Source organism: Streptococcus sp. HCA-5024 (assembly GCF_037890265.1).
Classification (GTDB): Bacteria; Bacillota; Bacilli; order Lactobacillales; family Streptococcaceae; genus Streptococcus; species Streptococcus lingualis.
This window is the reverse complement of sequence record NZ_JBBKBR010000004.1, coordinates 1-57,671: the sequence shown is the minus strand read 5'-3', so window position 1 is coordinate 57,671 and position 57,671 is coordinate 1. Positions and strand designations below refer to the sequence as shown.

The following is a 57,671-nucleotide window of genomic DNA, read 5'->3' as shown; positions in this document are numbered from 1 at the left end:
GTTTTTTTCATGTTTCTACTCCTTTAAGGGGGGATATTGCTTCTAATCTTCAGTAAGTATGGATACGACTTACGTGTTTTCTAGTTTAATGGGACTTTCTTAACTGGTCATTAAGCCAAACTTAAAGAAAACTAAAGTTAAGATTCCTTTCAGAAAAACTTTAGGAAACTTTCAGCTAGCAACTTTAGACTAGGAGCATATCAATTGAACGAGAGGAAAAGCTCATGAAATCAAACAAATGGAAATTTTTATTAACGGGGGCCGCAACCCTCACCCTACTAACAGCGTGTAGCCAAGCATCATCTCAATCAGCTACAACAAACGCAACAACAACTGCTTCTAGTGTCTCAAAGAAAACGACTAAAACCAAGCAATCTGACTATTTTACCGAAAAAGATTCAGACACCTCATATGATGAAAGTAAAGCATCTATTGTCAAACTATCTGGCTCGTCTGCAACTGTTTCAGGGGATGGCGTAGCCGTTTCTGGATCAACTGTGACCATCTCGAAGGCCGGAACTTATGTCATCTCTGGTGAATCTGATGGGGTTCAAATCAAAGTCGAAGCAGGTGACTCAGATGATGTTCATATCGTCTTAAAAGGTGTTACTATGTCCAACACCAACGCACCAATTTCTGCTACGAAAGCGGGGCATGTCTACCTGACTCTAGCAAATGGCACGACCAATACCTTGTCTGATTCAAGTTCAAACAGTGATGAAGATGCCGATGCGGTCATCTTCTCTAAAGGCGACCTCACCATCAATGGTTCGGGTACGCTCAACATCGATGCCAAGAAGAACAACGGGATAAAGGCCAATGACACTCTCCACATCACGGGTGGAACCTATAAAATCACAGCTGTAGGAGATGCCCTCAATGTCAATGACGAACTCAATATCACTGGCACGACCATGACCATTGACGCAGATGAAGATGCGGTCAAGGTGGATAATGATGAAGATACTTCGGTCGGAACCATGTACCTTTCAGATAACAAAATGACCATCACAGCAGGAGACGATGGCATCCATGCTTCTGGTGATCTGATCATCGATAGCGGAACCTATCAGGTAACCGAGTCTGTCGAAGGTCTCGAAGGAAAATCGATCACCATTAACGGTGGAGATATCACCATCTATGCAACCGATGACGGGGTCAATGCGGCTAATGCTAATGCCAACCAAGATGAAATTTTCTTCACCATGAATGGTGGAACTCTCAACGTTGAAGTTGGCCAAGGGGATACCGATCCAATCGACTCAAACGGTAATGTCACTGTGACTGGAGGAACCATCAATTTAACAGGGCAATCCGGCTTTGACTTTGATGGTACTGCTACCTACACCGGTGGAGATATCTATATCAATGGTGAAAAACAAACAGAAATTGTCAATTCCATGCCTGGAGGCGGTGGGGCTCCCGGCGGTGGCGGACCTCAAGGTGGTGGACCTGGAGGCGGACATCCATAACAACAAATAAAGGCAGGATTTCTTCCTGACCTTTTTTTGTTCCTCTTTTTATGATAGAATAGAAAATCAATCAACTTGTTGAAAGGAATATGATGAAAAAACAGACACTACCTCTTTTCTTCACACTCTTGCTGTCTCTTCTTTTTCTATCAGCCTGTGTGCCGGACCTTAAGATCAATTTTAAACAAGTGCCTACTACTACCAGCTCAAAAAAGAAAACCACTAAAAAAAGTAGCTCGAGTCGTTCAACTAGCTCAACTAGCACAGGTAATTCCTCTAGCTCTCCCTCAACTACTACGGAGACCACTTCTGACATCATCACAACCGAAGGGCTCCCTAGAAATGCCCAAGAAGCACCCAAGGATAAAATTTATGCAACAGGGAACTTAAAAGTAGCCTACTCTAGAAATGACGACAATATTTTTGTACAAACGCCGGATTATGAAGGGTATACCACTGCTCTTGTCCAAAAAATCCTTGGAAATCCAGAAAAACAAATAACAGACCCTGCTTATATTAGCGAATCTTTTCAAAATATTGAGCTAGAAAATATTAAAAATCTCTACCGTAAGGGGAAAATTACAGAAGAACAAGCTCATGCCTTTTTATTGGGAGCTGTTGATCTGAAACAAGCTTCTAAATTCGGAGTAGATTACACCATTTACACCTATAAAAACAACACCATCCAACTGGTCTTTGAAAACGACCAACTCCTCTATATTACACCAAATCCTGATGTTGTCTTCTTTAAATAATGAATATTCTCGCTTAAACAAGCGAGAATTTTTGTTTCACATGAAACAAAAAACTCTCAACTCCAAATGAGTTGAGAGTTCTTGACGATTAGTCCTCTTCATATTTTTTTGGATTGTAAAACCACATCCCTAGTCCCGCAAATAGAGCAATGGTCATCAAAAGAAAGACCACTTGATTTCCAATTTCTCCTGTCATCGAAATCGTTTGACGAAGACCAGAGACGGTATAGCTCATTGGCAAGAATGGATGAATGGCTTGGAAAAATCCATTTGTCAAAGCAAGAGGATAAGTTCCTGCACTAGAAGCCAATTGCAAGAGCAAGAGGATCAACGAGAGGAAAGCACCGACCTTTCTTTGCCATGTTGTTAAAGCGGTCACGATAGACATGAAGGCTAGACTACCGATCACACAAAGGAAGAGGGTAGACATCTCATGATTGGCAGATAAACCAATCAAGTGAACAGCACCATAGACCAAGATTCCTGCAACCACCGCAATGGTTCCATTGACCTCAAAGCGAGATTTAAACCATGCCCAACGACTTTCAGGATGACGACCGGATGGCAATTTTGCAAAGATCATATTGGTTGACAAGGCACAAACAAAGAGTGCTACAGAGATCATATAAGGAGCCATTCCGACCCCATTTACAGGGACATTATCTTGATCTGTTTTAGAAGTCGTAACAGGATTGGCTAAGGTTTTTGCGTTTTCTTTTTCAGTTGTAGCAGCATTCAATTGTCCCTTAGCATCGTTTAATCCTTGACTCAAGGTTTGGCTTCCTGTTGCTAATTCACCTAAACCGTTTGTCAATGTTTGGCCACCCGTTGCTAATTTGCTGGATCCTTCTGAGATTTGATTTGCTCCGTCAGCTAGTTTATCAGCCCCATTCACCAATTGACTTGATTTTTCTGTCAACTGATTGACACCAGTGACAAGTTTGTTGACACCACCTGCCAATTCTGGAGTTTTGCTGTTCAATTGTCCTACACCGTCAGCTAATTTTCCAGCACCGGCAACCAATTCACCCGACTTACCTGTTAATTGGGTCGCTCCTGAAGCCAGTTGATTCATGCCTGATGTCAAGGCAGGCATCTTCCCATTTAACTCACCTAGACCAGAAGCTAATTGATTGCTTCCTGCAAGTAATTCTGATGATTTACTATCTAGTTGGCCAACCCCTGCTGCTAACTGACTAGCACCATCCGTTAAAGTGCTACTATTGGTCTGAAGTTGGCTTGCCCCACTAGCGATTTTATCAACACCAGCTGTATAAGCGCCAATCCCTTGACTGATGGTTTGGCTAGCCGGCAACAATTGTCCACTAACTGCGGATTGGATCTTAGACAAGCCACTTGACAAGTCTGTCAAGGTAGAAGAAGCTGTTGGTAAAACTTGATTGGCTGCAGTTTGCAGCTGTGTCAAGCTATTTCCTGTATTCAAACTACTTTGGATCGTTTGGATCGTTGTCAAGATCCCTTGAGCTGCTGTTTCACTCGAGCTTGGGCTAGATGAGATCGCCGCACTGATTTCCGCTTGTTGATCAGCTGTCATTGCTTGATAAGCTGCTGTCCCTTGTACACTTGCAAGGGCATTTGCACGATCCGCTTGGGCTGAAGCAAGGATTGATTGAGCTGAATTCGCAATACTCGTCAATCCAGACGAAAGTTGACTGGTATCTACTGAAGCATTTTGAATCGCTGCATTTAATTGGTTTAAACCAGCTGCCAATTGATCAATCTGAGCAGATTGACTTGTAGAAGCTTGTAGCTGGCTTGATAATGTTTGAATACCTGATTCTAATTGTGAAACCCCATTTCGAAGGGTAGCAGATTGACTACTTAATTGACCCGCTCCTTCTGATAAAGTAGCGACTCCATTTGTATAGGTTGCTAAACCATTTGAAAAGTTAGATAGGCCTGAATTCAATTGACGCACGCCATTGGTATAATTCCCAAGACCATCATTGAGGGTCCCCATACCACTGGTTAATTGACCAACTCCTGAAGCTAACTGAGGGGTTTGACTCGCCATTTGATTGAGACCATTTCCTAATCGATCCACTCCGGTAGCGTAAGCCATCAAGCCTGTATTAAAAGTACCAAACCCATTATTTAATTGATTGACGCCAGATACCAAGTTTGGAAGTTGACCAGCCATTTGATTGAGACCATTTCCTAATTGACCAACACCATCTGTATAGGCTGCTAGACCCGTACGAAGAGTAGTCGCACCATCTGAAAATGCTAAGCTTGAACGAGCCAATGTATTCAAATTAGTAGACAGTGTTTGACCACCATCTTCCAATTTACTTGCACCATCTGCTAATTTAGCACTTCCATCTGCCGCTGTCCCCATACCAGATTTAAGCGATCCCATTTTGGAAAATAAAGCTGTTGTATACGTATTGGTCACTTTTTCGGCCACTGACTGCTTCATCTTTGTCATCGCAGTGTCGCTCATTTTCCCTGCGATAAAACTATGACCACTGGATGTTTGGTAATCAATGGTCATCTGTTCCGGATGATTGGTTAAGATGGAGCTAGCTTTCTTTGAAAGATCCTCAGGCAGGGTTACAATCATATAATAATCGCCATTTTTAAGACCATCTTTCGCAGCTTTCTCATCTACAAAATGAAAATCAAGTGAGTCATTGTCCTTCAAATTGGACACCATGTCTTTTCCTATTTCCATCTTTTGTCCATTATATGTAGCAGATTGATCCTTATTGACAACCGCTACAGGAAGATCCGAAACTTGGCCATATGGATCCCACATGGAAGATAGAAAAATAATATTATAAAGAGCTGGAATCAAAGCAACTCCAATCATGACAATGATAAATGTTGGCTTTTTAAGAATAGCCTTCCATTCTTTCATCATATTTTTTGTCTCCTTTTTATACACATTGTCTAAATTTCTGATATAATAGATTATACAGTTTCTAGAAATTTTCACAAGTAGCAAATCTTTATTTTTAGACACTGTGTATAATTTTGTGCAAAAAGGATTAACAGATGACTGAGAGCAATAAACGATTAAAAACAAAACGAAATATCGAGGAGGCGATGGTTCGACTACTAGAAAAGGAATCATTCGACCAAATCACAACGGTTGAGTTAGCACAAGAATCCGGCATTAGTCGCTCTAGCTTTTATACCCACTATCGAGACAAGTACGATATGATCGAGCGCTACCAACAAGCACTCTTTCACAAGCTTGAATATATCTTTGACAAACACCAAGACGACAAGCGCCAAGCGATTACAGAAGTGTTCGAATTCCTAACCAAGGAGCCCCTCTTTGCAGTTCTTCTGACAGAGAATGGAACCAAAGAGATCCAAACCTTCTTACGACATAAATTACAGATTCTTCTGGTTGATAGTTTGCAAGAGCGCTATAGTCATAAATCATTAACAGATATTGAAAGAGTCTACAGTTCTGTCTATCTGACCAATGCCTTCTTCGGAGTCTGTCAGATGTGGGTTTCGCGCGGAAAAAAAGAAAGTCCTCAACAAATGGCTGAATTTTTATTGAAAATGTTACGGTAACAGTCTCTCCTGATCGATCTAGATCAGGAGTTTTTTTATTAGCAGGTTTAGGTTTTAAGAAAACAAAAAGGGGAGCAAAGCCAGAAATCAACCCTTTAAGACAAAATAAAAAGCCCACTGTAGTAGGCTTTCTGCAGAGTATATCTTAAAATTAAAGCATTTTGTTGTAGAATTCAACGACAAGTGCTTCGTTGATTTCTGGGTTGATTTCATCGCGTTCTGGAAGGCGAGTCAATGAACCTTCAAGTTTGTCAGCATCGAATGATACGAATGCTGGACGTCCAACTGTAGCTTCAACAGCTTCAAGGATAGCTGGAACCTTAGCTGATTTTTCGCGAACTGAGATCACTTGACCTGGAGTTACGCGGTATGAAGGGATATCAACGCGTTTTCCGTCAACAAGGATGTGACCGTGGTTAACGAATTGACGAGCTTGACGACGAGTAGTCGCAAGTCCAAGACGGTAAACAACGTTATCCAAACGACGTTCTAAAAGAAGCATGAAGTTGAAACCGACAGTTCCTTCTTTAACTTTAGTAGCTTGTACGAACAAGTTACGGAATTGTTTTTCACCAAGTCCGTAAGAGAAACGAAGTTTTTGTTTTTCAGCTAATTGCAAACCGTATTCTGACAATTTTGAACGGTTGTTTGGTCCGTGTTGACCTGGTACGTAGTTACGACGTGCCAATTCTTTACCTGTACCTGTAAGTGACAAGCCAAGACGGCGAGATTGTTTCCAAGATGGTCCTGTATAACGTGACATTTAAAATGTCCTCCTATAAAAATAATTTTTGTAGGAAATAACGTTTTAGACAAACCTGATTCGTTCAGAAAGCCTTCGCCCAAACAGCAAAGGTTACTTTTCTAGCTGACTTCCTGTTGACGAGCTTCATTTTGTCCTGCTGTCATTTCGCACAAATTCTATTCTATCACGGAATAGAAACTTTGTAAAGTCCTTCAAAACAATTTCAATGAAATTCAGACAATAATTCTATGATTCGTTTTTTATATTGCAATTGTTGCCAGTCTCTATCCGTTGCTGGATCCCATTTTAAAGGAAGATCTGCAATAATTTCACCGGGATTATGATTTAAGATATAGATCCGGTCACTCAATGTCAAAGCTTCTTCGATACTATGAGTGATCACTAGAGTGGTGAGACCAAGACGTTCCTTACTGTCTAGATACCAGTGATAAAGATCCTGCCTTGTCAATTCATCTAAGGCACTAAAAGCTTCATCTAATAGGAAGACAGAATGACCCAGAAGATAGGTTCTCAATAGCGCCACCCGTTGCCGCATCCCCCCACTCAGGGCATTGGGATAAAGGTTGGCAATACTTCCCAATTTAAATTCATCTAACAATTTTAGAGCTGTAGATGTTGCCTCTTCCTTAGGAATCTTTTTTAATTGAAGGGGAAGAATAATATTTCCCAATACTGTCTTATGTTCCAACAAAAGATCCTTTTGTAGCATATAGCTGACTTTCCCAAAGGAGATCGGAGCATTATCTACTTCTATGGTACCCTTTTGTAAGGGAAGGATCCCAGCAATTAAATTAAACAAGGTTGATTTCCCTACCCCACTCGGACCTAGAATAGAGACGATTTCTCCTTTTTGCACTTCTAGTGATACATTATTTAAAACTGCTTTATCTCCAAAAGAGAAACTTACATCTTTTACGGTTAAAATATCAGTCACCTACCAATTCGTTTGTGAAACCTTTGTCTTCTAAGTCATTTGAAACCAATCCTTGCTCTTTTGCCCAAGCATAAAAAGCATTCCACCGCTTAGGATCAAACTGCCCCCACTTGTCCTTGTCTGAAGCATATTGATTAGAAAGATATTTTTGGGAAGCGAGTACAAAATCACGCTGGTTAGCTAAGGCAGGGGCCTGTTTGATCAAGATATCCGCAGCTTCTTCTGGATGCTCTATAGCATATTGGTAGCCTTTTTTCACCGCCTGAATGAATTTTTTTGCTTCCTCTTTATGAGACTTCAAATAGTCATTGTTAGCAATAATAACAGGCGAATAGTAGTCAAATGCAGGAACAAAATCTTTCATATAGAAGAAATTGGTCTTCATTCCCTTTTGCTCAGCCAAAATTCCATCCCAACCGTGATAAATCCAAGCAGCATCAAAGACCTTATTTTCAATCGGAGTAATGGAATTTGAATCACTATTTGGAACCAATTTTACTTGATTAAAATCAGCCCCTTCTTTTTTCATCATCGATTTGATCATTTCCAACTCAATCGGATCATTCCAGGTACCATACTTCTTACCCACCAAATCTTTTGGACTTGTGATTGCTGCATCTTTTCTTGAAATAATCCCTGACGTATTGTGTTCGACGATAGCTGCAACAGCGGTAATACCCGCACCTTTATCCAATTTCTTGGCCATAGAATCTTGGAAATAAATACCAAATGGAGCTTTCCCATTGATAATCAAATCAGAACTACTGTCTTCCGGCGGAAGTTTTATATCTACATCCAGTCCTGCATCTTTAAAGTACCCTTTTTCCTTAGCTACATAGAGACCCGTATGATTGGTATTCGGGGTCCAATCTAGAATAAAATCAATCTTTTTCAAATCGCTTGACGATTGCTTGACAGAATTTTGACAAGCACTCAAGAAAACAAATCCCAATATTATTGAGAAAAATAAACCTATTGACTTTTTCATTAGCTATACCTCTTTTACATTTTTGTCAATTTAATTTTTACACCATTTACAAGTTTGTCAATCCTTTTTCCATTTTAGAATGGTTCGTTCTAATTGGTCAACGAGAAACATACCGAGTAAACTAATAGCAGAAATCAATACAATGATCGCAAACATCGTATCATACTGAAATAACTTCTTCGATTGGATCATATAGACCCCCAATCCATCAAAACCTCCTAACCATTCTGAAACGACCGTACTGATAAAAGCATAGGAAACACTCACACGTAAACCTGCGAAAAAATAAGGAAGCGCTGCAGGAATTTTATAATGGACTAAAGTCTGAAAGCGATTGGCTTGCATAATCTGAAACAATCTCAGAATATCTTGATCGCAATGCCGAAAACCATCTAACAGACTGACTACGATGGGAAATACCACCGTAATAATGATCAAAACCAGTTTTGGAAGCATACCATAACCAAACCAAAGAACCAGGATGGGGGCCAAGGCAATCGTCGGAATGGTTTGAATAACAACCATAAAAGGATAGACCAGATCATTCACCCATTGAAAACTATCCATGAGAATCGCAAAGCCAGCAGCAAGAAGAACCCCTATAACAAGTCCAATCAAGGCCACTTGAAGAGTAGACAAACTGTGATGAATCAGGAGAACTCGATCTCGTACAAAGGCATTCCCAATTTCAAGTGGCGTTGGTAATACAAATTTGGGGAGGATATTTAAAAATCCTGCTAACTGCCATAAGACAAGAAGACTGCTAAAACCTGCAAATCCTATCAATTGTTTTGAATATCTTTTTACAAGAGACATCGTAACCTCCTTTCTCACAAATAAAAAACGCCTCCAAAATAGGAGACGGATTGCACAAGGTCACTCATAACGAAAAATACATTTCATTTGTTTCCTACGCTGGCATTACCCAGATCAGGTGCGGTCGAAGCTTACACTTCCTCTCAGACTGTACACAGACTCCCATATGTATTTATTATAATAACTGATTTAGACGATAAAAGCAAGGAATTAATCCAAATAACGAATTAAATTCTTCTCTGTCAAAATATCTGAATAGGTGTAAGACTCCACGTAGGTATTGGCCGGTTCACCTGGTAAGCTATTGTCGTTCGTATACTCGATAATAAATAAAGAAGGATAGACCTCAATCAAGCGTCCAAATTTATTTTTTTGACGTTTCCGTCCATTTTCAAGCGTCATTTCAACCACTTGTCCTTCATGGGCCTTGATTTCTTCTTTAATTTTTTTCATTTTTGCAACATCTGTAAATGCATCACTCATCTTATTGATCCTCTCTCTTTGAAATGCTTGAGAATTTATTGTATTCCTTTTGGAATATTAATTCGACTGTCCCACGCGCACCTGAACGGTTTTTCTCGATAATCACTTCAACCGTATTATTGGGCATTCCATCTTCTTCCTCTTCACCAGCTCGATCATAATAATCATCACGGTACAAGAAAGCAACAATATCCGCATCCTGCTCAATCGATCCAGATTCACGAATATCAGAAAGAACAGGACGTTTGTCTTGGCGCTGTTCCACACCACGTGATAGCTGACTCAAAGCAATAACGGGAACTTTTAGTTCCTTAGCCAAAATCTTTAACTGACGAGAAATTTCTGAAACTTCCTGTTGACGGTTTTCTCTTCCAGTCCCTGTAATCAGCTGCAGGTAGTCAATCAGAATAAGACCAAGATTCCCTGTTTCCTGCGCTAATTTTCTTGCTCTCGAACGAATCTCAGTGATCCGAATTCCTGGAGTATCATCGATGTAAATACTCGCATTGGCCAAATTCCCTTGAGCAATGGCATATTTTCGCCACTCTTCATCCGTCAATTGACCTGTACGAATCGAATGGGATTCAATCAAGCCTTCAGCTGCTAACATCCGGTCAACCAAACTTTCAGCACCCATTTCTAATGAGAAAATAGCCACTGTCTTATCCAACTTTGTACCGATATTTTGAGCAATATTGAGAGCAAAGGCTGTTTTCCCTACTGCAGGACGAGCCGCTAAAATAATCAACTCTTCCTCATGTAGCCCCGTCGTCATATGGTCCAAATCGCGATAGCCTGTCGCAATACCCGTAATATCAGAGGTTTGAAGCGAGCGGGCTTCTAAGCTACCAAAATTTATATTCAAGATGTCTCGAATATTTTTAAATCCACTACGATTTGCGTTTTCACTAACATCAATCAGAGCTTTTTCAGCACCCGCAATGATTTCATCTGAAGGACTTGCACCATCATAAGCTTGATTAATACTTTCCGTTAATCGAGAGATCAACCGACGTAAGACAGCTTTTTCGGCAACAATCTTCGCGTAATACTCTGCGTTAGCTGAAGTTGGTACCGAATTAATGACTTCTACCAAATAGGAGAGACCGCCAATATTTTGGAGATCCCCCTGACTATCTAAAATATTTCGAACAGTCGTCGCATCAATCGCATCCCCGCGGTCAGCTAGATCGATCATGGCTTTAAAAATCAAACGGTGCGAGTACTTAAAGAAATCGCCAGGCTCGATATATTCACGAACAAAGACCAATTTCCCCTCATCAATAAAGATGGCTCCCAACACTGATTGCTCTGCTTGGATATCTTGAGGTTGTGTTCGTAATTCCTCTATCTCAGCCATAAAAAAACCTTTCTATCGATCGTGTTTACCCTTCGTTTACACGAATATTAATCACACCTGTAACATCTTGATAAATTTTTACAGGGACGTCAATCAAACCTGTTGAACGAATTGGAGAGGAAACTTGGATATGACGTTTATCAATTTTAATGCCAAATTGTTTCTCAAGCTCTTCTGCAATCTTTTTATTGGTAATAGAGCCGAAAGTACGGCCATCTGGCCCAATTTTTTCCGTGAATTGAACAACAGTTGCTTCTTCTTCTAATTTTGCTTTAATCTTTTGCGCTTCCGCTAATAATTCAGCATGCGCTTTTTCTTCTGACTTTTGCTTTCCACGAAGTTCACCGATTGCTTGGGCATTGGCTTCTTTCGCAAGATTTTTCTTGATCAAAAAGTTTTGTGCATAACCAGTAGGCACTTCTTTAATTTCGCCTTTTTTACCTTTACCTTTTACATCCGCTAAGAAAATAACTTTCATTCTACATTCTCCTTTTCAATAGTTACTTCGTTTTCAATAGTCTCAATCAATTGTTGACGAATACTCATCAAATCTTGACCCTCAATTTGAGAAGCCGCCGAATTGAAATGACCTCCTCCGCCAAGCTGTTCCATGATACGCTGTACATTGACTTTGCTTCGACTTCGTGCAGAAATCGAGACAGTCCCACTTTGATTACAAGCGATGACAAAGGTTGCTTCCACCTCAGACATGGCCAGCATACTATCAGCTGCTTTACTAATAGTTACTGAATCATAGGCTTTAGTCGTATTGGCACAAGCTACGATGATATGTGGCAAAATCTTTTCACCAGTCAAGATCAGTTCGTTCACTTCGCGGTACTCGTCAAACTGAATAGCAGAGATCTCCTGGATGGCTACACTATCACTACCTCTTGAGCGAAGGTAACTCGCCACATCAAAGGTCCGACTTGTAACACGTGTGGAGAAGTTCTTAGTATCCAGCATGATTCCAGCCATCAAGACACTTGCTTGAATCTTCGTTAACCGATTTTTCTTCGATTTCTGGAACTGAATCAGTTCACTAACCAATTCACTCGCACTACTTGCACCACTCTCGATATAAGTGATCAGAACATTTTCAGGGAAATCATCATCCCGACGATGATGGTCAATGACAATAATCTGTTGAAACTCTTGATAAAACTCTTTAGAAAGGGTCAAGGCTGTCTTAGAATGGTCCACCATAATTAACAAAGAGCGATCTGTCACCATTTGCATGGCTTCCTCTAGGGGAAGGATTTTCGTTACTTGCTCTTCTTCTAGTTTCGCAATTGCTCTTGAAATATCACTAGCCATCGCATGCGGGTCATAGACCACATAAGAGGAAGCCAAAATATTGCTAGAGAAAAACTGCATTCCCACAGACGCTCCTAGAGCGTCCATATCCAAGTTTCTATGCCCAACAATGAAGACTTGATCAACTGATTTGATCTTATCCGAAATAGCTGTCATCATAGCGCGTGTGCGAGTCCGAGTCCGCTTCACAGCCGAAGCTGTTCCCCCACCAAAGAAAATAGGGTTTTTCTGTTCATCATTTTCCTTGACAACCGCTTGATCCCCACCACGAACTTCTGCAAGGTTTAGGTTCAAGAGAGCCCCTTTACCAATCTCATCATGCTTCCCGTCACCGTACGAGAATCCCATACTTAAGGTAATAGGTAGCTCACGATTTTTAGCTTCTTCACGGAATTGATCGATGACTGAAAATTTTGATTCCATCAACTGTTCTAAGACCGTGTAGTCTGTAAACAAATAGAAACGATCCATCCCCACACGTCTGTAAAACATATGGTAATGAGCTGTAAACTCTTCTACAAAGTTGGCAATAAAACTATTGATATTGCTAATATCAGAGTCTGAAATGACATCTTCTAGATCATCATAGTTATCAACAGAAATAATACCGATAACGGGACGAGTTGTCACCAATCCCACAGTTGCTTCATACTCACTTGAAACATCAAAAAAGTAAACAACACTAGATGTCTGATCAAAGTAAACAGAATATTTCTTATCGGCTACAGTGACATAATGTCCTTTATCCTCAAACAAAGTATTGAGTAACTTTTTCAAGGATTCAACATCAAAGTCCCCATCATCTGTTGAAAAAATCAATTCAGCATAAGGGTTGAACCACTCTACTTCATTTGACTCTTCATTAATTTTAATAACTCCAACAGGCATTTTATCAAGGAGGGATGCTAATCCGCTTTCTGCCTGATGGTTAACATATTGTATTTGTTCTAATTCATCTAACTCTGAAATTTGTAACTGGTATTCAAATAAAGCAATCAATCCAGCTAAGACTAAAAAAATTGCAATGAGAGTTACATAGCCTTTGCCAAAGATTCTTAAAAAAATTGCTAAAATTGCAAATGAAATAAAACCAATTAACACATAATGGATGAACGATAAACGAAATTTTTTCATCATAAACCTCTTCTCGGAATTATACCATAAATAGAGGTAAAAAGCGAGGTTTCTCTCTATATTACAGAGAAGATTGACCCGTAAAAAGCTCTTCCTCCGCTTCACTACTTTGTAAACAACGTTTACAACTGTGTAAACAGCAACAACAGATTTTAATCCATAAAATTGAGGCTGAAACATCATCTCAGCCTCATTTGATTAGTGGTTTGCTTTGTTTTTGGAGATACTCCGAGATTTACCTTCCAAGTAAACCATTAAAATAGAGATATCCGCTGGATTGACACCTGAGATACGACTTGCTTGACCAATCGTTTCTGGATTAATTAATTTAAATTTTTGACGCGCTTCGGTTGCGATGGAGTCAATATCATCCCAGTCAATATTCGCAGGAATTCGTTTTTCTTCCATACGCTTCATTTTTTCGACTTGGTCCATTGCTTTTGAAATATAGCCTTCGTATTTAATTTCAGTTTCAATCAATTCAATTATTTTATCATCCAGTTCTTCAGCTGCAGGACCGATAAATTCTACCACATCTTGGTAAGAGACTTCTGGTCGTCGCAAGAATTCTTTAGCAGTGACAGCATCTGTCAATGGTTTAAAGCCCATTGCAGCAACCTTCTCATTGGTTTCCTTTACAGGCTTTAACTTAATGCTATCCAAACGCTTCATCTCGTTTTCAAACTGATACTTCTTGGTTTCGAAACGTTGCCAACGTTCATCATCTACCAATCCAATTGCTCGTCCCATTTCTGTCAAGCGCATATCGGCATTATCATGACGCAAAATCAGACGGTATTCTGCACGGCTTGTTAACAAACGATACGGTTCGATCGTTCCCTTTGTTACCAAGTCATCGATCATGACCCCAATATAACCATCACTGCGTTTCAAAATGAGTTCTGGTTTTCCTTGAATTTTTAGAGCCGCATTGATCCCTGCAATAATCCCTTGACCAGCAGCCTCCTCATAGCCAGACGTTCCATTGGTTTGGCCAGCTGTAAAGAGACCTGAAATTTTCTTAGTTTCCAAAGTTGCGCGCAATTGATGAGGCAAAACCATATCATACTCAATTGCATAACCCGTTCGCATCATTTCTGCCTTCTCAAGTCCCTTAATAGAATGGACGAGATCCCGTTGAACATCCTCTGGTAAACTCGTTGACAGCCCTTGAACATAGACTTCTTCTGTATTTCGTCCCTCAGGTTCTAAAAATAGTTGATGACGCTCTTTGTCAGCAAAACGGACAATTTTATCCTCAATGGACGGACAATAGCGAGGACCCACTCCCTTTACAACCCCTGTAAACATAGGGGCCCGGTGTAAATTATTCTGGATAATTTCATGGCTATGCCCATTCGTATAAGTCAACCAACAAGGAACCTGATCCTTTACATAATCCTCATCACGCGATGTATAAGAAAAATGATTTGGAGCTTCATCTCCAGGTTGAATTTCCGTTTCGTCATAATTAATTGACGATGCCTTTACACGAGGTGGTGTCCCTGTTTTGAAACGTCCAATTTCTAATCCTAGCTGTTTGAGATTATCGGCCAAATTGATAGAAGCTAGACTATGATTAGGTCCTGACGAATACTTGAGATCTCCAATGATAATTTCTCCGCGTAAAGCTGTCCCAGTAGTGACAATAACAGCCTTTGCTCCATATTCTTGGTGAGTTGCAGTCCTTACACCAACAACCTTACCATTCTCCACCAAAATCTCATCAATCATAGTTTGGCGAAGAGTTAAATTATCTTGGTTTTCAACCGTTTTCCGCATTTCTTTTGAGTAAAGTTCTTTGTCTGCTTGAGCACGAAGCGCACGAACCGCAGGACCTTTACCGGTATTGAGCATTTTCATTTGGATGTAGGTCTTGTCGATATTCTTCGCCATTTCTCCACCGAGGGCATCGACTTCACGCACGACAATCCCCTTAGCAGAACCACCAATAGAGGGATTACAAGGCATAAAAGCCAGCATTTCAATGTTAATAGTCGCAAGTAAGACCTTACAACCCATACGGCTAGCAGCTAGAGAGGCTTCTACTCCCGCATGCCCCGCACCGATTACAATGATATCGTATTCTTCTATAAAGTTATAATTCATTCTATTTCTCCTATTTCTCAAGATGGATGTGTCGTAATTTTCCGTCCCAGTCTGGTAGGGCTGATTTTAAAAAAGCCGGTTTCAGGTCAACAGCATGTAAATCATCTAAAGCAATCCAACGATAAGGTAATTGCTTTGTATCTTCCTGCATGACCAAAGGTGCATCTTCCAGTAAGTCCACAAAATAATGAAATTCAATGTTATGGTAGTGGATTCCAGCTTGTTCAAAGTGATTTTCAACCACGAAAGCTAGTGGACCTGCTTTAGATGTAACACCAAGTTCCTCTTTGACTTCCCGAACTACAGCATCTTCTGTAGTTTCATTGACTTGAATAGCACCTCCGATTGTATAACAGCCGTCCTCATCTTCTATGACGAACAAGCGATTATCTTTTACAATCAAAGCAGTCGCTCTCACACCAAAAACAGTAGAACCTATTTTCGTCCGAAAATCCTGTTGCCTCATTATTACTTCCTTTCGAAATCACACAAAAATAGTCAAAACTCTGAGAAGTGCAGGACAAAAAAGCCTGCAACATCCATGAGCTTTGACCATCATTTCTATTGCTTTTATTATTGTAGCAAATTGAGAAAATTTGTCAATTTAAATATACTGACAAACTTTTCCATCCCGATAAGCATTGTCAATCAAGCCTCCGCCTAGACACTCTTCACCGTCGTAAAAGACAACAGCTTGTCCTGGTGTAATGGCTCGTTGAGGTTCTGCGAAAATCACTTCTGCCTTGTCACCTTTAACGTGTACAGTCACCTTGGAGTCAGGCTGACGATAGCGGAACTTAGCTGTACACTCTAATGTAAACTCTTCTGGCATATCTCGTGTAAAGTGAACTTGACTAGCCTGTAAACTTGTTGACATCAATGCTTCATGGTAGAACCCTTGACCGACATAAAGAATATTTTGACTGAGGTCTTTACCAACTACAAACCAAGGAGCATTATCTCCACCTTGTTGGCCACCAATTCCAAGTCCACCCCGTTGACCGATTGTGTAATACATCAAACCAGCATGTTCACCCATATCTCGTCCATCGATGGTCATCATTCGACCTGGTTGGGCAGGAAGGTAGTTCCCTAGAAATTCTTTGAAATTCTTTTCTCCGATAAAGCAAATTCCAGTTGAGTCTTTCTTTTTAGCTGTTGCCAATCCAGCTTCTTCAGCTAGACGGCGAACCTCAGGCTTTTCCAAATGTCCCAATGGGAACATGGTTTTTTGAAGTTGTTCTTGTGACAGTTGGCTTAAGAAATAAGTTTGATCCTTCCCGTTGTCAACGCCACGTAACATATGGACAATACCATCCTCATCATGCGACACGCGCGCATAGTGCCCTGTGGCCACATAATCTGCACCGAGTGTCATAGCATAATCTAAAAAGGCCTTAAATTTGATTTCCTTATTACACATGACATCCGGATTTGGTGTTCGACCAGCTCGGTATTCAGCAAGGAAATATTCAAAGACACGATCCCAGTATTCTTTCTCAAAGTTGACAGAATAGTAAGGAATGCCAATTTGGTCTGCGACCGCTGCTACATCTTTGTAATCTTCTGTAGCTGTACAGACGCCATTTTCGTCTGTGTCGTCCCAGTTTTTCATGAAGATGCCGATGACATCGTAACCCTGTTGCTTTAATAATAAAGCTGTTACAGATGAATCCACACCACCACTCATACCAACAACAACACGTGTTTTCGAGTTATCACTCATAGATTTCTCCCATCTTTTCGTTTCTCACGATTGAAGGTCGTGGTTTGCTTCAACGATTGAAGGTCGTTTTGAGCAGTTACCATTTTAACACGCTTTATATTAGAAAACAAGCATCTTACTATTCTTTTTGTTGATCAGGATCGATGGGTTTACAAGTCTGTAAATATAAAAAGAGTCCTATTCAAGAACTCTTTTTAAACGAATTTAATACCAGCCATTTGCCAACCAGAAATTTTTAGCTGCTGACCATGATCCATAACGGTTGACAACATATTGATTGGCTACTTTTTCTTGGTTTGCAGGTGATAAATCACCATTCAAATAAGTGATAGTTAATTGGTAACGGCCATAATATTGGCCATTTTGTGCTGTATAGCTACCACTTGACTCTTTCTGAGCAATCCATTCCTTAGCAGCCGCGTCTTCCGCACTCAAGCCATCTGAAGCAGAGACAGTAGTTGTTGCTTGTGTAGTATCAGTTTTACTAGCAGGAGCTTGCTCCGTAGTTTTCTGCGTTGTATTTGCATCTTCAATCTCAAGAACTTGACCAACTGAGATGAGATTCACGTTACTAATCTTATTTTTCTTAGCAATTGCATCAACCGTTGTGTTCTTCTCTTTAGCAATAGCTGATAAAGTATCACCTGATTTTACAGTATAAGAATCTGCATTCGCTACAATTGGAAGGAAAAGTCCTGCAAGTAAACTAAGTCCAATAATTCGTTTCATCATTTGTTTTTTATTCATTATTATATACTCCTTTATTGGTATACCTCTATACTACACAAGAAATATTTCATATTTATTGAAATAATGTGTCAAATATTTCAGTCAGATGTTAGAAATACTAAAAATCCAGGATAATATAAATGCTTTAAGCCCCCTTTAAGATTTCTCAGATATTTCGGGAAAAATAGAAGAAATCATCAGCCATATCTGATATAATGAAGTAAAGTGATCACAAAGGAGCAGAGCATGAACTCTTTAAAATTCCAATCAGTTTTTGATATTATTGGACCTGTGATGATCGGCCCATCCAGTAGTCACACTGCAGGTGCTGTTCGAATTGGTAAAATTGTTTCTTCTATCTTTGGAGAGGAACCAAAAGAAGTTGAGTTCCAATTATTTAATTCCTTCGCCAAAACCTATCGTGGTCATGGAACAGATTTAGCCTTAGTAGCGGGCATCTTAGGAATGGACACAGATGATCCTAGAATCCCAGATAGTCTAAAAATTGCACATGAACGAGGCATTCGGATTGTTTGGTCTATTCAAAAAGAAAGCAATGCTCCTCACCCAAACACAACGACTATTACTGTTAAAAATGATCATAAAACGATTTCTGTCACTGGAATCTCAATTGGTGGTGGGAACATACAGGTTACTGAGTTAAATGGCTTTGCTATCTCACTAAATATGAATACTCCAACCATTATCATTGTTCACCAGGACGTCCCTGGAATGATCGCCCATGTGACAGAAGCTCTTTCTCGCTATGATATTAATATTGCACAAATGAATGTAACACGGGAAAAAGCTGGAGAAAAAGCGATTATGATTATAGAAGTTGACTCAAGGAGTTGTGAAGCAGCTATCGACGATATCCGTAAAATTCCTCATCTTCATAATGTCAACTTTTTCAAATAAGGAGTTCATATGTTTTATTCAATTGTAGACCTCGTAGAACAAGCAAGCACGCAATACAAAGGAAACGTCGCAGAGTTAATGATTGCAACTGAATTTGAACTAACTGGTCGTGAACGAGAAGAAGTCCTACGATTAATGACCCGTAATTTAGAAGTGATGATTGATTCTGTAAAGTTAGGGTTAAATGAAAACCACTCTCGTAGTGGGTTAACCGGTGGGGATGCCGCAAAATTAGATCGCTATATCAAATCAGGAAAAACGTTATCTGACTTGACCGTCCTAACCGCAGCGAAGAATGCTATTGCTGTCAACGAACACAATGCTAAGATGGGACTGGTCTGCGCAACACCCACTGCAGGATCTGCTGGCTGCCTCCCCGCAGTTCTCACTGCAGCTACCCAAAAATTAGGGTTAAACCGTCAGCAACAATTAGATTTTCTACTGACAGCTGGAGCTTTTGGTTTAGTCATCGCAAATAATGCTTCTATTTCAGGTGCAGAAGGTGGTTGTCAAGCAGAAGTTGGTTCTGCTTCAGCTATGAGTGCGGCGGCATTGACACTAGCTGCTGGGGGAACTCCTTATCAAGCGAGTCAGGCAGTCTGTTTTGTCATCAAAAACATGCTTGGGCTCATTTGTGATCCAGTAGCAGGACTCGTGGAAGTTCCATGTGTCAAACGAAACGCAATGGGAGCCAGCTATGCCTTCATTGCTGCTGATATGGCCTTAGCAGGTATTGAATCAAAAATACCTGTTGATGAAGTGATTGACGCCATGTACCAAGTTGGATCTAGTCTTCCGACTGCCTTTAGAGAAACAGCTGAAGGAGGATTGGCAGCAACACCAACCGGACGTAGATTACAAAAAGAGATATTTGGAGAATAGCATGCAAGCCTTATTTTTTGATTTAGATGGAACATTAGTTGACAGTTCCAAGGGAATTACAGAGAGCTTTCAACATACATTCGATACTTTGAAGGTTCCTCAACCCGATCTCAAAACTATCCGTAGTTTTATGGGACCACCTTTGATTTCTAGTTTTGAAGCTACCCTTCCTGAAACTTTAGTAGATCAAGCCGTAACTATCTACCGCCAGTATTATCATGAAAAAGGTCAATACAAATCAACTCTGTTTCCTCAGATAGTAGAAGCTTTGAAAGCATTACAAGACGAAAACATTCCTCTTTATGTAACTACTTCAAAACATGAACCAGTTGCTTTACAGATGTGTCAAGATTTAGGTATCGCTAAATACTTTAAAGGAATTTATGGATCAAATTCAGATCGTATCCACAAAGCTGATGTCATTCGATACGCCTTGTCAATCAATGACCTTCCAAAAGAGGAGACAGTGATTATTGGAGACACAAAATTTGACCTCATTGGAGGTCAAACAGTTGGCATAAAAACCATGGCCGTCACTTGGGGATTTGGAGATCTTGAAGAGCTACTTCTTTACTCACCAGATTTTATTTGTCACTCTCCACTTGATATTCTTGAGACATTAAAAAAATAGGTTTACAAATTGTAAACCTATTTTTTAATAACCCCAAGCTGATAAACCTTGTGAGCTATATGCATTGTATGCAGCCTGGATTTGATCATCAACTGTTGCAGTTGAACCCCAACCTGGCATTGTTTGGAACAAACCACTGGCACCAGAAGCATTTGCTGCATTTACTTGACCATTTGATTCACGGGCAATAATTGCTTCCCAAGTAGAAGCAGGTACACCAGTCATTTCAGCCATACGAGCAGCTGCATAAGATCCTTGTTCTCCAGCAGTATTCCCATTTGATAGAACAATTCCACCATTTGTTGATTGTGCAGAAGTCACTGCAGCATTTGCTGCATAAGTTGTTTGTTTTTGAGCAGTTTGTGCTGTTGCAGTTGCTGTAGGTGCACTTTCAGCAGGTTTTGCTTGCTCTTGTGGAGCAACTTTATCAATCATAGATTTTGAACGCTCACCTAACTCAATAATTTGTCCTGCATAGATCAAATCTTCATTGGTCAGATTGTTAGATGCAATAATATTTTCTACTGAAGTGTTATTTTCTAGTGCAATTTTTGATAGAGTATCTCCAGACTTCACTTCGTAAGTTTCAGCATTCACTGTAGCAATACCTGAAATGAAAAGTGATGCTGCTGAAAGTAGGGAAGTGACTGTCCATTGGAATTTTTTACTGTTCATGAATTCTATTCTCCTTTCGAACATAATTCTATCATACACACAAAATGTTACAGTTTATTGTAGAATATATTACAAATGTTACAAGAATATGTGAATTTAATGTAAAAAGCGCTTTGTATAGCGCTTTTTCCTTATTTTTGAACCAATACAACTAGCTCTATCCATTTTTTAGATAAAAAACTATCAACATGAGGCACAGAATAACGAGCAATGCCAGGGTATCTTTTACTCCCCACTGCAGAGTCCGATAGCGTGTTCGTCCCTCACCGCCTTTGTACCCTCTCGCTTCCATCGCAATTGCTAATGCATCTGCGCGTTTAAAACTAGAAGCAAATAGAGGAATGAGGATCGGAATAAAGGAACGGATCCTTTTTAATAGATTTCCCTCACCAAAATCAACACCACGTGCCCTTTGCGCATTCATGATTCGATTCGTATCATCTACTAAGGTTGGAACAAAGCGCAAACTCATAGATAGCATTAACCCAATCTCATGAGCCGGAACCTTAATAATTTTTAGTGGGGTAAGGATCTTTTCAACAGCATCTGCTAAACTTAATGGTGTCGTCGTCACTGTTAAAATTGTCGAATAAAAAATGATTAAAATAAATCTACAAAATATAATGGAGGCCTGTATCAATCCTTGGTCGGTTAATTTAAAAAACCACCATTGATACAAAATGGTTCCTTGAGAGGTCGCAAATAATTGAAAAATCGTTGTAAAAGCAATGATAAAAATCATTGATTTTAAGCCTTTGACATAAAAACTAATCGAAATCCTCGTTAAATACATTAAAATAAAGATGAAACCAAAGAGCAGAAGATTGGTCTGCAAGTTATTGGCCCAAAACAGAAGAAAAATGAATAGGAACATTGAGAGCAACTTCCCACGAGGATCCAGTTGGTGGATAATGGAGTTTCCAGGAATATATCTTCCCAAAATCATATTATTCATGAAGTAACAGCTCCTTTAGTTCCTCAATTTTGATTGGTAGTCTATCCAGAGGAAGCCCCCTTTTTTTCAATTGAAGAGCAAAATTCGTAATTTGTGGGACTCCTAATTGAAGTTTTTGTAAATAATCAACCTGTTGAAACACTTCCCTTGGGGATCCCTTTAGGACAAGTTTTCCCGCTTCCAAAGCAAATACGGTATCAGCAAAATTTGCTACATCATCCATCGTATGAGTTACCAGAACTAGGGTCATCCCATTTTTATGTAATGTTTCAAACAGCGCCATCAATTCCTTTCTTCCAGCAGGATCTAGCCCTGCTGTCGGCTCGTCCAATACTAAAATCTCTGGTTCGATAGCTAAAATACCCGCGATCGCAACCCGTCTCATCTGTCCACCAGATAGTTCAAATGGACTTTTATCATAGATAGACTCTTCTAAACCAACGATCGCTAATTTTTCTTTGGCTATTTCCTCCGCTTTGTCCTTAGGTACCCCAAAATTCTGTGGTCCAAAGGCTACATCAGCTAGAACAGTTTCTGCAAACAGCTGACTTTCTGGAAATTGAAAAACCAAACCAACCTTTTTTCTCAGGTACTTCATTTCTTTTGGCTCAGAATGATTATCTAAAACAAAATCTTCAAATTGAATCGTTCCTTTAGTCGGACGCAGTAAACCATTTAGTAATTGCAACAAAGTAGACTTGCCACTACCAGTATGCCCGATAATGGCTGTATAAGATCCATCTTTTATTTCCAAACTAATATCAGAAAGCGCCTGCCCTTCAAAAGGACTTCCCTCTTGATAAGTATAATAGACATTCTTTAAAGATATTCCCATAGTTGGTCTAATAACTCACTTTCTGTTAGATAATCCTGTTTTAGCGGAAAATGCGAGCTGAGAGATTCTTGAACCTGCTTACTAAAAGGCTTATCTAGTCCAATCTCATTAAGGTCATTTCTTGAAAACAATTCCCGCGGCGTCATAGAAGACTCTAGTTTTCCTTTTTGAAACACCAGTGTTCGATCACTTAAGGCAATTTCGGTTAAATCATGGGTAATGGAGATAATTGTTAATTGAAATTTTTTCTGAAGTTCTCTCATTACCGCCATTAGATCCTCTCTGCCTTCTGGATCTAACATACTAGTTGCTTCATCAAGGATAATAATCGTTGGTCTCAAGGCGATAATACCTGCTATGGCCACCCGTTGCTTTTGACCACCTGACAAACGAGATGGTTCGCGATCTTTAAACTCCAACATACCAACTTGCTCAATAGCCTTCTCCACTCGTTGAAGCATTTCTTCCCGTGGAATTCCTTGATTTTCTAAACCAAAGGCAACATCATCTTCTACTGTCGCACCAACAAATTGGTTATCAGGATTCTGAAATACAATCCCAATTTTACTACGGATTTCCCATATAGTTTCACGAGTCAGTTTTTTTCCATCAATGTAAATCTCACCAGACTCAGCTTCCAAAAGACCATCAATCAGGCGTACAACTGTAGATTTCCCACTACCATTGTGTCCAACAATCGAAAGCCACTCTCCTTGTTTCACGTGAAACGAAACCGTGTCAATTTGATACTCTTCTACTGTTTTATCGTATCGAAAGGATACATTTTTTAGCTCAATCATCTGTTTCATTTATTTAAATGTGTCTTTAAAGAGATAGCTACTTCCCTTAAAGTAGTCGTAACCAGAATAAATTGTGAAAATCAATGCAATATAAAGCAACACTTGCCCTGGAAGAGTCCAATGGCAAAGCAAAAAGATAATGGCAAACATTTGGCTAAAGGTTTTAATTTTTCCAGGCATGGCTGCAGCAAGAACTGTACCACCTGTCTCAACAAGTAGAAGACGCAAACCAGTAACAGCTAACTCACGACAAATGATAACGGCCGCAATCCAAGCAGGAACCATTTTTAATTCAATCATCATGATAAAAGCTGACATGACCAATAATTTATCTGCCATCGGATCGGCAAATTTACCAAAATTACTAACTACATTCCATTTTCGTGCAAGAAAGCCATCTAAATAATCTGTAATACTAGCAATTGCAAAAATAACTGCCGCTACAATATGTCCTAAGTAAGAATGACTTAAACTTAAAATAGCAATAAAAATAGGAATCATCACAACCCGAATTAATGTCAATGCATTAGGAATATTTTCTTTTTTCATACTTCCTCCAAAAAATAAACTATCTTTACATCTATTTTACAGATGCTGTAAACTCATAAAAATATACGATATAAATCACAAAGCCAAGGATGACAAAACTAACTAGTAGATAATACAGGATTGGTAACCAGCTCGCTTTCTGTCTTAATTTTCTTGAATGAAGCTCTTCGTCATCTACAAGTATTTCTTCATCAAATAACAATTCTTTTCCTTCACGAAAAGCTGTCAATAGGATGGACTCATCTAATCCCAAAGCCCATGCTAACTTTTTAAGATAGATCTGAGCGTAAAAGGGACTCGGTAATAGATCAAACTCATCGTTTTCCAACGCTTCTATATAAGGAATTTCAATGGCTGTCTTATTTGACACATCCTGTAAACTTAAGTGTAAATTTACTCTTGACAGTCTTAACACTTGACCAATCGTTCTCTTCTTCATGTTTTCCCTTCTTGATACATTGTTTACTACTTTTGAAAAATCATATAGTCAACCATCTCAGCCTGGTCGATGAACTGACGCCCTAATTTGATGATATCTTGTAAACTAATACCTTGTAAAATCTTTGGAAGATCATAAGAAGTGCTACCGTCTGAAAAATATTCAAACTGAGTGGCACTATACTCAAGCGAATTTAAACCTTGTAAGAAATCACCAAACATTTCGCTTTTAATCGTATCCAAATGTTCCTGATTGACATCTGGATCCTTCTCAAATTGTTTGATTGCTGACCTAAATTGATGAGATAAGGACACCGGTTCTTGAGTATCCATTGTCAAAATAACGAAATGAAATAATTCCTCAACCTCGACTTCAAGTGTCAATGAGTTGTCAATCTTCCCAGCTTCATATAAACTTTGAAACCGTTGCGAAGTCCAACCAAACATCATCGAAAACAGTAATTTCAACATCAATTTATAACGAAATTTTTCCTCTTCCTTAATGATATCATTTCCTCGAATTCCAATTGCCAACCTAGGAGTAGCAACTTCCATTCTACAAGATTGATTCAATCTTACTTCATTTTTTTCTACAGGAAAACGTTCTAACTCCACAGATGGATGAGGAGGAACTAGATCATATTCCTTTACTACTTGCAATACTTCATCAACATCAAAGTTTCCGATCACTAATAAGTGCATTTGAGAGGGATGATAGAATAGATCAAAGTTTTCACGGAGATTATCTATTGTAATGTCAGAAATAGACTCCCTAGTTCCAGCAATATCATCTGCTAACGGTGTTCCAGGATATAAATTTTCTAAAGCACCAAAAAATAATCGATAGTCTGGACTATCTTGGTACATTCCAATTTCTTGTTGAATGATTTTTCTTTCCTTAGATACAGATTTTTCTGTAAAGGAAACCTTTGAAACCATCTCCAATAACAATTGAATATTTTCAGGGACCTTTGAAGTTGTTGAGAAAAGATAACTTGTCTTTGTAAAGCTTGTAAAGGCATTACTTTCCGATCCTAAATGAACGAATTTTTTTAAATAATCTTGACCATTTTCATCTTCAAATACTTTGTGTTCTAGGAAATGAGCAATTCCTGCAGGATATTGCCTTTCATTACCATTCACTAGAATTCGTGTATCCACTGAGCCAAACTTAGTTGTGATTATTCCATAGGTTTCATAATAATCTTCTTTTGGAATTAAATGAATAGTCAACCCATTTGACAAGCGTGTAAAGTAAACTTGCTCACCAACTGATTCATAATATTTTTCTTTAATTTTCAATCTTTACACTACTTTCCTTCCATAAAATAAACAGACTGTAAATTAATTGTTTTTGCCACTTCAATAATTTCTTCTCTACTAACCTTATCGATGGACTCTAACCACTCTTCTAAAGAAAGGACTTTCTTTCCTAGGATCGTTTTCAAATATTCCCTTTCAATCAAGGTATTTTGCCGATCCTGTGCTAATAAGGTCGTATTCACCAACATTTCTTTTGTCAATTGAAGCTCTGACTCTGTAAACTTGCCTCGTTTTAAATCATTCAACTGTCTCATAATCAAGGTCATTACTTTCGTACGAGATTCCTTATCAATGCCTGCAAAAACTCTCATAAAGCCTGTAAAAATATCAAAATGGCTAGAGATGGTATAAGCAAGTCCTTCTTTCTCACGAATTATTTGAAAAAGTCTCGAATGCGAGAAAGCTCCCAGCATCCCATTTAATACAACTAGTGGGATATGGAGAGATTCTCCATACTGGGTAGAAAAATGGTAACCTAATTCTAGAATAGATTGTTGGTTTTGTTTTTGCTCTAACTTTTCTCTAACAACATTTGTAAAAGGTTGTTGATAGGTGACAGACAAATTGTTATCACGTGGCTTGAATTCAAACTGGTTCACTCGATCCACAATAGCGACCTCATTAAAATCGCCTATGAAAAAGAAGTCAATATTATCTAATTGGAGCATCTGGTGAAACTGTGAAAGAGAACTTTGAGCTGTCTCTTGTCTCACTAAATCAACTTTCCCCAATCTTGACATCCCGATTGTTTCGTCTTCAAAAAATAGTTGATTCAATTGCCCATGTGCATAATAATAAGGCTCTTCAATTTCTGACTCCAAATCGGAAATTGTATTTTTCTTTTCAACGTCAAATGTATCACTGTCAAAGTGATCTTCTACTACCAAAGGTGAAAAGAAGATAGTTTCTATAATGTCCAAAACTTCATCAGTAAGAACATTTTTCTTGCTCAAAAAGTCATCGCGCACAAAGGAAATATTCAAATCAACATAATGAACACGCCCCCTCTTAGAGACTGAGGTTGACAATTCTACCCCGTATAGACTCGCTAATTTTTCACGGAATAATTGTGAAGTTGGATATTTTTGATTTGCAGTTTCCATCATACAGGCTACTAAAACACGCGCAGCCACGGTATTTTCATCTAATGGCGATGAAAAACGGACCTTAATTTTATTGGTTTTAAATTTTTTTGATTGAAGAAAGTGAAGATTCACGCCCTTTACTAATTCCATTTTCATCCTCGTTCTACTCAATAGTAACTTTCATTATAACACGAAATCACACTAAAATCCTAATTTAAACTGTGAAAAAGCTCCTCAAATCACTCAACATTCTCTACCCTAGAAAAACTAAAAATATGGTATAATAACACGCAAAGAGGTGAACTATGAATTACAAATTATTTGATGACTTTATTACATTACAAGCAATCTTAAAAGAACTCGGTATTATACAGAGTGGTGGTGCAATCAAAGCTTTTCTTCAAGAAAAAGAAGTCTTTGTTAATGGTGAATTAGAACAACGGAGAGGCCGTAAACTTCGTGTCAATGATCAAATTGACATTCCTGAACTGAGCATGACTATCACCATTCTTGAACCTTCTCAAGAAGAAATAGAAGAACATCTTAAAGAGAAGGAAGAAAAGGAACGTGTTGCTAAACTTGTCAAGCAACTCAATCAACAACAAAAGAAACAACCGACAAAGACTAACAAAAAAGAAAAAGCAATTCGCTTTCCTGGTATCTCGTAATGTGGTTAAAACAGTTATCCATTCAAAATTTTCGTAATTATCAAGAACTAGAAGTCGAGTTTCATCCTGGATTAAATATTTTCCTAGGTCAAAATGCTCAAGGAAAGACCAATATTCTCGAATCAATTTATTTTCTAGCTTTAACCAGAAGTCATCGAACACGAAATGATAGAGATCTCATCTATTTTGAATCCACCGATTTTAAAGTGTCTGGTCAATTACAAAGAGAAACTGGTCCCCTTCCATTAGAAATTTCCTTGACACCAAAAGGTCGGATAACTAAGGTAAATCATTTGAAACAAGCCAAATTATCGAACTATATTGGCCATATGAATGTTGTCCTTTTCGCACCCGAAGATTTGCAACTGATCAAAGGATCACCTGCAGGGCGTCGAAAGTTTATTGACATTGAATTAGGTCAGATGAAACCTCTCTACTTATCTGACTTATCTCAATACAACCATGTACTGAAACAAAGAAATAGTTATCTAAAAAATTCGGAAAAAATTGATGCTACATTTTTGGAGGTCTTAGATTCACAACTAGCTAGTTTTGGAAGTCGCGTCATCCATCATCGGCTTGAGTTTATTAAAAAATTAGAAGCTAAAGCAAAAGAAAAACATACTCGACTTTCTGACAACAAAGAAAACCTATCAATTCAATATCAGTCAACTGTTTTTTCTGAAGAAGGAAATGATATAGAAGAGCAGTTTCTCTCTATGTTGGAAAAAAACCGTCAGAAGGATATTTTTAGGAAAACAACAAGTATTGGGCCTCACAGGGATGATTTGGCATTTTTCATCAATAATATGAATGCTACCTTTGGTAGTCAAGGCCAGCATCGAAGTGTTGTTCTCTCTCTAAAATTAGCAGAAATTGAATTAATGGAAGAAATCACAAGAGAAAAGCCGATTTTACTACTTGACGATGTCATGAGCGAACTTGACAATTATCGTCAACTTCAACTACTTGAAACCATCTCTAATAATATTCAAACATTTATTACAACGACCACTCTCGATCATTTAAAAGAACTACCTGAAGAGTTGAAAATTTTCACTGTTCAAGCCGGTCATATCAAAACAGCATCTTGACAATACTGTCAAGATGCTGTTATTTTTGTTTACAAATGTGTAAATTTATTGTGCCGAGTAGTTAGGAGCCTCGTTTGTAATTTGCACATCATGAGGATGGCTTTCTTTCAATCCTGCACCACTCATTTCAACAAATTGTGCATGATCATGTAAATCTTGAATGGTTGCTGCACCAACATAACCCATACCTGAACGAATACCACCGATCATTTGGAATACCATATCTGCTACAGAACCTTTATAAGCAACACGTCCCTCAATTCCTTCAGGAACCAATTTATTGGCTTCATTGACAGATCCTTGGAAGTAACGGTCGCTAGAACCTTTCTTCATTGCTGCAATAGATCCCATACCACGGTATGTTTTAAACTTACGACCTTGGAAGATTTCTGTTTCACCTGGTGCTTCATCTGTACCTGCAAGCATTGAACCAAGCATTACTGCATTTCCACCAGCTGCGAGTGCTTTGACAATATCTCCTGAATACTTGATACCACCATCAGCAATGATCGTTTTTCCATATTCACGAGCTACAGCGGCTGCGTCATAAATAGCAGTCACTTGAGGAACACCAACCCCTGCAACAACACGAGTTGTACAGATTGATCCTGGACCAATTCCGACCTTAACTACGTCTACCCCTGCATCAAATAATGCACGAGCACCTTCAGCAGTTGCAATATTTCCTGCAATCAAGGTACGATCTGGGAAGTGAGCACGAATTTCTGCAATCTTACGAAGAACACCCGCAGAATGTCCATGAGCAGTATCAATGACAATTGCGTCTGCACCAGCTTCAAAAAGAGCTTCTGCACGTTCAAAAGTATCTGAAGTAACCCCTACGGCACCAGCCACAAGCAAACGACCAAATTCATCCTTAGCCGCATTTGGAAACTCAATAACTTTTTCAATATCTTTGATTGTAATCAAGCCAGAAAGACGACCATTTTCATCTACCAATGGTAATTTTTCAATACGGTGCTCTTGTAGAATGCGTTCAGCTGTTTCCAAATCAGTTCCAACTGGTGCGGTCACCAAATTTTCACTCGTCATATGATTTGAAATGGGTTGATTGTAATCAGAAATAAAACGCAAATCCCGGTTTGTAAGGATACCAACTAATTTACGATTTTCAAGTGTTTCAACAACAGGAACACCACTGATTCGGTATCGTCCCATCAACTCATCTGCTTCTGCAATTGTATGAGACGGAGTCAAATAGAACGGATCAATGATAACTCCATTTTCAGAGCGTTTTACTTTGCGTACTTCATCTGCCTGTTGCTCAATTGACATGTTTTTATGGATAACACCAAGTCCACCAGCACGTGCCATAGCAATTGCCATTTGACTTTCAGTCACTGTGTCCATGGCAGCAGTAATGATTGGGATATTCAAGCGTAAATTACTTGCTAATTGTGTACTTAAATCTGCATCATTAGGCAATACGTGACTTTCTGCTGGAATCAAAAGCACGTCATCGAATGTAAACCCTTTTTTTAAAAACTTTGTGTCCCAATTAGACATTAGCTGGATCCTCTTTTCTTTTTATTTGAGCAAGGCTCGAATTTTTATTGTTAATATCATACCATTCTATGGCAATTTGTCAATCATTTATTGGTAAATTATCAATGAACAGTAAGAAATGTTCGCTTTTAATGAAGTCGTTTTATTTTTTAAAATAGGTAATTCCCATCGCAGATTTTACTTCATCCAGTGTTTGAGCTGCTACATTTCGAGCGCGCTCACTTCCTTTTTCAAGAATAGAGTAGACCTCACCCATATCCTTTGCAAACTCAAGTCGTCTTTCACGAATTGGTCTTAATTCACGATCTAAAATTTCTAAAAGATATCGTTTGGTCTTTACATCACCAAGTCCACCACGTTGATAATGTTCTTTCATTTCTGCAATTTCAGCTACATCTTCTGGACGGCCAAATACATCCAGGTAATGAAATACCATATTGCCTTCGATTTTTCCTGGATCCTCTACTTTAATATGATCAGGATCAGTATACATACTCATCACTTTTTTCTTTAAAGTATCTGCATCATCAGCTAGGTAAATGCCATTATTCAACGATTTAGACATTTTAGCATTTCCGTCTAAACCAGGTAAGCGCCCTGCTGCTTCGTTTTCAGGATAAATCCCTTCCGGTTCCACCAAAGTATCTGTGTTGTAAGCATGATTAAAGGAACGAACAATCTCACGAGTTTGCTCAATCATTGGCTTTTGATCATTTCCTACTGGAACAAAATTTGCTTTAAAAGCTGTGATATCGGCTGCTTGTGAAATAGGGTATACCAAAAATCCTGTTGGAATACTCTCACCAAAACCTTTTTGAGAAATCTCGGTTTTTACAGTTGGGTTTCTTTCAAGTCGCGCCAAAGATACTAGATTCATGTAATACATGGTCAATTCCGCTAATTCAGGAATCTGACTTTGAATGAAAATCGTAACTTTTTCAGGATCTAGTCCAGCTGCCAGATAATCCAAAGCAACATTACCAATAGATTCTACAATCGTTTTTGGATCTTTTGCATGGTCTGTCAAAGCTTGCTGGTCTGCTAGAAAAACAAACATATTATACTCATCTTTATTTTGCAACAAGACGCGATTTTTTAAAGAACCAACATAGTGGCCAATATGGAGTTTTCCTGTCGGTCTATCTCCTGTCAGAATGATGGGTTTTGTCATACTCTTCTCCTTAATCGTTATCCCTATCATTATAGCACTTTCTAGTTGAAAATGTTAGTCTATCCTCTATGTTTGTAAGGAATTAACACTTTACTAAACTGTCAATTTCGTTTACACAATTGTAAAAACAAATTGACAGTAAAAAAGTTGAATTTTCCCCTATTTTCTAGTAAAATGAAGACATTATAGAAAGAGGAGAAAATCATTGCTTACAGTATCAGACGTCTCACTACGTTTTAGTGATCGAAAATTGTTTGACGATGTCAATATCAACTTTACAGAAGGAAATACATACGGTCTCATCGGTGCCAACGGTGCTGGAAAGTCAACCTTTTTAAAAATTTTAGCTGGAGATATTGAACCAACAACTGGTCATATTTCTCTTGGCCCTGATGAACGTTTGTCTGTTTTGCGTCAAAATCACTTTGACTACGAAGACGAGCGGGTCATCGATGTTGTCATTATGGGAAATGAAAAGCTCTACAACATTATGAAGGAAAAAGATGCTATCTACATGAAAGAAGATTTCTCTGATGAAGATGGTGTCCGTGCAGCTGAACTTGAAGGTGAATTTGCCGAACTTGGTGGATGGGAAGCAGAAAGTGAAGCATCTCAATTGCTTCAAAATCTAAATATTTCAGAAGACCTTCATTATCAAGCTATGAGCGAGTTAGCCAATGGGGATAAAGTGAAAGTTCTCTTAGCTAAAGCCCTTTTTGGTAAACCAGATGTCCTTCTTTTGGACGAGCCGACCAATGGATTGGATATTCAATCCATTACCTGGTTAGAAGATTTTCTGATTGATTTTGAAAATACGGTTATCGTTGTATCCCATGACCGCCACTTTTTGAACAAAGTCTGCACCCATATGGCGGATCTCGACTTTGGAAAAATTAAACTTTACGTCGGAAACTATGATTTCTGGAAAGAATCTTCTGAACTTGCAGCAAAATTACAAGCAGATAGAAATGCAAAAGCTGAAGAAAAAATTAAACAATTGCAAGAGTTTGTCGCACGTTTCTCAGCCAACGCTTCAAAATCAAAACAAGCAACTTCGCGTAAAAAAATGCTTGACAAGATTGAACTTGAAGAAATTGTTCCATCTAGTCGGAAGTACCCATTTATCAACTTTAAGGCAGAACGAGAAATTGGTAACGATCTCTTGACAGTTGAAAATCTTTCTGTCAAGATCGATGGAGAAACCATCCTTGACAATATCAGCTTTATCTTACGTCCTGGTGACAAAACCGCCCTTATCGGACAGAACGATATTCAAACAACCGCTTTGATCCGTGCATTGATGGATGATATTGAATATGAAGGAACTGTCAAGTGGGGAGTTACAACTAGTCGATCATATCTACCAAAAGACAACAGTCGTGATTTTGCAGGTGGTGAAAGTATTCTTGATTGGCTTCGTCAATTTGCAAGTAAAGAAGAAGATGACAATACTTTCCTTCGTGGTTTCTTAGGACGGATGCTCTTTTCGGGTGACGAAGTTAACAAGTCTGTCAACGTCTTGTCAGGGGGAGAAAAAGTTCGTGTCATGTTGTCTAAATTGATGCTCCTCAAGTCAAATGTTCTTGTACTGGATGATCCAACCAATCACTTGGATTTGGAGTCTATTTCAAGTTTGAATGATGGATTGAAGAATTTTAAAGAATCGATTATCTTTGCTAGCCATGACCACGAATTCATTCAAACACTCGCCAACCATATTATCGTTCTTTCAAAAAACGGCGTAATCGATCGTATTGATGAAACCTATGATGAGTTTCTTGAAAATGAAGAAGTTCAAGCAAAAGTGAAAGAACTTTGGAGTCAATCATAAAAATAAAGAGCCCTGAAATAATGATTTCAGGCTCTTTCAGTAGAAATATATGAATAAAACAAAGCTAAAAACATCCCTTTTTATAGTATCTTCTTTCCTGATTCCAGCTATCATGATGTTCTTTATTTACCTCTCACAAGGAATCTACTGGAACAGTGATACATCCCCCTTATTAGGAGATGGTTATCATCAGTATGTCATTTTTGATACCACACTTCGAAATATTTTACATGGGACAGATAGCCTATTTTACAGTTTTCAAAGTGGACTAGGCATTAATTTCTATGCACTCAGTAGCTATTATCTAGGAAGTTTCTTTTCTCCTCTTGTCTTCTTCTTTAATGCACAATCCATGCCGAATGCTGTTTACCTCATCACTCTTCTTAAATTTGGAGCTATTGGGTTAAGCACTTATATTAGTTTACATGGAATGTTTTCTAAAATTCCTAGATCCCTGGTTCTTACCCTTTCAACCTCATTTGCTCTTATGAGCTTTGCTATCAGCCAAATTGAAATCAAAACTTGGCTTGATGTTTTTATCCTAGCACCATTAATTCTTTATGGATTCAAAAAACTCATTTACAATGAGGGAGAGATTCTCTACTTTATCAGCTTAACCAGCTTGTTTATCCAAAATTATTATTTTGGGTTTATGATGTCTATTTTTCTTATTTTATGGTACTTGACACAACTGTCATGGGACATCAAAGGAATTGGAAAACGCTTCTTTCATTTTGTGATTGTATCTCTTTTATCAGTTATAACAAGCCTTGTGATGTTATATCCAACCTTCTTAGATTTACGCACTCATGGAGAAAGTTTTTCAAATGTTGACAGTATCTTTACAGAAAAAAGTTGGTATCTTGACGTATTTGCAAAAAATTTCATTGGAAGTTTTGACACTACTAAATATGGATCAATTCCAATGATCTACGTGGGATTATTTCCACTTCTTTTAGCGATTACCTTTTTCTTTGTAAAGTCGATCAAGTTTCACGTGAAACTTTCTTACTTTATACTCTTGACCATTCTTATTTTGAGTTTTCGTTTTCAATTATTAGATCTCCTTTGGCAAGGTATGCACGCGCCAAATATGTTTCTTCATCGATACTCTTGGATCTTTTCTTTGACGATTATTCTGATGGCAGGAGAAGTACTAAATCGAATAGAGGAGATCACTTGGATTCGTTTTAGTCTTGCTAATTTCCTCCTTATTCTAGGATTTGGAGCAACTGTCCTTTACAGCAGTCACTATAAATTTTTAGATGCTGTCAATTTTATTGTTACTTTTGAATTTTTAATTGCTTTCTATTTGGTCTGTTTAGGATTTATCCTAAAAAAGATACCGCCTAGACTTTTCTATCTTTCGATCCTTTTTTTCTCCATTTTTGAATTATCGGTAAATAGTTATTATCAAATGGAAGGAATTGCGAATGAATGGGTCTTTGCTTCTCGATCATCCTACGAACGCGACTTAAAAGCCATCCAATCCTTAGTAAGAGAGAAGACAGACTCAAATTATCGGACTGAGATTCTACATCCACAAACGGGCAATGATAGCATGAAGTATGGTTATAATGGAATTTCTCAATTTTCATCTGTACGAAATACGGATGCTAGCTCGACATTGGACAAACTAGGATTTAAATCTGAAGGAACTAACCTCAATCTTCGATACCAAAACAATTCTATTTTAATGGATAGTCTATTTGGTGTTCGCTATAATTTAAGCCAACAACCTGTTCAAAAATTTGGATTTAAAGAGATTGCAACCAAAAATGGAGTCTCACTTTCAGAAAACGAATATGCCTTACCAATCGCCTTTCTGTCAGCAAAACCTTATAAAAATACTTCCTTTACGAATTTGACACTGGATAATCAGACACGATTCATCCATCAAATCACGGATGAAAAATATAAATTTTATAAGAAATTAAATATTCTCTCGCCTACTTCACAAAATACTACATCTTCGTTGCAAACTGCAAAAATTGAAGAAGATAGTCATCTTTCCTACGCAAGTATTCAATATGAAGTAACGGTTCCTACCCATAGCCAACTATATGTCAATGTTCCAAATTTACAATTTTCAAACGATGATCGGAAAGATATTGAAATCAGCTACAATGGACAGACCCAACGCTATACCATTGATAATGCCTTTCCATTCTTTTCAATTGGCCATTTTGACACAGAAGAAACAGTTACTATTCGTATGAGTTTTCCAGAAAATTCGACAGTCTCCTTTGATACACCAGAATTTTTTGCTCTGGATCTTGACCAATACACACAAGCTATCGCTAGTATTCGTCAGCAAGAAGTTGCTATTCACAAAAAGAAAAACAAATTGGTAGCAGCCTATAACGCAAATAGAGACACTACCCTTATTTTTACACTCCCTTATGATAAAGGCTGGTCAGCTAAACAAAATGGAAAGCCTATCCAAATTCATCGCATCCAGAAAGGATTGATGGGAGTTCGTGTTTCAAAAGGATCCGGAACAGTCACCTTAACATTTGTTCCCCAAGGCTTCATTGAAGGACTCATTGCCTTTTTCATTGGAATCATTCTCTTCTTCCTCTACGAATGGAGACAAATAAAAAGACGAAAAAGTTAAGGAATCTAACCATCGTTCACTTATAAATAAAAGGCTAGGATAGTCATTATCCTAGCCTTTTCAAAACAAAAAAACACCCAAATGGGTGCTATACTAGCTCCGCCAGTAGGACTCGAACCTACGACATCATGATTAACAGTCATGCGCTACTACCAACTGAGCTATGGCGGAATGAGATATAGTCCGTACGGGATTCGAACCCGTGTTACCGCCGTGAAAAGGCGGTGTCTTAACCCCTTGACCAACGGACCATATATTCATTAACAGAACATATCCCATTATATCAAAATTTAACTAATTGTCAAGCACTAAATTCTAAATTTTGCTCTTCAATTAATTTTTTGGCACGTTTGATATTGCTTCTTGAGATTGGACAAGAATACCCTTCTTTCAACAGCAGCTGTTTCTTTTTCTTATCCATTCCAATGATCATACTTCTATTCACGATAAAAGATTGATGGGGACTGAAATATCTCTCCTCCACATCTTTCTCCAAGACATCTGATAAACTTCCCGCAATTTCTTTTTGAAAATTTTTCCCAACTAAGTTTAATTTATAAGCCGAACCAACAGTTTCAATATAAAGAATATCCTTAAATGGAATTTTTATCTTTTTATCCTTAAAGTCATACTCAAAATAATCTGTCAAATCATCATTTCCAATTTGAATAGTTGTTAGGTACTCAATACACTCCTTGATTTTTAATCTAAATAAATCTTCATTCAAATTTTTATCAATAAAATCTAAGGCAGATACTTTATAACGATAGGTAATCGAAGCGAATTCTGATTTTGTAGTAATAAAAACAATAATGGCATAAGGATTTGCTTCTCGTATTTTTTGAGCAATTTCCAGCCCACAATACTCATTGTCTTGGATATGAATATCTAGAAAATATAATTGGTGGATATCCGAATGTTGGATATAATTTTCAAATTCCGAAATTTTACCGGTAGAAATCACTTCAAGTTTAATGTCTAATTCCTTAGCAATTTCTGCAATGTGTTTTTCTACCCGTATCTGTTGAGAGAGCTCATCTTCTAATAAAAAAACCTTCATTCTTGTTCGTATCCTCCAATCTTCAAAACTTGTAAAAAACGATTTCCTTGCAATTCCGTTTCTAAAAACATCGTTCCATAATTTGCTAAGATTTTTCTCACATTATTTAATCCTAGTCCTCTATTTTCTCCTTTTGTCGAATAACCTTCTTCATATATTTTTCTAATATCAAAAGTGATTTCATTTGTTGTATTATGAATCACTAAGTAAACAATTTTTGAAATAGAGAAAATAGCAATATGAACTTTCTTTTCTTCTGCTTCTTTTGAAGCTTCCAAAGCGTTTGTCACTAGAATCCCAACGATTCTCACGATATCTAATAAATCAACTGGTAGTTGCTCGATTGGTTCACTCGTTTCAAAGGTCATTTCCACCCCAGCATCTCTTGCATCCAACCAGCCTCGAATCAAAATACTTCGTAAAGCAGAATCTTTGATATTGACCAAGTTGAATCCTGATAATGCTTCTGTATTGATCTCTTTATAACCTTTTTCCAATACTTCTCTATGGATTCTCTGTATTTCTGGAATATTTTCTTCCTCAATAGCTAATGACATAGAAATAACTAAATTTCCCAAATCATGACGAAATCCCCTAACAATAGAATAGAGACTTTGAATTTCAGCCATATACCGACTCATTTGTTGCTCAGAAAATTCTTTATACTCCAGTTCTAAATTTTTACGATACTGATCTCGCTCGATTTTCATATGGAATAAGCTGACTACAAAAGAGAAAAAACAAATCGTTGCCAACATACTCCCAAAATTTTTAAATTGCGCTTGTTCACTAATCCATAAAGCAAAATTAATCACTACAAATATAGCAAAATAGACGTAGATGAGTCTCTTTAAATATTTTTCAAATTCTTTCTCATAAAAAGGAGTGAAATCAAATTCAAATAAGTCAATTAACTTCAAAATGATTCCTAAAGAGACCAAACGAATACACATATTGTAGACAATCGAGTAAGCTGCTACTAAAGCATCTCCCAACACTGAAGAGACAATTATCGTCAGAAAAGTTGCTGTTCCTTCAACCGCTAAATAAGTAAAAAAAGAATAAAAAATGGCACACAAGCGATTCGTCCGATTGGCATAATGATAATAAGGATATAAATAAACCGGCCATAAGAGCATATTTAAATCAGAGAGTCGAATATTTGAAAATAAAGTCACATCTAAAAATACTAAGAGACTTTCAAAAAGAAGAACAAAGGTGCTCAGCAGAAAGATAAACGCAAATTGATGTTCCTGATAGATTTTTTCGTCCACTAATGCAAACGTCAGAACAATGATCCCTCCCAAGAGAAAAGACAAGATTAATGACTGAATCACACAAATTCTCCCACTTTGTTTTTTCTATTTTATTATACTTTAGTATTATTATAAAAAAATAAAATTTTATATACAAAAAATTATAATATAAAATAGCCTAAAATTAAAGGGAATCGGTAAAATTGTAATGTTTTTAATGTTTTTGTTACATGAATGAAAACTATTTTACACAATTTATATAATCTACACTTTGCACTATATAGGGATTGTTAGTTCTTTTTTAAAATATTCCTAATAAATCATTTCATTACTATTAATCTATAGCAAAGTATACAAAAATTAATAAACAATGAAAATTTATACATTTTTACATAAAAGAAAAGATGCAGCAAAAGCTGCATCTTTCATTTGATCCCAGCAGGATTCGAACCTGCGACCGTTCGCTTAGAAGGCGAATGCTCTATCCAGCTGAGCTATGAGACCGAACTTACTTCATTTTAGCAGAAAAAGGAAGGAGCGTCAAGGTTATTTATGGTAAGGACTCCCTTGTTGAATCATGAAAGCACGATAGATTTGTTCCACCAACACTAATTTCATCAACTGATGAGGAAGAGTTAATTGACCAAAGCTCATTAATAGATTTCCTCTTTTTTTCACTTCAAGAGACAGACCAAGACTGCCTCCAATAACAAAAGTAAGGTTTGAATAACCAGATGTCATAATCTGGTCAATCGTTTGACTAAATTTCTCTGAAGGAAATTGTTTTCCTTCGATGGCTAATACAATCACATATTCCTTATCTGAAATCTTAGAGAGAATTCGTTCCCCCTCTTTTTCAAGGATTTGTTGATTTTCGAGTTGACTGGCACGATCTGGAGTTTTTTCATCAACTAACTCAACCTGTTCTACTTTTGCAAATCGACCAAGCCTTTTAATATACTCCGCGATCCCATCTTTTAAGTATTTTTCTTTTAATTTTCCAACGGTTATCAATTTAATTTTCATTCCCCTATTGTAGCATAATTCTTCAATTCCACAAATAATCCACAGCTATAGAAAGGAAATCTATTCTATAAAGTCCTTTTTAAAGCCATTTCTCAACTAAATTCTACAACTTATCCACAATTTGTGGATAACTTTAGTTATTTAAGATATAATTAAGAAAGTTTTTCTATACTTTAGACAATTTGATATCCTTAGGAGGAAAATATGAAATCTTCATCTAATTTACTGAAAAAACTTGGAAACATAACCCTTATTTTCGTTGTAGGTTTTCTAGGTGGGATTCTTGGAACCTTTTTAACCTTACAAACCTCTCATTCTTCTACTTCAAATACTGAAAGTAAGCAAGTACACTCAACCACTGTTAAAACAGCTTATAAAAATACAACCTCAACTAGTGAGGCCGTAGATAAGGTGAAAAATGCTGTAGTTTCTGTGATTACTTATTCTGATTCTTCGAATCAAGGGTTATTTGAAAAAGAAGAAAACTCTGATTCACAAATTTCTAGTGAAGGTTCTGGGGTCATTTATAAAAAAGAAGGAAAATATGCCTACCTTGTTACCAACACCCATGTAATCAATGGTGCTAAAAAAGTAGATATTCTTTTAGCAGATGGGAATAAAGTCCCCGGAGAAGTAGTTGGGTCAGATGTCTATTCTGATATTGCAGTCGTTCGTATTAGTGCGGATAAAGCAAAGGCAGTAGCTGAATTCGGAGATTCAAACCAATTAACAGTCGGTGAGACTGCAATTGCAATTGGTAGCCCTCTTGGAACAGATTATGCTAATTCTGTTACCCAAGGAATTATTTCCAGCCAAGGCCGCAATGTGAAATTGAAAGCCGATAATGGACAAAATATCTCTACACGCGCCCTACAAACAGACGCAGCCATCAACCCAGGAAACTCTGGAGGTCCATTAATCAATATTCAAGGACAAGTCATTGGGATTACCTCAAGTAAAATTTCAAATAACGGACAAACTTCAGTAGAAGGAATGGGATTTGCAATTCCTGCAAATGATGTTGTCAATATTATCAAGCAACTAGAAGAAAAAGGAAAAGTAGTTCGACCAGCTCTTGGAATCCAAATGATGGATTTATCCAACCTTTCAACTTCTGATTTAAGCCAATTAAAACTTCCTGAAAAAATCTCTGGAGGAGTACTAGTTCGTTCAACACTTGAAAATATGCCTGCTTCAGATAAATTGCAACGTTATGATGTCATCACAAAGATCGATGATACAGATATCGAGTCAACGGCAGATTTACAATCCGCCCTCTATTCTCACCAAATCAATGATACGATCAAGGTCACATTCTATCGTGATGGAAAACAACAAACAACTTCTATCAAGTTGACAAAATCAACTGAGGATCTGAGCGATTAACTTTCACTTTCTTGACATACTTGTAAACACACCTTTACGAATTTGTAAAGGTGTGTTATTCTATTCATAAGATGGAAAAATTAGAAAAAATAGCGGTAAAGGACATTCGAACCAATCCTTTCCAACCAAGAAAAGTATTTGATCAAGAAAAATTAGAAGAACTGGCTCAGTCAATCAAAGAAAATGGCTTAATTCAACCAATTATTGTCAGAAAATCTCCAATAATTGGTTTTGAATTGCTTGCAGGTGAAAGACGTTTTAGAGCTTCAAAAATTGCTGGATTAGAGCTTGTTCCTGCGATTATTAAAGAGTTAACAGATCAAGAAATGATGCGACAAGCCATTATTGAAAATCTTCAACGAGAAGATCTCAATCCAATTGAAGAAGCTATCTCCTACCAGAAGCTAGTTGATCATGGCTATAAGCACGACCAAATCGCTCAATTTATGGGGAAATCTAGACCCTATATCAGCAATATGCTTCGCTTGTTACATCTAGCTCCCTCTGTTCAAGAAGCAGTCATTCAAAATGATATTTCTTCGGCTCACGCGCGTGTTCTTGTTCCTCTTGATGAAGAAGAGCAGCGCTTTTGGTTGGAGCGAATCAAACAGGATCATTTAAATGTTCGAACATTAGAAAATAAGATCAGTTCAAAAAGAAAACAGAAAAATAAAAAAGCAAAAGAGAGCTTCCTACTAGAAGAGGAACAACGATTGAAAAAAATATTAGGAACAGATGTGACGATACACTCCTCTTCTCAAAATAAAGGAACTATCCAAATTTCTTTTTCTAGTCTTGATGAATACCAACGAATTATCAACAGCCTTAAATAAGGCTGTTATTTTTATTTTTTGTATTGACAAGCTTTTCCACCATAAAAATCTTTTGTAAATAGCAGAAAAATAAGGATATTCACTAGTTATCCCCACTTTGTGGATAACTTTTAAAAACAATGTGAATTTAAATCCACAACTTGTGGAAAAAGTTTAAAACTATAATTTAATTTCATGAAATTTAGCCTGTGGAAAACTATTTTTGTTTGTGGTAGAATAGGAGTACGTATGATTTGATACAATTCAAGAAAAGGAGGGAAGTCTGATAGTGTCACAAGAAGAGCAATTTTGGTCTCGTTTTTTAGAATTAGCCCAATTACAACTAAAAGATAGTGCCTATGATTTTTTTGTCGCCGATTCAAAATTAGTAAAAATCGATGGAGAGACGGCTACCATTTATCTTGATGGAAATTATAAAGAATTATTTTGGGAAACAAATCTAAAAAATGCTTTGATCACAGCCAGCTTTGAAGTCTACAATACAGATTTGAAGTTCCATTTCGTTTTTGAAGATACCGAAGAAATTCCTAGTAGTCATATCAGTGAGAATAGGAGATTATCTTCAGGTAGCTTAACAACCGAACCGTTGCCTAAAATTGATACAGGTCTGAAATCAAAGTACACCTTTGATAATTTTGTGCAAGGGGATGGAAATATTTGGGCGAAAGCAGCAGCGCTTGCAGTTTCTGAAAATCTTGCAACAACATACAACCCTCTCTTTATCTATGGTGGACCAGGGCTTGGAAAGACTCACCTATTGAACGCAATTGGAAATCAAATCCTAGAAAATATTCCAAATGCACGGGTTAAGTATGTCCCAGCAGAAACCTTTATTAATGAATTTTTAGAACACCTTCGATTAGGAGAAATGAAGACGTTCAAGAATACCTATCGAAGTCTTGATCTTTTACTAATCGATGATATCCAGTCACTTGGCGGGAAAAAAGTCACGACTCAAGAGGAATTCTTTAATACCTTTAATGCCCTCCATAGCGACAACAAACAGATTGTTCTAACAAGCGATCGAAGTCCGGATCATTTAGATAGTCTTGAAGAGCGGCTGGTTACTCGTTTCAAATGGGGACTAACGCAAAATATAACACCACCTGATTTTGAAACTCGGATTGCCATCTTACGGAATAAAATTGAAGATCTAGACTATATTTTTCCTAATGACACACTGGAATATCTAGCAGGTCAGTTTGATTCAAATGTCCGAGACTTAGAAGGTGCCTTAAATGATATTTCTTTAATGGCGAAGGTGAAAAAACTAAAAGAAATTACGATCGATGTTGCTGCTGAAGCTATTCGAGCTCGTAAAAACGATAATAGCAAGACGCTTGTCATCCCCATTGAAAAAATTCAGGAAGCAGTTGGAGCCTTTTATGGAGTCAGTGTAAAAGAAATCAAAGGTTCGCGAAGGGTTCAAAATATTGTCCTAGCACGACAAGTAGCTATGTATCTTTCAAGAGAGATGACGGACAACTCACTTCCTCGAATCGGAAAAGAATTCGGTGGGAAAGACCACACGACTGTCATTCATGCCTATGAAAAAATTAAAAGTATGGTCGACACAGATGATAATCTAAGACTCGAAATTCAAAGTATCAAGAAAAAGTTAAATTAATCTGTGGATAACTTCCTCTTAACTTCTAGGGGTTATACACAATTTTTAAACAAGTAACTTTTCAAGTCATAGACAGGATTCTGAGAGTTTTCCACAACTTCCACACAACCTACTATTACTATTAACTTACTAATCATAAAATAAATAAAAGGAATGACCATGATAAATTTCTCTATTAACAAAACTTTATTTTTACAAGCACTAAATACTACCAAAAGAGCGATCAGTTCAAAAAATGCTATTCCAATCCTTTCCACGATTAAAATTGATGTCACTCCAGAAGGAGTTGCCTTATCAGGATCGAATGGCCAAATTTCAATCGAAAACTTTATTTCTATCAAAGACGAAAATGCTGGTTTACTAGTGACCTCTCCAGGTTCTATTTTATTGGAAGCAACTTTCTTTATTAATGTGGTTTCAAGTTTACCAGATGTTACTTTAGATTTTAAAGAGATTGAACAAAAACAGGTTCTTTTAACAAGTGGAAAATCAGAAATTACACTTAAAGGAAAAGATGCAGATCAATATCCACGTATTCAAGAAATTGCTGCAAGTAATCCATTAGTTTTGGAAACAAAATTATTAAAACAATTAATTAATGAAACAGCATTTGCAGCAAGTGTACAAGAAAGTCGGCCAATTTTGACAGGTGTTCACTTTGTTCTATCGGATAATAAAGAGCTAAAAACAGTAGCAACAGACTCTCACCGTATGAGTCAAAAAGTGATTACACTGGAGAAAAATGGAGACAACTTTGATGTTGTCATCCCAAGTCGCTCTCTTCGTGAATTCACCTCTGTCTTTTCTGATGATATTGAAACAGTTGAAGTTTTCTTTGCTAACAATCAAATCCTATTTAGAAGTGAACACATTAGTTTTTATACCCGTTTGCTAGAAGGAAATTATCCTGATACAGACCGTCTCATTCCAACAGAATTCAATACAGAGGCAACCTTCAATGTGGCCAACCTTCGATTTGCAATGGAGCGTGCTCGTCTTCTTTCAAATGCGACTCAAAACGGAACGGTTAAATTAGAGTTCAAAAATGGAGTGGTTTCTTCTCACGTTCATTCACCAGAAGTTGGGCGAGTAAATGAAGAGATCGATACGAGCGCCGTTTCAGGAGAGGATTTGTCTATTAGCTTTAATCCAACTTATTTGATTGAAGCGCTCAAAGCTATTGACAGTGAACAAGTTGTTATTCGTTTTATTTCTTCTGTTAGACCGTTTACATTGGTTCCAGAAGGAAATGAACAAGGGTTCATTCAATTGATTACGCCAGTTCGCACAAATTAACAAAGGTGAATCATGTATACGTTAGGTGATTTTGTAGAAATGAAAAAGCCTCACGCTTGTGTGATTAAAGAAACAGGCAAGAAGGCAAATCGTTGGGAAATTACGCGACTTGGTGCAGACATAAAAATCAAGTGTAGCAATTGTGATCATGTGGTCATGATGAGTCGCCATGATTTTGAACAGAAAATGAAGAAAGTACTATAAAAGGTTCAGTCACTTATGTGACCGAACCTTTTCGATTATTTTAATTCTTCAAATTTTCCATTTTTAACTTCTTTGAAACCACCCTGTTTCATCATATCAAAAGTTGATTTGAAGCTGATATAGTCGACTTTTTTATCTTTTTGTGTCGTTACTAATTTCTTTTCAATTAGCTGATCTAAGTCTGCCTTTTCATAATTTAGTGTTGTTTTTTCAACCATATAATCATCTTTATATTCAGCAGAATGTGTGAATCCTTTGACATCTTTGTATTCTTCATCATATTTATCGATCATTTCCTTTAATTGATCTTTCGTAACTCCCGCCTCTTTGTAATAAATAGTAGTGGTGGTTTGGTTACTGATCGCTTTATCACCTTTATGTTCTAGTGTAATACGAACATCTGTTTTCTTTTCTTGGTTGATTGCCTGAAGATAGGATTTTTGAACAGATTGTTGTCCACAAGCTCCAAGAAGAAAGAGAGTAAAGATAGCGATTAAAGAAAGAAAAATAGATTTCCATGTTTGTTTTTTCATCTGAAAAACTCCTTTGTTCATTGTTAAATATAGTATACCATTTTTATCTTTTTAGAACGTTACAGTTTGATGAAAAAATCTAGTTTCAAAGGTCATGAAATATTTTATTTTTCATTACTTGTCTTTTGAATTATGTTATAATAAAAGAGATTGAAATTTGAACGGAGAAAAAAGAAAAATGGCATTAACAGCAGGTATCGTTGGCTTACCAAACGTTGGTAAATCAACCCTATTTAACGCAATTACAAAAGCAGGAGCAGAGGCCGCAAACTATCCCTTTGCAACCATTGATCCAAACGTCGGGATGGTAGAAGTTCCAGATGAACGCCTCCAAAAATTGACGGAAATGATTACTCCTAAGAAGACAGTTCCGACTACTTTTGAATTTACAGATATTGCTGGGATTGTGAAAGGAGCTTCTAAAGGGGAAGGACTTGGTAATAAATTCTTGGCCAATATCCGTGAAGTAGATGCTATTGTCCATGTGGTGCGTGCTTTTGATGATGAAAATGTCATGCGGGAGCAAGGTCGTGAAGATGCCTTTGTTGATCCACTGGCAGATATTGATACTATCAATTTAGAATTAATTTTAGCCGACCTAGAGTCTGTCAATAAACGCTATGCGCGTGTAGAAAAAATCGCTCGTACACAAAAAGATAAGGATTCTGTTGCGGAATTTAATGTTCTACAAAAAATCAAACCAGTTCTTGAAGATGGTAAATCAGCTCGGACCATTGAATTCACTGAGGAAGAACAAAAAGTGGTGAAAGGACTTTTCCTTTTGACTACCAAACCAGTTCTTTATGTAGCCAATGTGGATGAAGATGTTGTTGCAGATCCAGATTCTATCGAGTATGTGAAACAAATTCGTGACTTTGCGGCAACAGAGAACGCGGAAGTCGTGGTGATTTCTGCGCGTGCTGAGGAAGAAATTTCTGAGCTAGATGATGCAGATAAACAAGAATTTTTAGAGGCGATTGGCCTGACAGAGTCTGGAGTTGATAAACTTACGCGTGCAGCTTATCACTTGTTGGGACTTGGCACTTATTTCACAGCTGGTGAAAAAGAAGTGCGTGCTTGGACCTTCAAACGTGGCATGAAAGCTCCTCAAGCAGCTGGAATCATCCACTCCGATTTTGAAAAAGGATTTATTCGTGCCGTGACCATGTCCTATGATGATTTGGTCAAATACGGTTCTGAAAAGGCTGTAAAAGAAGCAGGACGCTTGCGCGAAGAAGGAAAAGAATATGTTGTCCAAGATGGGGACATCATGGAATTCCGTTTTAATGTATAAGAGAGTTAAAAAGATGTAAAGGTTGGAAAAAATATTTCCAACCCTTTTAGTGTTTTGAAAGGAAAGAGATGACGAAATTAATTGTTGGATTGGGAAATCCAGGTGATAAGTATTTTGAAACCAAACACAATGTAGGCTTTATGTTAGTTGATCAAATGGCAAAGTCTTTAAATCTTACTTTCTCCCATGATAAGATTTTTCAAGCTGATATCGCCTCAACATTTTTGAATGGAGAAAAGGTCTATTTTGTAAAGCCGACCACTTTCATGAATGAGAGTGGAAAAGCAGTCCATGCCCTTCTGACTTATTATGGTCTGGATATTGAAGATCTTTTGGTTATTTACGATGATTTAGATATGGAAGTTGGTAAGATTCGTCTTCGAGCGAAAGGATCAGCTGGAGGTCATAACGGAATCAAATCGATTATCAATCATATTGGAACTCAGACTTTTTATCGAATTAAGATTGGAATTGGAAGACCTAAGCAGGGCATGTCAGTTGTTCATCATGTATTAGGAAAATTTGATAAAGACGATTACATCACTATTCTACAAACAATCGATCGAGTAGAAGAAGCGGTTAACGATTACTTGGTAGAAGAAAATTTTGAAAGAAGCATGCAGAAATACAACGGGTAAGTAGATGAATGTAATTGATTTAGTGAGTCAAAACTCCAACCTTCTATCCTGGCAACAAGGTTTGCAAAAAAATAATAGGGAATTGATCTTAGGATTATCTGCGACCACAAAGGCTATTGTAATGGCTTCAGCCTTTGATTCTATTGAAAAAGCAGTCCTCATCACTTCCAGTTATAACGAAGCAGAACGATTGGCCAGTGATTTTATTGCCTTACTTGGAGAAGAGAAAGTCCATACATTTTTGGGAGATGATAACCCTTTAGCAGAATTTGTTTTTGCTTCACAAGAAAGGCAATTTGCACGATTAGAGGCTTTGAACTTTTTATTCCAAGAAGGTCGTCAAGGCATCCTTGTGACCAATGTGAGTGGTATAAAACTACTATTACCTTCTCCTAAAGTTTTTGCATCTAGCATTTTTCAATTGAAGGTTGGTCAAGAAATAGACTTAACTACTCTGAGTGAAACATTACAGAAGATTGGCTACCAAAAGGTGAGCCAAGTTTTGCAACAGGGAGAGTTTAGTCTACGAGGAGATATTTTAGATATCTTTGAGATCGACCAACTCCAACCCTATCGGATTGAATTTTTCGGAGATGAGATTGATGGAATCCGAATCTTTGACCCAGAAAGTCAGCGTTCTGTTGAAAATGTTGAAGAAGTTCAACTGAAGGCAGTGAGTGATCTATTGTTGCAAGAGGAAGATTTTATACGTGGTCAGCAGCAAATAGAACAATTGCAAGAACAGAGTGCAAATGAAGAATTTAAATCTTATCTAGCAGAAATTCTGGGAGATATTTCTCAAAGGAAACTCCATCCGGATCTTAGAAAATTTATTAGTTTCTTTTACGAGAAGCAATATACCCTATTCGATTATCTCCCTAAACACACTCCAGTCTTTCTGGATGATTATCAAAAAATAGCCGATCAAATAGCGAGATTTGAACTAGATACAGCTAATCTCTTGACGGAAGATTTACATAAAAATAGAGCTTCTTCTCGCCAAGTGTATTTTGCAGACACCAGTACAACATTACGAAAATATACGCCTGCAACTTATTTTTCAAACTTTCAAAAAGGATTGGGAAATCTGAAGTTTGATCATTTGTATCAATTCAATCAATATCCCATGCAGGAGTTTTTTGGACAATTTGATTTACTAAAAGAGGAAATTGAACGGTATCGAAAATCAAACTATACTGTTATTGTCCAAGCAACTTCTCATCACAATCTTCAACAGCTCCATAAAAATTTAGAAGAGTATGGGATTCGATTAGATTATATTGATGGGGATACGATCATTCCTCAAGCTAGTCAATTAGTCGTTGGAGGATTAGCTCACGGTTTTCAATTTGTTGATGAAAAAATTGTCTATATTACAGAATCAGAGATTTATCAGAAAAAGATCAAACGAAAGATTCGCAGGCAAAATATTTCCAATGCAGAACGCCTAAAAAATTATAATGAACTGGAAAAAGGGGACTATGTTGTTCACCAAGTTCATGGTATTGGTCAATATTTGGGAATTGAAACGATTGAAATTTCGGGTGTCCATCGTGATTATGTTTCAATTCAATATCAAAATGGAGATCGCATCTCGATTCCTGTCGATCAGATTCAGATGTTGTCCAAATACGTTGCAAGTGATGGAAAAACGCCAAAAATTAATAAGTTAAATGATGGGCGTTTCCAAAAAACGAAGCAAAAGGTTCAGACCCAGGTGGAGGACATTGCGGATGATTTGATAAAACTTTATGCGGAGCGTAGTCAATTAGAAGGCTTTGCCTATTCCAAAGATGATGAAAACCAAGAGGCTTTTGAACAAGATTTTCCATATATTGAAACAGATGACCAATTACGTTCCATTGAAGAAATCAAAAAAGATATGGAATCGAATCGTCCGATGGACCGATTGCTGGTTGGAGACGTCGGTTTTGGGAAAACAGAGGTCGCTATGCGAGCAGCCTTTAAGGCAGTAAATGATCATAAACAAGTAGCAGTGTTGGTTCCTACCACTGTTCTTGCCCAACAACATTATGCCAATTTTAAGGAGCGTTTTGAATCTTTTGCAGTAGAGGTTGCTGTTTTAAGTCGTTTCCAGAGTAAGGCAGAGCAGAAAGAAACGCTTGAAAAGTTGAAAAAAGGACGAGTGGATATTATTATTGGAACTCACCGGCTCTTGTCCAAAGATGTTGTTTTTTCAGACTTAGGCTTAATCGTGATCGATGAAGAACAACGTTTTGGAGTGAAGCACAAAGAAACCTTGAAAGAATTGAAAAAAAAGGTGGATGTGCTTACCTTGACAGCTACCCCTATACCTCGAACTCTTCATATGTCTATGCTAGGAATTCGAGATTTGTCTGTCATCGAAACACCTCCGACCAATCGGTATCCTGTGCAAACTTTTGTACTAGAGACCAATCCAACCATTATTCGAGATGCTGTGTTGCGGGAGATGGATCGTGGAGGACAGGTCTATTATCTTTACAATAAGGTAGATACAATTGAACAAAAAGTGTCTGAATTAAAAGAGTTGATTCCAGAGGCTTCGATTGGCTTTGTTCATGGCCAGATGAGTGAAGTTCGCCTGGAAAATACCCTGTTGGATTTCATTAATGGCGAATACGATGTCTTAGTGACGACAACCATTATTGAGACAGGTGTGGATATTCCAAATGCCAATACACTCTTTATTGAAAATGCGGATCATATGGGGCTTTCAACGCTTTATCAACTAAGAGGTCGTGTGGGACGAAGCAATCGAATTGCTTATGCTTATTTGATGTATCGTCCAGACAAATCTCTTACAGAAGTGTCTGAAAAACGTTTAGAAGCTATTAAAGGTTTTACTGAGTTGGGTTCTGGATTTAAAATTGCTATGCGAGATTTATCGATCCGTGGAGCAGGGAATATCCTTGGAGCTTCTCAATCTGGTTTCATCGATTCAGTTGGTTTTGAAATGTATTCTCAATTGTTAGAAGAAGCTATTGCTAAGAAACAAGGCCAAGAGCATCGCAGGCAAAAGAGTAATGCAGAGTTGAACCTTCAAATAGATGCGTATTTACCTAATGAATATATTTCAGATCAACGTCAAAAAATTGAAATTTACAAACAAATTCGTGAAATGAATTCTGCGACGGACTATGAATATTTGCAAGATGAATTGATCGATCGTTTTGGAGAATACCCAGATGTTGTGGCCTACCTACTAGAAATTGGTTTAGTGAAAGCTTACTTGGATCAAGTATTTGTCCGTCTTGTTGAGAGAAAACAACAAAAAGTGACAGTGAAATTTGAACCTATTGCCAAACAACTGTTTTTAACACAGGATTATTTCAAAGCTCTGTCAATGACACAGTTAAAGGCACAGATTGCAGAAGAAAAGGGATTGATTGAAGTGATCTTCGATATTCGAAATAAGAAAGATTTTGAAATTTTAGAAGCTCTGAAGCAATTTGGTCAAACCTTATTGGACATTAAACAGGAAAAAGAAGAGGACTACAGTTCTTAGCTCATTTTTCGCATTTTATGTATAAAAAATGATACAATACTATGTTAGAGGTGACAGTATGAGATTAGATAAATATTTAAAAGTTTCTCGCATTATTAAGCGTCGTCCTGTTGCAAAGGAAGTTGCAGATAAAGGGCGAATCAAAGTCAATGGAGTATTAGCCAAAAGTTCAACGGATTTGAAAGTGAATGATCAAATTGAAGTTCGTTTTGGAAATAAAGTATTGACGGTTAAAGTCTTGGAAATGTTGGATAGTACAAAAAAAGAAGATGCATCCAAAATGTACGAAATAATTAGTGAAACAAGGATAGAAGAAGATGCCTAAAAATATCGTTCAAATGAACAATAAATATATCAAAGACGAAAGTCAGCGAAAACGTTTTTTAGAAGAAGAAAGAAAAAAACGCAATCGTTTTCTGGGGCTCGTTTTGATATTAGTCATGTTACTGTTTATTCTTCCAACTTATAATTTAGCCCAGAGCTATCAATCGCTACAAGATAAAAAAGAACAATACAAACAGTTGGAAAAAGAGTATAAAGAAACAAGTGAACAAAAAGAATACCAACAAGACATCGCTAAAAAATTAAAAGACGATGATTATGCAACAAAATATGCACGCGCTAAGTATTCTTTTTCAAAAGATGGTGAATATGTTTATACCATCCCAGATTTACTCCCCCAATAACCGATGGAAAATATCTTACAAACAGTTAAACAATTTCTTGAATTTTCGGATGAAAAATTAGAGGAATTAAAAAAGAAAAACCAAATGATCAAACTTCAAAAGGATGAAAAGGAAAGGAATACAGGTGTCTAAACGATTTCTGCTCCTATTGTTAGTTCCAATTTTATTTATTGGGTCTCAAGCAGCGAGTATCGAGCAGTCTGAGTCTTCTCAGACAATGGCTCATCCATCAGAACTTTATTTTTCTTCAATTCCAGCGAACCCTAATGTCTATCGCAAAATTTCTGTTTTTTCTGATCCTCAGTTGAAAAAAGCAAAAGGAGAAATTCTTCCCAACACACCGTTTACAATCGAACAACTCTTTGTAAATGATGAAGGGAAAGCTGTATTTAAAATAGCAGATAAAGGATATGTATTAGCAGATTCTTCTGTCATTTTTTCTGATGTTGTACAAGAAACACAAGAAAAAAAACAAGACATGTGGCTAAAACCTGGTTTTAAAGTGTATGACCGACCCTTAATAAATGGTGCAAAAGAAAAAAATACACCTCTTTCTCCTTATACAAAAGTGACAGTCTTACGTACAGCTAAGACTTTACGAGATGAATTTGTGGAGATTGAAGGTCAGGGCTGGGTGAACAAAGCATTCGTTACTGAAAAAGATAATCGAATGGAAAAAGTCCAGGACTTGTTAAATAGTAAATACAATTCTCCTTCGTATGGAATCTATGTAAAACAATTAGAGACTGGAAATACTGCTGGAATCAATCCGCAAAAAGAAATGTATTCTGCCAGTGTAACGAAATTACCATACTTGTACTACGTCCAAGAACAGCTCAATAAAAAAGCCATTTCTCCAACTACAACCTACAAATATATTCCAGAAGTCAATGATTTCAAAGGTGGCTATGAACCAGAAGGAAGTGGTAGCCTTTCAAAAACACCAGATGGAAAAGAATATAGTGTTCAAGAGTTGGTAGATAAAATTGCAAAAGAATCAGATAATGTTGGACATAATATCTTGAATTATTATGTCACTCATCAATCAGATCAAGACTTCCAAAAAACTTTGGATAGGATTGCAAAGAAACATTGGGATGTTGAAAAAAGAGAAGCATCCGCTGAAATGGCTGGCAATGTCATGGAGGCTGTCTATCAACAAAATGGCCCTATTATTGATGCACTCTCCTCTACAAAATATGATGATCAACGGATTGCGCGTGACCTTCCAGTAAAAGTTGCTCATAAAATCGGAGATGCCTATGATTTTAGACATGATGTTGCAATTGTATATACAAATTCACCCTATGTAATAGCCATTTTTACAGATCATTCGAATTATGATACGATTTCCAACATTTCAAAAGATATCTATGAGGTATTGAAATAATGGAAAAGCGATTTTTAGAGTTTTGTGAAAAACAAGATCTATTTACTCCCCATCGCCGTGTTTTAGTTGCCTTATCTGGTGGATTGGATTCAATGAATCTGTATGAACTTTTATATAAGAATAAAGAACGATTGAAAATCCATCTGGTACTCGCTCATGTCAATCATGGACAAAGACCAGAATCGGATTTAGAAGAAAGTGAACTTCGAACGCTAGCTGATAGGCGAGAGACACGTATCCATGTGGCTCACTATTCGGGTGATTTTACAGAAGCAAAAGCTCGTACCTTTCGTTATGATTTTTTTAAACAGATTATGGAGAAAGAGGATTGCACCGCTTTAGTAACAGGTCATCATGCAAACGATCAAGCCGAAACAACTTTCATGCGCTTAATACGAGGAACAAAATTACGCCATTTAAGTGGTATTCCTGTACGCCAACCATTTGGTAAGGGTGAGTTAATCCGTCCTTTGTTAACTTTTACCAAAGATGAGTTGATGAAAATCCCTCACTTTGAAGACAGTAGCAATGACTCACAGGACTATTTTCGAAATCGTGTACGCCATCAATACCTTCCAGAATTTGAAAAAGAAAATCCCCAAATGCAAGCAAGTCTTCGCTATTTAGCAGAGGAAGTGAATCGTTGGCACCAAGCACTAAAAGAATTGACTAGCAAGTTAAGCATTCAAGATTTAGCTTCTTTTAGAAAGTATTCTCATTCTGTACAATCATTCTTATTAGAAGAGTATTTGGCACAATTTCCAGATTTGCAACTTGGTAGGGCCCAGTTTCAAGAATTATTAGATTTACTGCGAAAAAAAAGAAATTGCATTCATTATTTAAAGTCGAATTATGAACTACATCAAGAATATGATTTCTTTGAAATACGAAAAATCAGTCAAAAGTCGGATGACCAACCCCTTCCTTTTTTGTTAGAATTTGGGAATATCTTTGATATTGCAAATTATAAACTATCTTTTGGACAACCATTAGTAGGGGAAAATGTAGAAATTCTTTCTGTTTCACGCGAAACTCCCATCTTAATTAGAGGGAGAAAGGAAGGAGATCACCTGCTTGTTAATGGCCACCATCAAAAATTAAGACGGTGGTTTATCAACCATAAAATTCCAATTTCGCTTCGGCAAAAAGCTCTCATTATAGAACAGAATCATAATATTCTTTCTGTAGTGGGATTGGTAACGAGTGATTTGAGTAAGCCCTCAAAAAGTGGTATAATGAAAGATAGTCTTTATATTCAAAAAATAGATAGGTAAAAACATGTTAGAAAAAGATATAAAAAAAGTATTGGTTTCACATGATGAAATTGTAGAAGCAGCAAAGAAATTGGGTGAAACCCTAACAAAAGAGTACCAAGGGAAAAATCCAATTTTTGTTGGAATTTTGAAAGGCTCTGTTCCATTTATGGCAGAGTTGATCAACCACGTGGATACACATATTGAATTGGATTTTATGCTGGTTTCAAGTTATCATGGTGGTACGGCAAGCTCAGGTATTATTAATATTATCAAGAATATCGACCAAGATATTACTGGTAGAGATATTTTATTTGTAGAAGATATTATCGATACAGGTAAAACCCTCAAGAGTCTAAAAGAACTCTTTGAAGAACGAAATGCAGCATCTGTGAAGATTGCTACCTTACTGGATAAACCTGAAGGACGTTTGGTTGAGATTGAAGCAGATTACACCTGCTTTACGATTCCAAATGAGTTTGTTGTAGGATATGGTTTAGACTATGATGAAAATTATCGTAACCTACCCTATGTTGGTGTATTAAAAGAGGAAGTGTACTCAAAATAGAGGAGACTAGATGAATAACAGAAAAAATAACGGTTTTGTCCGAAATCCATTTCTGTATTTGTTGATTATTGTAGCGGCTGTGACAGGATTCCAGTACTTTTTTGCGGGTAATGGGGTTGGTCAAAGTCAGCAAATCAACTACACAGAATTGGTCAAAGAAATTAAAAATGATAATGTAAAAACGATCAGTTACCAACCAAATGGTAGTGTGATTGAAATTGCAGGTACCTATAATAAAGCAAAAGAATCAAAAGAAGATACAGGAATTCAATTTTTTACCCCAAGTGTTCAAAAAGTATCTCGCTTTACTAGTGTCATCCTTCCATCTGATATCACTGTCAATGAATTACAAAAATTAGCAGCTGACCACAAAGCAGAAATCACCATTAAGCGTGAGAGCTCAAGTGGCATGTGGATAACAATTCTCACTTCAATTGTTCCATTTGTTATTGTCATGTTCTTCTTCTTCTCAATGATGAACCAAGGCGGTGGCGGAGGTGCCAGAGGTGCCATGAACTTTGGTCGTAATAAAGCCCGCGCTGCTAATAAAGAAGATATTAAAGTTCGTTTTTCAGATGTAGCAGGAGCTGAAGAAGAAAAACAAGAACTTGTTGAAGTTGTTGAATTTTTAAAAGATCCAAAACGCTTTACTAAATTGGGTGCAAGAATCCCAGCAGGTGTGCTTCTTGAAGGCCCTCCCGGAACTGGTAAAACCCTTTTAGCAAAAGCAGTAGCTGGTGAAGCTGGAGTGCCATTCTTCAGTATCTCTGGTTCTGACTTCGTTGAAATGTTTGTCGGAGTCGGTGCTAGCCGGGTTCGTTCACTTTTTGAAGATGCTAAAAAAGCAGCACCAGCCATTATCTTTATCGATGAAATTGATGCTGTTGGGCGCCAGCGTGGTGTAGGTCTTGGTGGTGGAAATGATGAACGTGAACAAACCCTTAACCAGCTCTTGATTGAGATGGATGGTTTTGAAGGCAACGAAGGAATCATTGTTATCGCAGCAACTAACCGTTCTGATGTCCTTGACCCTGCCCTTCTTCGTCCTGGCCGTTTTGACCGTAAAGTATTGGTTGGACGTCCAGATGTGAAAGGTCGTGAGGCAATTCTTCGTGTTCATGCTAAGAATAAGCCACTTGCTCAAGATGTGGACTTGAAATTAGTTGCTCAACAAACACCAGGATTTGTCGGTGCTGATCTCGAAAATGTTTTGAACGAAGCAGCCTTGGTTGCAGCTCGTCGAAATAAAAAAGTAATTGATGCTGCTGATATCGATGAAGCAGAAGATCGTGTTATTGCAGGTCCATCTAAGAAAGATCGGACGATTTCACAAAAAGAACGTGAAATGGTTGCTTATCACGAAGCTGGTCATACAATCGTTGGTTTGGTCTTATCAAATGCTCGTGTAGTTCATAAAGTTACGATTGTTCCACGTGGTCGTGCAGGCGGTTACATGATTGCCCTTCCTAAAGAAGATCAAATGTTACTTTCTAAAGAAGATATGAAAGAACAATTAGCTGGGCTCATGGGAGGACGTGTTGCCGAAGAAATTATTTTCAATTCGCAAACAACGGGTGCTTCAAATGACTTTGAACAAGCTACCCAAATGGCGCGTGCAATGGTGACAGAATATGGTATGAGTGAAAAACTTGGACCGGTCCAATATGAAGGAAATCATGCAATGTTTGGTGCTCAAAGCCCACAAAAAATGATTTCAGAACGAACAGCTTACGAAATTGATGAAGAAGTTCGTAGTCTGTTGAATGAAGCCCGTAATAAAGCGGCAGAAATTATTCAAGGAAATAGAGAAACGCATAAACTAATTGCGGAAGCTCTATTAAAATATGAAACCTTGGATAGTGTTCAAATTAAATCATTATATGAAACAGGAAAAATGCCTGAAAATTCAGAGCATGAATTAGAAGAAGAAGCAAAACCTCTATCATATGATGAGATTAAGTCAAAATTAGAAGAAAATAACTAATTCAAAAGAAGGAAAATATTTCCTTCTTTTTTTATTAAAAAAGTGTTGACAGAGTAAAAATATTCTGTATAATAGAATATGTTGTAAAAATGGTCCGTTGGTCAAGGGGTTAAGACACCGCCTTTTCACGGCGGTAACACGGGTTCGAATCCCGTACGGACTATCGATGAACTGTCACCAAGTGGCAGTTTTTTTTGTGTATTTGGAAAAAATAGTTAAAAATAATAACCAAATAGTTAAAAAAACGAGCAGAATAGAAAAAAAGTCCAATGGGCTTCTTTATTTTTATAAAATACAGATAAAAGTAAAGGAGAGCTTATGGAATTTAATAAAATGTATCAAAAAGTAAAATATATCGTAAGAAAATGTGAAAAAGAGTATTATATTCAATTATGGGAAAAGGATGATTGGGAACAAGAAGGTCAGCTAACTCTGTTTGAACTTTATCAAAAAAATCCTGAAATTGAAACAAATGAAGAATTACTTTATACATATTTCAAAACAAAATTTAGAAATCATATTAAAGATAAAATAAGACAACAGGAAAGTGATAAGAGAAAAATTAATAGACTTCCATATATTGAAATTGGAGAAATTAGTCACAGAATTTCATCAAGAAAAATATATTTAGATGAGCTGGTTGTTCTGAGAGATGCATTAAAACGTTTTAAAGAAAAATTAACAGTAAAAGAAAAAGAACAATATGAAGCATTACTAGCAAACAGAAGATGTCTAGGAAAAACAAAAATGAAAAAGAAATTAGAGAACTATCTAAAGGATTTTAAAAATTCAATTTAAGAACTGAAAGTTGACAGTGTATAAATGAACTTTCAAAAAAATAAAATTTTTTGGAAAAAAGTGTTGACAGTAAGGTAAGGTCGTGATATACTAATATAGTTGTCGCGCGAGAGCGACAAAGACCTTTGAAAACTGAACAAGACGAACCAATGTGCAGGGCGCTATAACTAAGGTTATAGTACTGAACAATG

General features: G+C 37.4%; 54 protein-coding genes and 4 tRNA genes (1 of these 58 running past the window's edge). 27 read left to right on the top strand and 31 right to left on the bottom strand.

The window, feature by feature from the left end:
• Positions 1-11: the start of a polyphosphate polymerase domain-containing protein gene (locus WKT08_RS07310; protein ID WP_201089515.1), read on the bottom strand. It extends 769 nt beyond the left edge of the window; 11 of the gene's 780 nt are visible here — the first part of the coding sequence; it begins with the start codon at positions 9-11; its stop codon lies beyond the left edge, outside the window.
• A 213-nt stretch (positions 12-224) separates the two neighbouring features.
• Here WKT08_RS07310 and WKT08_RS07305 point away from each other — a divergent pair, with 213 nt between their 5' ends.
• The gene (locus WKT08_RS07305; RefSeq protein WP_118396232.1) at positions 225-1,472 is read left to right on the top strand and encodes a carbohydrate-binding domain-containing protein; all 1,248 of its coding nucleotides are present in this window, start codon (positions 225-227) and stop codon (positions 1,470-1,472) included.
• Between the two features lie 89 nt (positions 1,473-1,561).
• Positions 1,562-2,227: a DUF4947 domain-containing protein gene (locus WKT08_RS07300; RefSeq protein WP_182448459.1), complete on the top strand. Its 666-nt coding sequence runs from the start codon at positions 1,562-1,564 to the stop codon at positions 2,225-2,227.
• An 88-nt stretch (positions 2,228-2,315) separates the two neighbouring features.
• On the opposite strand, the gene WKT08_RS07295 is transcribed toward WKT08_RS07300, so the two are convergent.
• Positions 2,316-5,111, bottom strand: a complete 2,796-nt coding sequence (locus tag WKT08_RS07295; RefSeq protein WP_340281109.1) for a YhgE/Pip family protein — start codon at positions 5,109-5,111, stop codon at positions 2,316-2,318.
• 134 nt (positions 5,112-5,245) lie between these two features.
• Between WKT08_RS07295 and WKT08_RS07290 the strand changes: the two genes are divergently transcribed.
• Positions 5,246-5,779 (top strand): TetR/AcrR family transcriptional regulator, encoded by a 534-nt coding sequence (locus WKT08_RS07290; protein ID WP_150906754.1) that lies wholly within the window; start codon positions 5,246-5,248, stop codon positions 5,777-5,779.
• A 151-nt stretch (positions 5,780-5,930) separates the two neighbouring features.
• Here WKT08_RS07290 and rpsD read toward each other — a convergent pair whose 3' ends face one another.
• The 12 genes from rpsD to WKT08_RS07230 form a co-directional block, all read right to left on the bottom strand.
• Positions 5,931-6,542, bottom strand: a complete 612-nt coding sequence (rpsD, locus tag WKT08_RS07285; RefSeq protein ID WP_003002210.1) for a 30S ribosomal protein S4 — start codon at positions 6,540-6,542, stop codon at positions 5,931-5,933.
• 205 nt (positions 6,543-6,747) lie between these two features.
• On the bottom strand, positions 6,748-7,479 hold the full coding sequence (locus WKT08_RS07280) for an ABC transporter ATP-binding protein (protein WP_049471781.1): 732 nt from the start codon (positions 7,477-7,479) through the stop codon (positions 6,748-6,750).
• Positions 7,472-8,467: an ABC transporter substrate-binding protein gene (locus WKT08_RS07275; RefSeq protein ID WP_340281104.1), complete on the bottom strand. Its 996-nt coding sequence runs from the start codon at positions 8,465-8,467 to the stop codon at positions 7,472-7,474. Before WKT08_RS07275 ends, WKT08_RS07280 begins: the two co-directional genes overlap by 8 nt.
• Positions 8,468-8,524: 57 nt before the next feature.
• Positions 8,525-9,283, bottom strand: a complete 759-nt coding sequence (locus tag WKT08_RS07270; protein WP_049471779.1) for an ABC transporter permease — start codon at positions 9,281-9,283, stop codon at positions 8,525-8,527.
• A 210-nt stretch (positions 9,284-9,493) separates the two neighbouring features.
• Positions 9,494-9,766: a Veg family protein gene (locus WKT08_RS07265; protein WP_003009183.1), complete on the bottom strand. Its 273-nt coding sequence runs from the start codon at positions 9,764-9,766 to the stop codon at positions 9,494-9,496.
• 1 nt (position 9,767) lies between these two features.
• A complete protein-coding gene (dnaB, locus tag WKT08_RS07260; protein WP_014714093.1) occupies positions 9,768-11,126 on the bottom strand; it encodes a replicative DNA helicase in 1,359 nt (452 codons plus the stop codon).
• Positions 11,127-11,151: 25 nt separating this feature from the next.
• Positions 11,152-11,604, bottom strand: a complete 453-nt coding sequence (rplI, locus tag WKT08_RS07255) for a 50S ribosomal protein L9 (RefSeq protein WP_003002156.1) — start codon at positions 11,602-11,604, stop codon at positions 11,152-11,154.
• Positions 11,601-13,580 (bottom strand): DHH family phosphoesterase, encoded by a 1,980-nt coding sequence (locus WKT08_RS07250; protein WP_320909617.1) that lies wholly within the window; start codon positions 13,578-13,580, stop codon positions 11,601-11,603. Before WKT08_RS07250 ends, rplI begins: the two co-directional genes overlap by 4 nt.
• A 195-nt stretch (positions 13,581-13,775) precedes the next feature.
• Positions 13,776-15,686, bottom strand: coding sequence for a tRNA uridine-5-carboxymethylaminomethyl(34) synthesis enzyme MnmG (gene mnmG / locus WKT08_RS07245; protein WP_340281096.1), 1,911 nt, complete (start codon positions 15,684-15,686; stop codon positions 13,776-13,778).
• Positions 15,687-15,696: 10 nt separating this feature from the next.
• Positions 15,697-16,152, bottom strand: a complete 456-nt coding sequence (locus WKT08_RS07240) for an NUDIX hydrolase (RefSeq protein ID WP_340281094.1) — start codon at positions 16,150-16,152, stop codon at positions 15,697-15,699.
• A 138-nt stretch (positions 16,153-16,290) separates the two neighbouring features.
• Positions 16,291-17,412: a tRNA 2-thiouridine(34) synthase MnmA gene (gene mnmA / locus WKT08_RS07235; RefSeq protein WP_070464797.1), complete on the bottom strand. Its 1,122-nt coding sequence runs from the start codon at positions 17,410-17,412 to the stop codon at positions 16,291-16,293.
• A gap of 204 nt (positions 17,413-17,616) precedes the next feature.
• Entirely contained in the window at positions 17,617-18,159 is a 543-nt protein-coding gene (locus WKT08_RS07230; protein WP_003009194.1) for a LysM peptidoglycan-binding domain-containing protein, read from the bottom strand.
• Between the two features lie 228 nt (positions 18,160-18,387).
• Between WKT08_RS07230 and sdaAB the strand changes: the two genes are divergently transcribed.
• From sdaAB to WKT08_RS07215, 3 genes are read left to right on the top strand one after another with little or no spacing between them, the layout of a single operon-like run.
• Positions 18,388-19,059: an L-serine ammonia-lyase, iron-sulfur-dependent subunit beta gene (sdaAB, locus tag WKT08_RS07225; RefSeq protein ID WP_023919982.1), complete on the top strand. Its 672-nt coding sequence runs from the start codon at positions 18,388-18,390 to the stop codon at positions 19,057-19,059.
• Between the two features lie 9 nt (positions 19,060-19,068).
• Positions 19,069-19,941 (top strand): L-serine ammonia-lyase, iron-sulfur-dependent, subunit alpha, encoded by an 873-nt coding sequence (gene sdaAA / locus WKT08_RS07220; RefSeq protein ID WP_049486033.1) that lies wholly within the window; start codon positions 19,069-19,071, stop codon positions 19,939-19,941.
• A 1-nt stretch (position 19,942) separates the two neighbouring features.
• Positions 19,943-20,572: an HAD hydrolase-like protein gene (locus WKT08_RS07215; protein WP_003002086.1), complete on the top strand. Its 630-nt coding sequence runs from the start codon at positions 19,943-19,945 to the stop codon at positions 20,570-20,572.
• Positions 20,573-20,596: 24 nt separating this feature from the next.
• On the opposite strand, the gene WKT08_RS07210 is transcribed toward WKT08_RS07215, so the two are convergent.
• From WKT08_RS07210 to yfmF, 8 genes are all read right to left on the bottom strand, one after another.
• The gene (locus WKT08_RS07210; protein WP_003002250.1) at positions 20,597-21,247 is read right to left on the bottom strand and encodes a LysM peptidoglycan-binding domain-containing protein; all 651 of its coding nucleotides are present in this window, start codon (positions 21,245-21,247) and stop codon (positions 20,597-20,599) included.
• Positions 21,248-21,404: 157 nt separating this feature from the next.
• Complete coding sequence (locus tag WKT08_RS07205) at positions 21,405-22,202, bottom strand: energy-coupling factor transporter transmembrane component T family protein (protein ID WP_049486035.1); 798 nt, start codon at positions 22,200-22,202, stop codon at positions 21,405-21,407.
• Positions 22,195-23,037: an energy-coupling factor transporter ATPase gene (locus tag WKT08_RS07200; protein ID WP_049486036.1), complete on the bottom strand. Its 843-nt coding sequence runs from the start codon at positions 23,035-23,037 to the stop codon at positions 22,195-22,197. The genes WKT08_RS07205 and WKT08_RS07200 overlap by 8 nt, the downstream gene beginning before the upstream one ends.
• Positions 23,022-23,846, bottom strand: coding sequence for an energy-coupling factor ABC transporter ATP-binding protein (locus WKT08_RS07195; RefSeq protein ID WP_070464804.1), 825 nt, complete (start codon positions 23,844-23,846; stop codon positions 23,022-23,024). The genes WKT08_RS07200 and WKT08_RS07195 overlap by 16 nt, the downstream gene beginning before the upstream one ends.
• Entirely contained in the window at positions 23,847-24,386 is a 540-nt protein-coding gene (gene pgsA / locus WKT08_RS07190; RefSeq protein WP_003009208.1) for a CDP-diacylglycerol--glycerol-3-phosphate 3-phosphatidyltransferase, read from the bottom strand.
• Positions 24,387-24,417: 31 nt separating this feature from the next.
• On the bottom strand, positions 24,418-24,825 hold the full coding sequence (locus WKT08_RS07185) for a helix-turn-helix domain-containing protein (protein WP_023919990.1): 408 nt from the start codon (positions 24,823-24,825) through the stop codon (positions 24,418-24,420).
• Between the two features lie 26 nt (positions 24,826-24,851).
• Complete coding sequence (yfmH, locus tag WKT08_RS07180; protein ID WP_049486038.1) at positions 24,852-26,126, bottom strand: EF-P 5-aminopentanol modification-associated protein YfmH; 1,275 nt, start codon at positions 26,124-26,126, stop codon at positions 24,852-24,854.
• An 8-nt stretch (positions 26,127-26,134) separates the two neighbouring features.
• Positions 26,135-27,382 (bottom strand): EF-P 5-aminopentanol modification-associated protein YfmF, encoded by a 1,248-nt coding sequence (yfmF, locus tag WKT08_RS07175; protein WP_003002080.1) that lies wholly within the window; start codon positions 27,380-27,382, stop codon positions 26,135-26,137.
• A 155-nt stretch (positions 27,383-27,537) separates the two neighbouring features.
• On the opposite strand from yfmF, the gene yaaA reads away from it, so the two are divergent.
• Positions 27,538-27,900 carry a S4 domain-containing protein YaaA gene (yaaA, locus tag WKT08_RS07170; protein WP_024054765.1) on the top strand — a complete coding sequence of 121 codons (363 nt, stop codon included), beginning with the start codon at positions 27,538-27,540 and terminating at the stop codon, positions 27,898-27,900.
• Complete coding sequence (recF, locus tag WKT08_RS07165; RefSeq protein ID WP_049486040.1) at positions 27,900-28,994, top strand: DNA replication/repair protein RecF; 1,095 nt, start codon at positions 27,900-27,902, stop codon at positions 28,992-28,994. The genes yaaA and recF overlap by 1 nt, the downstream gene beginning before the upstream one ends.
• Positions 28,995-29,039: 45 nt before the next feature.
• Here recF and guaB read toward each other — a convergent pair whose 3' ends face one another.
• Positions 29,040-30,521, bottom strand: coding sequence for an IMP dehydrogenase (guaB, locus tag WKT08_RS07160; protein ID WP_003009220.1), 1,482 nt, complete (start codon positions 30,519-30,521; stop codon positions 29,040-29,042).
• A 142-nt stretch (positions 30,522-30,663) separates the two neighbouring features.
• Positions 30,664-31,692 (bottom strand): tryptophan--tRNA ligase, encoded by a 1,029-nt coding sequence (trpS, locus tag WKT08_RS07155; protein WP_049486041.1) that lies wholly within the window; start codon positions 31,690-31,692, stop codon positions 30,664-30,666.
• A gap of 205 nt (positions 31,693-31,897) precedes the next feature.
• On the opposite strand from trpS, the gene WKT08_RS07150 reads away from it, so the two are divergent.
• Together WKT08_RS07150 and WKT08_RS07145 are read left to right on the top strand one after the other, a co-directional pair.
• The gene (locus WKT08_RS07150) at positions 31,898-33,523 is read left to right on the top strand and encodes an ATP-binding cassette domain-containing protein (RefSeq protein ID WP_003009224.1); all 1,626 of its coding nucleotides are present in this window, start codon (positions 31,898-31,900) and stop codon (positions 33,521-33,523) included.
• A gap of 49 nt (positions 33,524-33,572) precedes the next feature.
• On the top strand, positions 33,573-36,140 hold the full coding sequence (locus WKT08_RS07145; RefSeq protein ID WP_003009226.1) for a YfhO family protein: 2,568 nt from the start codon (positions 33,573-33,575) through the stop codon (positions 36,138-36,140).
• 97 nt (positions 36,141-36,237) lie between these two features.
• On the opposite strand, the gene WKT08_RS07140 is transcribed toward WKT08_RS07145, so the two are convergent.
• The 6 genes from WKT08_RS07140 to rlmH all read right to left on the bottom strand — a co-directional run bounded on the left by WKT08_RS07140 (position 36,238) and on the right by rlmH (position 39,482).
• Positions 36,238-36,311, bottom strand: a tRNA-Asn gene (locus tag WKT08_RS07140).
• Positions 36,312-36,319: 8 nt separating this feature from the next.
• A tRNA-Glu gene (locus WKT08_RS07135) sits at positions 36,320-36,391 on the bottom strand.
• Between the two features lie 50 nt (positions 36,392-36,441).
• Complete coding sequence (locus tag WKT08_RS07130; protein ID WP_195423600.1) at positions 36,442-37,200, bottom strand: response regulator transcription factor; 759 nt, start codon at positions 37,198-37,200, stop codon at positions 36,442-36,444.
• Positions 37,197-38,537: a sensor histidine kinase gene (locus WKT08_RS07125; protein WP_340281072.1), complete on the bottom strand. Its 1,341-nt coding sequence runs from the start codon at positions 38,535-38,537 to the stop codon at positions 37,197-37,199. The genes WKT08_RS07130 and WKT08_RS07125 overlap by 4 nt, the downstream gene beginning before the upstream one ends.
• A gap of 349 nt (positions 38,538-38,886) precedes the next feature.
• Positions 38,887-38,960, bottom strand: a tRNA-Arg gene (locus tag WKT08_RS07120).
• Between the two features lie 42 nt (positions 38,961-39,002).
• On the bottom strand, positions 39,003-39,482 hold the full coding sequence (gene rlmH / locus WKT08_RS07115; protein WP_045760066.1) for a 23S rRNA (pseudouridine(1915)-N(3))-methyltransferase RlmH: 480 nt from the start codon (positions 39,480-39,482) through the stop codon (positions 39,003-39,005).
• A gap of 204 nt (positions 39,483-39,686) precedes the next feature.
• Here rlmH and WKT08_RS07110 point away from each other — a divergent pair, with 204 nt between their 5' ends.
• From WKT08_RS07110 to WKT08_RS07090, 5 genes are all read left to right on the top strand, one after another.
• A complete protein-coding gene (locus tag WKT08_RS07110; protein ID WP_045760067.1) occupies positions 39,687-40,868 on the top strand; it encodes a S1C family serine protease in 1,182 nt (393 codons plus the stop codon).
• Positions 40,869-40,939: 71 nt separating this feature from the next.
• Entirely contained in the window at positions 40,940-41,701 is a 762-nt protein-coding gene (locus WKT08_RS07105; protein ID WP_023920003.1) for a ParB/RepB/Spo0J family partition protein, read from the top strand.
• 268 nt (positions 41,702-41,969) lie between these two features.
• Positions 41,970-43,328, top strand: coding sequence for a chromosomal replication initiator protein DnaA (gene dnaA / locus WKT08_RS07100; RefSeq protein WP_070664927.1), 1,359 nt, complete (start codon positions 41,970-41,972; stop codon positions 43,326-43,328).
• Positions 43,329-43,487: 159 nt separating this feature from the next.
• Positions 43,488-44,624, top strand: coding sequence for a DNA polymerase III subunit beta (gene dnaN, locus WKT08_RS07095; RefSeq protein ID WP_021154169.1), 1,137 nt, complete (start codon positions 43,488-43,490; stop codon positions 44,622-44,624).
• A gap of 12 nt (positions 44,625-44,636) precedes the next feature.
• Positions 44,637-44,828: a DUF951 domain-containing protein gene (locus WKT08_RS07090; RefSeq protein ID WP_003002008.1), complete on the top strand. Its 192-nt coding sequence runs from the start codon at positions 44,637-44,639 to the stop codon at positions 44,826-44,828.
• Positions 44,829-44,863: 35 nt separating this feature from the next.
• Here the strand turns inward: WKT08_RS07090 and WKT08_RS07085 are convergent, their stop codons facing one another.
• The gene (locus WKT08_RS07085; protein ID WP_031574824.1) at positions 44,864-45,361 is read right to left on the bottom strand and encodes a DUF1307 domain-containing protein; all 498 of its coding nucleotides are present in this window, start codon (positions 45,359-45,361) and stop codon (positions 44,864-44,866) included.
• A gap of 178 nt (positions 45,362-45,539) precedes the next feature.
• On the opposite strand from WKT08_RS07085, the gene ychF reads away from it, so the two are divergent.
• The 12 genes from ychF to WKT08_RS07025 all read left to right on the top strand — a co-directional run bounded on the left by ychF (position 45,540) and on the right by WKT08_RS07025 (position 57,480).
• On the top strand, positions 45,540-46,655 hold the full coding sequence (gene ychF / locus WKT08_RS07080) for a redox-regulated ATPase YchF (RefSeq protein ID WP_003010773.1): 1,116 nt from the start codon (positions 45,540-45,542) through the stop codon (positions 46,653-46,655).
• Between the two features lie 68 nt (positions 46,656-46,723).
• The gene (gene pth / locus WKT08_RS07075; protein ID WP_003009246.1) at positions 46,724-47,293 is read left to right on the top strand and encodes an aminoacyl-tRNA hydrolase; all 570 of its coding nucleotides are present in this window, start codon (positions 46,724-46,726) and stop codon (positions 47,291-47,293) included.
• A 4-nt stretch (positions 47,294-47,297) separates the two neighbouring features.
• Positions 47,298-50,801, top strand: coding sequence for a transcription-repair coupling factor (gene mfd, locus WKT08_RS07070; protein WP_340281061.1), 3,504 nt, complete (start codon positions 47,298-47,300; stop codon positions 50,799-50,801).
• A 58-nt stretch (positions 50,802-50,859) separates the two neighbouring features.
• Positions 50,860-51,126, top strand: a complete 267-nt coding sequence (locus tag WKT08_RS07065; RefSeq protein WP_003002258.1) for an RNA-binding S4 domain-containing protein — start codon at positions 50,860-50,862, stop codon at positions 51,124-51,126.
• A complete protein-coding gene (locus WKT08_RS07060; protein ID WP_003009251.1) occupies positions 51,119-51,487 on the top strand; it encodes an FtsB family cell division protein in 369 nt (122 codons plus the stop codon). Before WKT08_RS07065 ends, WKT08_RS07060 begins: the two co-directional genes overlap by 8 nt.
• A 3-nt stretch (positions 51,488-51,490) precedes the next feature.
• Complete coding sequence (locus WKT08_RS07055; protein WP_003009253.1) at positions 51,491-51,619, top strand: SP_0009 family protein; 129 nt, start codon at positions 51,491-51,493, stop codon at positions 51,617-51,619.
• Positions 51,612-52,877 carry a serine hydrolase gene (locus tag WKT08_RS07050; RefSeq protein WP_445330264.1) on the top strand — a complete coding sequence of 422 codons (1,266 nt, stop codon included), beginning with the start codon at positions 51,612-51,614 and terminating at the stop codon, positions 52,875-52,877. Before WKT08_RS07055 ends, WKT08_RS07050 begins: the two co-directional genes overlap by 8 nt.
• On the top strand, positions 52,877-54,151 hold the full coding sequence (gene tilS, locus WKT08_RS07045) for a tRNA lysidine(34) synthetase TilS (protein ID WP_049492794.1): 1,275 nt from the start codon (positions 52,877-52,879) through the stop codon (positions 54,149-54,151). The genes WKT08_RS07050 and tilS overlap by 1 nt, the downstream gene beginning before the upstream one ends.
• A gap of 4 nt (positions 54,152-54,155) precedes the next feature.
• Positions 54,156-54,698 carry a hypoxanthine phosphoribosyltransferase gene (hpt, locus tag WKT08_RS07040; protein WP_340281056.1) on the top strand — a complete coding sequence of 181 codons (543 nt, stop codon included), beginning with the start codon at positions 54,156-54,158 and terminating at the stop codon, positions 54,696-54,698.
• Between the two features lie 10 nt (positions 54,699-54,708).
• Positions 54,709-56,682, top strand: coding sequence for an ATP-dependent zinc metalloprotease FtsH (gene ftsH / locus WKT08_RS07035; protein ID WP_049473251.1), 1,974 nt, complete (start codon positions 54,709-54,711; stop codon positions 56,680-56,682).
• A 91-nt stretch (positions 56,683-56,773) separates the two neighbouring features.
• Positions 56,774-56,845, top strand: a tRNA-Glu gene (locus tag WKT08_RS07030).
• A gap of 155 nt (positions 56,846-57,000) precedes the next feature.
• A complete protein-coding gene (locus WKT08_RS07025) occupies positions 57,001-57,480 on the top strand; it encodes a sigma-70 family RNA polymerase sigma factor (RefSeq protein ID WP_003009261.1) in 480 nt (159 codons plus the stop codon).
• Positions 57,481-57,671 lie beyond the last annotated feature (191 nt).

What these genes read in the sequence shown, in the direction of transcription:
- WKT08_RS07305 (WP_118396232.1), top strand. Translation starts at nt 225, where the DNA reads ATGAAATCAAACAAATGGAAATTTTTATTAACGGGGGCCGCAACCCTC.
- WKT08_RS07300 (WP_182448459.1), top strand. Translation starts at nt 1,562, where the DNA reads ATGATGAAAAAACAGACACTACCTCTTTTCTTCACACTCTTGCTGTCT.
- WKT08_RS07295 (WP_340281109.1), bottom strand. Translation starts at nt 5,111, where the DNA reads ATGATGAAAGAATGGAAGGCTATTCTTAAAAAGCCAACATTTATCATT.
- WKT08_RS07290 (WP_150906754.1), top strand. Translation starts at nt 5,246, where the DNA reads ATGACTGAGAGCAATAAACGATTAAAAACAAAACGAAATATCGAGGAG.
- rpsD (WP_003002210.1), bottom strand. Translation starts at nt 6,542, where the DNA reads ATGTCACGTTATACAGGACCATCTTGGAAACAATCTCGCCGTCTTGGC.
- WKT08_RS07275 (WP_340281104.1), bottom strand. Translation starts at nt 8,467, where the DNA reads ATGAAAAAGTCAATAGGTTTATTTTTCTCAATAATATTGGGATTTGTT.
- WKT08_RS07270 (WP_049471779.1), bottom strand. Translation starts at nt 9,283, where the DNA reads ATGTCTCTTGTAAAAAGATATTCAAAACAATTGATAGGATTTGCAGGT.
- WKT08_RS07265 (WP_003009183.1), bottom strand. Translation starts at nt 9,766, where the DNA reads ATGAGTGATGCATTTACAGATGTTGCAAAAATGAAAAAAATTAAAGAA.
- dnaB (WP_014714093.1), bottom strand. Translation starts at nt 11,126, where the DNA reads ATGGCTGAGATAGAGGAATTACGAACACAACCTCAAGATATCCAAGCA.
- rplI (WP_003002156.1), bottom strand. Translation starts at nt 11,604, where the DNA reads ATGAAAGTTATTTTCTTAGCGGATGTAAAAGGTAAAGGTAAAAAAGGC.
- WKT08_RS07250 (WP_320909617.1), bottom strand. Translation starts at nt 13,580, where the DNA reads ATGATGAAAAAATTTCGTTTATCGTTCATCCATTATGTGTTAATTGGT.
- mnmG (WP_340281096.1), bottom strand. Translation starts at nt 15,686, where the DNA reads ATGAATTATAACTTTATAGAAGAATACGATATCATTGTAATCGGTGCG.
- WKT08_RS07240 (WP_340281094.1), bottom strand. Translation starts at nt 16,152, where the DNA reads ATGAGGCAACAGGATTTTCGGACGAAAATAGGTTCTACTGTTTTTGGT.
- mnmA (WP_070464797.1), bottom strand. Translation starts at nt 17,412, where the DNA reads ATGAGTGATAACTCGAAAACACGTGTTGTTGTTGGTATGAGTGGTGGT.
- WKT08_RS07230 (WP_003009194.1), bottom strand. Translation starts at nt 18,159, where the DNA reads ATGAATAAAAAACAAATGATGAAACGAATTATTGGACTTAGTTTACTT.
- sdaAB (WP_023919982.1), top strand. Translation starts at nt 18,388, where the DNA reads ATGAACTCTTTAAAATTCCAATCAGTTTTTGATATTATTGGACCTGTG.
- sdaAA (WP_049486033.1), top strand. Translation starts at nt 19,069, where the DNA reads ATGTTTTATTCAATTGTAGACCTCGTAGAACAAGCAAGCACGCAATAC.
- WKT08_RS07215 (WP_003002086.1), top strand. Translation starts at nt 19,943, where the DNA reads ATGCAAGCCTTATTTTTTGATTTAGATGGAACATTAGTTGACAGTTCC.
- WKT08_RS07210 (WP_003002250.1), bottom strand. Translation starts at nt 21,247, where the DNA reads ATGAACAGTAAAAAATTCCAATGGACAGTCACTTCCCTACTTTCAGCA.
- WKT08_RS07205 (WP_049486035.1), bottom strand. Translation starts at nt 22,202, where the DNA reads ATGAATAATATGATTTTGGGAAGATATATTCCTGGAAACTCCATTATC.
- WKT08_RS07200 (WP_049486036.1), bottom strand. Translation starts at nt 23,037, where the DNA reads ATGGGAATATCTTTAAAGAATGTCTATTATACTTATCAAGAGGGAAGT.
- WKT08_RS07195 (WP_070464804.1), bottom strand. Translation starts at nt 23,846, where the DNA reads ATGAAACAGATGATTGAGCTAAAAAATGTATCCTTTCGATACGATAAA.
- pgsA (WP_003009208.1), bottom strand. Translation starts at nt 24,386, where the DNA reads ATGAAAAAAGAAAATATTCCTAATGCATTGACATTAATTCGGGTTGTG.
- WKT08_RS07185 (WP_023919990.1), bottom strand. Translation starts at nt 24,825, where the DNA reads ATGAAGAAGAGAACGATTGGTCAAGTGTTAAGACTGTCAAGAGTAAAT.
- yfmF (WP_003002080.1), bottom strand. Translation starts at nt 27,382, where the DNA reads ATGGAATTAGTAAAGGGCGTGAATCTTCACTTTCTTCAATCAAAAAAA.
- yaaA (WP_024054765.1), top strand. Translation starts at nt 27,538, where the DNA reads ATGAATTACAAATTATTTGATGACTTTATTACATTACAAGCAATCTTA.
- recF (WP_049486040.1), top strand. Translation starts at nt 27,900, where the DNA reads ATGTGGTTAAAACAGTTATCCATTCAAAATTTTCGTAATTATCAAGAA.
- guaB (WP_003009220.1), bottom strand. Translation starts at nt 30,521, where the DNA reads ATGTCTAATTGGGACACAAAGTTTTTAAAAAAAGGGTTTACATTCGAT.
- trpS (WP_049486041.1), bottom strand. Translation starts at nt 31,692, where the DNA reads ATGACAAAACCCATCATTCTGACAGGAGATAGACCGACAGGAAAACTC.
- WKT08_RS07145 (WP_003009226.1), top strand. Translation starts at nt 33,573, where the DNA reads ATGAATAAAACAAAGCTAAAAACATCCCTTTTTATAGTATCTTCTTTC.
- WKT08_RS07130 (WP_195423600.1), bottom strand. Translation starts at nt 37,200, where the DNA reads ATGAAGGTTTTTTTATTAGAAGATGAGCTCTCTCAACAGATACGGGTA.
- rlmH (WP_045760066.1), bottom strand. Translation starts at nt 39,482, where the DNA reads ATGAAAATTAAATTGATAACCGTTGGAAAATTAAAAGAAAAATACTTA.
- WKT08_RS07110 (WP_045760067.1), top strand. Translation starts at nt 39,687, where the DNA reads ATGAAATCTTCATCTAATTTACTGAAAAAACTTGGAAACATAACCCTT.
- WKT08_RS07105 (WP_023920003.1), top strand. Translation starts at nt 40,940, where the DNA reads ATGGAAAAATTAGAAAAAATAGCGGTAAAGGACATTCGAACCAATCCT.
- dnaN (WP_021154169.1), top strand. Translation starts at nt 43,488, where the DNA reads ATGATAAATTTCTCTATTAACAAAACTTTATTTTTACAAGCACTAAAT.
- WKT08_RS07090 (WP_003002008.1), top strand. Translation starts at nt 44,637, where the DNA reads ATGTATACGTTAGGTGATTTTGTAGAAATGAAAAAGCCTCACGCTTGT.
- WKT08_RS07085 (WP_031574824.1), bottom strand. Translation starts at nt 45,361, where the DNA reads ATGAAAAAACAAACATGGAAATCTATTTTTCTTTCTTTAATCGCTATC.
- ychF (WP_003010773.1), top strand. Translation starts at nt 45,540, where the DNA reads ATGGCATTAACAGCAGGTATCGTTGGCTTACCAAACGTTGGTAAATCA.
- pth (WP_003009246.1), top strand. Translation starts at nt 46,724, where the DNA reads ATGACGAAATTAATTGTTGGATTGGGAAATCCAGGTGATAAGTATTTT.
- mfd (WP_340281061.1), top strand. Translation starts at nt 47,298, where the DNA reads ATGAATGTAATTGATTTAGTGAGTCAAAACTCCAACCTTCTATCCTGG.
- WKT08_RS07065 (WP_003002258.1), top strand. Translation starts at nt 50,860, where the DNA reads ATGAGATTAGATAAATATTTAAAAGTTTCTCGCATTATTAAGCGTCGT.
- WKT08_RS07060 (WP_003009251.1), top strand. Translation starts at nt 51,119, where the DNA reads ATGCCTAAAAATATCGTTCAAATGAACAATAAATATATCAAAGACGAA.
- WKT08_RS07055 (WP_003009253.1), top strand. Translation starts at nt 51,491, where the DNA reads ATGGAAAATATCTTACAAACAGTTAAACAATTTCTTGAATTTTCGGAT.
- tilS (WP_049492794.1), top strand. Translation starts at nt 52,877, where the DNA reads ATGGAAAAGCGATTTTTAGAGTTTTGTGAAAAACAAGATCTATTTACT.
- hpt (WP_340281056.1), top strand. Translation starts at nt 54,156, where the DNA reads ATGTTAGAAAAAGATATAAAAAAAGTATTGGTTTCACATGATGAAATT.
- ftsH (WP_049473251.1), top strand. Translation starts at nt 54,709, where the DNA reads ATGAATAACAGAAAAAATAACGGTTTTGTCCGAAATCCATTTCTGTAT.
- WKT08_RS07025 (WP_003009261.1), top strand. Translation starts at nt 57,001, where the DNA reads ATGGAATTTAATAAAATGTATCAAAAAGTAAAATATATCGTAAGAAAA.